The sequence below is a fragment of the Mesonia oceanica genome, from assembly GCF_902499555.1.
GTDB classification, from domain to species: domain Bacteria; phylum Bacteroidota; class Bacteroidia; order Flavobacteriales; family Flavobacteriaceae; genus Mesonia; species Mesonia oceanica.
In genome coordinates this window covers 1-57,671 of sequence record NZ_CABVMM010000003.1, presented here as the reverse complement: position 1 = coordinate 57,671, position 57,671 = coordinate 1, and the positions used below count along the sequence as shown (strand labels likewise).

The following is a 57,671-nucleotide window of genomic DNA, read 5'->3' as shown; positions in this document are numbered from 1 at the left end:
AGGAAGGAAGTATTAAAAAACATTCGGGAAGAATTTCCTTATAAAAATATCGTTTTCAGTTCTACTGCCGGAGAGATTATTGGCAGTCAAGTATTAGAAAATTCAATTACCATTACAGCAATAGAATTTGAAAAAAGCTCTTTCATCATAAAAAAAGCTAATCTTTTTGACTTTGGTAAGGACTCCTATTCCATCGGAAAAAATTTAATAGAACAATTACCTTCTAAAGACCTCAAGCATATATTTATCATCTCTGAAGGCAGCTTCGTTAATGGCAGTAAATTAATCGAAGGCATAGAGAGCAAGCTTCCAAGCGATGTAAAAGTCACTGGTGGCATTTGTGGTGATAATGATAGATTTGAAAAAACCCTAGTATCATTTCAAAAAGATCCCACTGAAGGAGAAATTGTAATCATTGGGTTTTATGGAGATAGTTTAGAATTTTCTTATGCAAGCTTTGGAGGCTGGGTTCCTTTTGGACCGGAACGCATCATTACTAAATCTGAAGGAAATATTCTTTACGAAATAGATGGCATTCCCGCTCTTGATATCTATTCTAAATATTTAGGTGAAAAAGCCTTTGAGTTGCCCCAATCGGCATTACTTTTTCCATTAAATGTTCAAGCTTCAGGAAAAACACAACCTGTGGTAAGGACCATTCTGAATATAAACCAAGAAAATAAATCCATGATTTTCGCAGGCGATGTACCAGAAAATTCAAGAACACAACTCATGATGGCCTCGGTAGACGCCATTATTGAAGGAGCCATAGATGCTGCTAAAATAGCTATAGATAACAGGAAAAAAGCTCCTGAAGTAGCATTTTTGGTAAGCTGTATTGGTAGGAAAATGGTAATGGATCAGCGTACTGAAGAAGAAGTTGAGGAAGTATTAGAAATAATAGGAAAAAATTCTGCAACTGCCGGTTTCTATTCCTATGGAGAGATTGCCCCCTTCCATCAAGGAGAAAATTGCGAACTGCACAACCAAACCATGACCTTAACTTTAATTAGTGAATAATGAGTACGCTACTAGAAAGACAAATAAGAAAGTTTTTACCTCAAGATTTAGCTAATAATGAAAGCCTAAAACCTTTTTTAGAAGCCGTAAAAAAATCTTATCATACCCAAGAAGAGCAATTTAATATGCTTCAACGGGCCATGCAAATAAGCTCTGAAGAACTATTTGTAGCTAACCAAAAATTAAGGGAAGAAAGCAAAGCGCAACAAGAAATTCTAGACAGTTTAAAATTGGTGATAAAATCTTTACAATTAAAAACTCCCCAAAAAAATGAAAACTTAGATGTAATAGAACTTGCCAATTACCTTAAGGAGCAAAGTGAAGAATTGAATAAAGTTAGGGAAGAACAAGAAACCTTATTAAAAAGCCTGGAAAATAAAAATGAAATTCTTTCCAATTATGCTCATATGGTATCTCACGATTTAAAATCGCCTTTACGTAATATCAATACCTTACTCAATTTCATTTTAGAAGAAAAACCTGAACTTGCCAGTCAATGTAAAGAATACATAAGTTTAATTTTAAATAACCTGGAAAAAATGGATGCCTTAATTAATGGCATTTTAAATTATTCAACATTAGACAAAGAACAATTTGGTAAAGAGGTGATTGATTTAAATTTGCTCCTTACCCAACTCACGGAAGTCATATATATTCCCGAACATATAGAGCTCCAAGTACCCAAAAACTTTCCCACCATTTATGGAGACACAGTTAGGATTCAGCAAATTTTTCAAAATATCCTACAAAATGCAATTAATAGTATAGAAAAGGAAAAAGGACTTATAAAAATTGATTACAAAGACCGAGAAAACTTTTGGGAATTTTCAATTAAAGATAATGGCTATGGTATTCCTCAACATCAATTTGAAAAAATATTCAGGATTTTTGAAAAAATAGATAACGACCAGCAAGCCACAGGAATTGGGCTTTCCATTGTGAAAAAAATTATAGATTTCTATGAGGGTAAAATTTGGTTAGAGAGCGAACTCGATAAAGGAACCACTTTTTATTTTACCTTACCCAAATAAAATTCTTATTTTAGGGATAAAATCACTATTCTTAAAAAAAGGAGTCCTTTTTTAAGGATTTTCGTTTATTTAAGTGATATATACCATTATCCTAAACTAAGAAACTTATGAAATGTATAATTATAGATGATGAAGAAATGGCGAGAGCTATTATCGAGCAGTTTGTGAACAATCATCCCGAACTAAGCCTTGAAACTCAATTCCCCAATGCAATTCAGGCTATAAAATACCTAAATCAAAATGAAGTAGATTTAATTTTTCTGGATATTCATATGCCTGATTTTACCGGTTTCGATTTAATAGAGACCCTAAAGGACCCGCCAAAAATCATTTTAACAACTTCCGATAGAAATTTTGCTTTACAAGCTTTTGAGTATGATTTTATTGTAGATTATTTGGTGAAACCAATTAATCAAGAAAGGTTCAATAAAGCAGTAACCAAAGCCGCTAATTTTTTAATCGCTTTTTCATCTACATCACATACAAAAGATAAAAAAGAGGATCACGAAAAAGAAATGTATGTAAACATAGACCGAAGATTGGTTAAAATAGAATTTTCAACTATTAATCTCATCGAAGCTAAAGGAGATTACATACTTATTAAGACCACAGGTAAGAATTATACCGTTCATTCCACGTTAAAGAAAATTGAAGATAAGCTACCCAAAGACACTTTTTTAAAAGTACACAGGTCGTACATCATTAATGTGAATAAGATTGTAGATATAGAAGATAATAGTGTTTTAATAGAAAAAGAGGTGATTCCCGTAAGTAGATCTAACCGCCCAGAGTTAATGAAAAGGCTTAATCTCTTATAAAATTTATATCTTATCTGCAGTAAGACACCATCCAACGAGTAATTTAAACCATTCATCGAAAAACTTAAAAAGCAACGTATTAAATTCCCATCTTTGAAGTGAGGTTAAGTAATTTTATTTCATAAGTTTTTATTGGTTTTAAGGCCGGGAGTTTTCTTCCGGCCTTAATGTTTTTATAAACTCGCCTATTTCGATAGTCTTCTTTTTCAGTTAAAAGAAACATATTAACCATTCGTCTACCTTTTTCAATACGCTAATCGAATAGATAACAAATCCCTAAGTAGCTGCTATAAATTTGTTCTAACAAAAATCTTTTTATTATGAAAATAGCACTACACATCTTTCTATTTTTAGTTATACAGTTTTGTTTTGCTCAAAATTATAACTTTTTAGGACCTTATACTTCAGATGGGACTCCACTCTATTTAGAGCCGGATAATGATGTAATTAGCGACGCCACAATGGAGATGATTACCAATGCTGTTCCCGAAGGTTATCCCGTACCCGATTATAATCCGCATTATATTTCTTCGGGTTATGATACCGATGTTATCTTAGATCAGGCAGCCGATGTTTGGGTTACTTTTGTAAAAGAAGGTGCCGGTTATAAGAATGTATTGGGTTTTTATACTTATGATCTCAATAGCCCCTATACCTCAGCGCCAACACCATCAGATATCACCATTATTTTCCCTAACGTTTCTGAAGGAGGATATGGTGGCGGACTCATGAAAGGAAACAAAGTAAAAATAGGAAGTTTTCCAGCTAATACCGGTATTGGATGGGTACTTCTAGCTGATGGATGGAAAGACGCTACAACTTCGGTAACTGCAGGTAACTGGCAATTATATTCTAATCCAGATTTTAACCCAGAAGCAAATGCTAAATTACGCCACCACAATATCTTATTGGCAGATCCGGAGAATGAACGAATCATCTTAGGTTTTGAAGATATAAGAAGGGATTATTCTTCTTGTGATAACGATTTTAATGATGCTCTTTTCTATGTAAGTGCTAATCCTTATTCTGCATTAAGAACCCAAAACTATGCAGATGTAGAAAGTGCTACCGATGTAAGTTCTGCCAATATGGGAGGATTGGAAAGTAATGGAAGTCTAGCACAACTAATTGCCAAAAGAAACTTTAACCGAGTAAAAAACAACTCATTTGCCCACAAGAAAAATTTACAAACAAAATTTCAGAAAAATTTGACCGCTAGAGGTGCAAATTCAGGATTAAATTTAGGAGGAATTTTCCCTTCCAGTGGAATGTTTGGAAGCGAACAATCCTACGAATCCAGTCCAACCGACTTATTATCGATCACCAATGCTACGGAAGTTTTTGCTGTAGATTATTATGAAGGCGATAACCGGGTAGCTGCTGCATTAGCCACAAAAACCCTAGGAGAAGTTTACAATCATTCTAAAATGATTTGCGACCGATTAAATGGATCCACTTTAAAAGATATTAGAACGGTAAACATTCAAAATCATGAATTGGTAATGCTTAAAATAGAAAGAGCTAACGAACAAGTAGAATATGCAATTTTATTTTCTGTAGCTGAAAACACTACTACTTACGAGTTACACAGTTATTGGAACATCTTTCAATATCCGTCTGTAGATTTTGCTAATTTTCAAATCTGGGGCTCATCTATGGGACAAGTAAGCCATATTACCAATCATATTTTAGAGGAATTAAACGCTACAAAACCTGTAAACAGTTCGGTTGTTTTAGACAGAATTCCTTCGGTTTTTGTAACAAAAGGTTTTTATAAAGATGGTGAGATTCAGTTAGAAATTGTGAACAAATCAGGGCAAGGTAACCTTCAAGTCCTTGCCAGCAAGAGAGAAACTGAAATGGCCACTGAAACTAGTTTAAACCCGACGATTGCTCTGTCTGGAAGTTATAAAGAAGATGTGGTAATCACCACAGGGGGTTTGTTTGATATTAATTTAACCCTATTGGGAAGTAATTCACCTCAAGCAGATGCGCTTTATTTGGCCGATGGCCCTTGGGGACTGGATTATCTCGAAAATGAAGTAGTTGTCAACAATTTTGAAATATCAGCTTTTTCTGAAAACACAAATAACAGTACTGATTATACTGTTGAAAGAAATCCATCCGTATCAGGAAGTGTATTAGGAACAGCTAATTTATTTAGAACTATTTTACCTGGAGAGATGATATTTGATGCTTCCGCTTATGAATCTTTAGCTTTTTCCATTACCAATAATCTTCCGGTAGAAATAGTCTTGGTCACTGAAAACCTAATGGATTGGAATAACCGATTTAAGTTTCAATTGCCGGTGAATGCTCAAACGAGCATGTATCAAATTAATTTGAGTGATTTCCAGAATGCAAATGGGGAAAGTTTAAATGAATTTCAGTTGAAAAGTATCGTTTTTTCGGTACAAGGAAATTATCAAAGCTTTCAGGAGTTTAATCTAGACATAGCGAATGTTCAATTTTCAAGCGAAAGTTTATCGTTACAGGATGACCAAAATTTAACTGCAGCTTTTTATGCATATCCCAACCCTGTAAAAGAAAACATCAACCTAGTATTTACTCAACCTATTGAAAAAGCAAATTTACAATTGTTTGATATGCTGGGAAGAAAAGTTTTAGAACGCTCTTTTACTACACAAAATAATCAAGCACAGATAAATTTATCTCCATTAAAAAGAGGCATTTATCAAGCCCTAATCATACATGAAAAAGAGAAATTCTCTTACCGACTTGTTATGGAATAGTTGAAATTGGTTGGTTTTTTGAGAGGAGGTCGAAAGTGAAAAGCTTTCGGCCTTTTTTTGTTTATTATTTTATTAGGCACCATAGTCTTCAACTTATCATCTAAAGTTTAAAAGCAACCTTTAGCAGTTTTTTGTATCTACCTATAAATACAAAACCATGAAAAATTTAATTTTCTTAGCCCTTGCTTGTGTATTTGTGTCATGTGATTCTGATGACGACAACAATGAAATAATCACAGATCCTTTTGACTACAATTGCGACCAAGAAGTAGTAGTTAGCAGCGATCAATTTGAAAATGCCACGACCTCTGATTTTGTCTTTACCGATTATTCATTTACAGAAGGTTGTCTAGAGCTCTCTTATTCGGCAAGTGGTTGTGATGGTTCTACTTGGACAGTAGAATTAATCGATTCCGGAGCTGTGATGGAATCTGCTCCGCCTCAACGAAATATTAGAATGGTGCTTGACAATCAAGAACTTTGTCAGGCGGTAATTAGAAAAGAAACTTCTTTTGATATCTCTAGTTTACAAGTAGAAGGCACTGATAAGGTTATTCTTCATTTAGAAAATTTCGAGGAAGATATTTTATATGAATATTAATTTCAGTCCAAAAGGAATCGAGAAAAATTCGCTATCCTTTCAATGAAAATAGAACTACATAATTAAAAAGTCCTCACCGGTTTTAAAAACCTACGAGGACTTTCCAAATAATAAGTTGAATAGATTATTTTAAACTAATTCATCTTAAAAACCGGCTTTTTCGTAAGGTACCATTTTAAGCGTATACCAAGTTCTGTAAACTTAAATCCTGCCGCCGTTGCAGAAGCAATGTTACTATGGGTTCCATAAAAGTTGAGTAAGAAACGATTTGAAAACTTATAGCCTAATTTTCCTTGAAAACGGTAAGTAGATTGTTTCTTATCGTCCTCAATAAATTGAAATCCGGTGGCGGCTGTCAATCCATAAAACATTGATGCTTCTTTAGCTACATTTTCATCTTTCAGAAAATCTACAAAAATTTCAGTCGCATTAAATCGGGCAGGACTAAAATAAACCGTAGGCACTTGATCTTTAAAACTAATGTATTGATAGTTAATCCCTCCTTTTAATACCGGTTGCGTCAAGAAATTATAGTACACCGAAGTAAACAGCAAGTTACGTTGGTTGCTATCTGATTGAAAGGTATAAAAATACTGCGTAAACCAACCTATTTTTTTATTAGTGCTTAAGTTATAATTTAAGTATAAATGATTGGCAGCAATATTTCTATCTAATAAGTCGGCATTAAAGTTTTGGATATCCCGTTGATAACCAATTTCTAAATCTTGTAGTTTATAAGGTTTAATATTAAAAAAAGCTTTTCCCAATACTGCTGTATAGTCATTAGAAAAAGAACTGGCTGAAGAAACTCCTGCTAAGGCTGTAAATTTGGCTTTGGGATGAAACTGATAGCTCACCCCAAAATTAGCATTATGGGAAGAGGCTTTATTGTTGGTAATGGTATTTTCTGTTTTACGATAAGTATAATCTCCTAATAAGGTAAATTTTAAACTGATGGGGAAATTAATTTGGGTTTGAGTGGCATAAGCTTGGTTATCGCCATTATCAAAGGTGTAACTAATTCGTTCCTCTACATCAGGAGAATAGGTTCTATTTAGTTTATCTAGAAAATTAGTCGCATCTTTTTGATTTTCAAAAATAGTCAACGTCTGATTGACCGCTTCATAGGCTTTTTCTGGTTGACCATCTGCAAAATAAGCATTGGCACTTCCTAAGTTCCCATCAAAGGAAATCGAATCTTTCTCTAAGATATTTTTATAATCTTCAATACTATCTTTAAAATCACTTCGGTACATTCCTAAAGTTGCCCGTAACGATAAAATCCAATTTTCATTTCCGTAGGTAGAAAGATAGTTTTCAATAGTATTTTCAGCTTCTTTAAACGCTCTATTCCAAATCAAACTTTGTACAAAACGTTCTTTCGTTTTTTTTAGAAGTTCGCTATCTCCAAATTCTTCCGCTTTTTGCAAAGACTCTTTCGTCAATGCTAACGCACGTTTATCGTTCTTCCCTATATGAGCCGCCAAAGCCATTCCGTTTAATGCAGTAATGCTATCTTTAGGATTGGTTGCCGTCAATAAATAGACTTCATTGGCTTTTTCACTCTCTTCCATAATCAAATACACATTAGCCTGATTAAGTAAGGTTTCTTTATCTAAAGGAAAATCTTCTAAATTTTCTGATAACAACTGGATGGAGGCTTCATAATCCTGCAATTGCATTTTGGTATAGGCAAACCCCAACCGAATATATTTTTTAGAAGTCATCGCATTCGGGTTATTAGGCGAAACCACTAAGGCTTTATTTACATAGGTCAATGCATTTTCATATTCCTTTAGATTAGAAAACGTATTGGCATAACCCAAGAGCGCTGCAAAATTTTCAGGATTATTTTTTACCAGTTGCGCATAATAGCTTCTAGCTTCGGGATAATTTTTATTCCAAAGTAAGGACTCTGCATAATTTAATTGCACTTCTAAATCCTTTGGGTATTCTTCCAACAAATCAGAAAACAAATTAGTTGCTTTTTCTGGACGGCCATTTAAACCTACGGCCCTACCGTAACAGATGATTGCTGTTTTGTTATTGGGATATTGCTGAAGAACATCTGCAAAAAAGCTTTCAGCTTCTGCAAACTTCCCTTTTTCGAGAAACTGAAAACCTTCATTCATTTCTTGAGTAAAAGCTGAAAAGCCGATTAAATTACATATAAAACCAACTAGTAATAGTCTGAAAATTTTCATTATCGTTTTTTTCTTATTAGACAGGTACAAGTTACACATAGTAGCGTTATTATTCATCTACACAACAGAACCATTCGTCGAAACTTGAACTTTCTTCACTGAATTAAGATAGATATTTGAATCAACAATAACACATAAAACATAAAATTATGGCTTTTTTTATCAAACAAAACAATGAGTTAGTTCAACTCTCAGGGAATCTTACCGTAAGTACTGCACATTTAGTAAGAACACACATCGAAACGCTTCTTAAGAATATCGACTTTTTCACTATCGATCTTAGCGAAATAGATAGTATTGATACAGGAAGTGTTTTAGAGCTTAGAAGTTTAGTGGAAACAGCTTTTAAAAAAGGAAAGAAAATCGCTTTCATGGGAAAACAAAACCAGAAAATCATCGGAGCATTTAAACGATGCAACGTCAATTTGTTTAAGGGTAAGTTTACCATCGCCGCATAACCAACACAACACTAAAAAAATAGAATTATGATAGCTTCTTCAACCCTACCTTATAAATTAACTTTAAAACCTGAGCAGGTTTTTATGTTAAGTGCCCTAGTGGTTAACGGTGGTAATTATGTGTACAATTTGGTTTTGGGAAGAATTTTAGGTCCTGAAAAATTTGCAGACGCCGCTATTTTAATCACCTTGTTAATGGTGCTATCGTTTGTTGCCATGACTTTTCAACTTTCGGTAACCAAATTTACGGCAGGTTTAGAAGGAGCAAAACAATTCAGCTTTTTTAGTTTTATAAAGAAAGTCGCTATCATTTCCGGAATTATTTTAGGGATTGTGATAGCCTTATTTGCCGGTGAGTTGCAACAAATTTTCCAAACCAATTCTAAAGAGATGTTTTATTTTTTTGCAGCCGGTATCCCCGTTTACTTTTTAATGAGTACTAATCGAGGGTATTTTCAAGGAAATAAAAGTTTCTACAAGCTTTCCTTCACTTATCAAACCGAAATGATAAGCAGGCTGGTCATAACTTTAGTCTTAGTGCTCACCTTAAAAGGAAATACTTCTTTATTGATAGCGGCTGGAATATTTATTTCTTTCATTTTCGGACTTTTTCCTTATCAAAAAAGTAAGTCGAAAGATGTAGCTGAATCTCCCTTAGAAATAGGTAGTTTAAAATCCATTTTCGGTTTTATTCTTATTACCGCATTTTATGAGCTTACCCAGATCATTATTAACAATAGTGATATTCTATTGGTAAAGCATTATTTTGATGCTTACGAGGCCGGACTTTATGCTTCGTTGGCCTTAATAGGAAGAATGGTCTACTTTGTCGCGTGGATGTTTGTGATGATTTTATTACCTACCGTAGTAAAATTGAAAAAAGAAGGTAAGGATCCGCTTCCTGTATTTTTTAAATATTTAAGCCTTATTAGTTTATTGGCGGGAAGTATTGTTGTGCTTACTTTCTTTTTCCCGGAAACTATTATTCAACTCATGTTTGGTGAAGAGTATATCACTATGGCACCACTTTTATGGAAATACGCCTTGGCCACTTCTATTTTTGCGGTTTCTAATGTATTTGTCTATTACTTTTTATCCTTAGAAAAATACCTGCCGGTGGTTATCTCAGGAGTTTTTGGAGTAAGTCAAGTAGCCTTCATCGTATTCTTTCATCAAAGTTTAGCACAAGTAGTAGAAGTACAGATCGTAATTATGAGTTTTCTATTGTTGATACAGCTAGGCTTGTTCTTTTATCAGCAGAAGAAGAAATTTCGTCGAAAGTAAACTTGCGTTTATCGAAGAAATTATAACTAAAGCAATTAAAAGAAGATTTTTACCTCAAGAAACAAAAAACTATCATTATGAAATTAGCAATTGTTACAGCATTCCCTCCAAGTAAAGTAACCTTAAACGAATACGGTTACCACTTAGTAAAAAACTTTGCGCAAAAGGAAGATATAGATGAATTGGTTTTAATTACAGATTATACGGAAGAACCAAAGCAATTAGATTTTGACACACAAGGATGTAAAATCACCGTAAAAGATTGCTGGAAGTTTAACAGTTACAAAAACGTATGGAGTGTTTATAAAACCATTCAACAGGAGAAACCAGACGCTATCTTATTTAACTTGCAGTTTATGAAATTTGGTGATAAAAAAATTGCTGCAGCTTTAGGTCTTTTATTACCTATGATTTTTAAACTAAAAGGAATTGCTACCATTGTCTTACTACATAATATTTTAGAGCAAGTAGATTTAGGTAGTGCCGGGTTTACTTCTAACAAGTTGATGCAAAAAGTATATAACTTTATTGGCTCAACGCTTACCAAAGTCTTATTAAAAGCAGATTTGGTAGCAGTTACGATTAGTAAATACGTACAAATACTCGAAACTAAATATAAAACAGATAACGTGTTGCTTATTCCGCACGGTTCTTTTGAAACACCACCGGAACCAAGTTTCGATTTACCAAAAGGGCCTAAAAAGGTAATGACCTTTGGTAAATTTGGAACTTATAAAAAAGTGGAAATCTTAATCGAGGCGGTAGAAAAAATTAGAAAAAGCACCAACGAAGCGATAGAAATTGTGATCGCCGGTACCGATAGTCCCAACACCCCTGGATATTTAGCCGGAGTTCAAGAAAAATATAAGCATGTTTCCAACATTACCTTTACGGGTTATGTAGAAGAAAGTGATGTTCCTGTAATTTTTGGAGAAAGTGCTGTAGTGGTATTCCCTTACACCTCAACTACCGGAAGTTCAGGAGTTTTACACCAAGCAGGAAGTTATGGAAAGGCCGTGGTATTACCAGATTTAGGAGATTTAGGGATTTTGGTTAGAGAAGAAGGGTACCGCGGCCAATTTTTTAACCCTACCAGCGTAGAATCACTTGCTGATGCGGTAGAGAAAATTATCTGTAACGATGCTTATAGAGTTGAATTGGCAAAAGCAAATTACAAAGCGGCCTGTTCGTTACCTATGGAAATCATAACCGATATGTATTTACAGCAATTTGAAACCTTGAGAAATGCTAAAATGTCAAGCATTTTAGTATGACATATAGTTGGATGAAAGTTTAAGATTACCCCGCGAATTTATAAATCCAAAGTGCTTTTGGCGGGCTTTACGCCAAGGCAATCTCCCTACCACATCGGTAGGGATTTTTTTAAAATCATAAAGCGTCCAAGACATAAATGCAAGCTCTTTTTCTTTTAAAAAAGCTTGCATTTTTTTATGGTATGCTGCTTGATCTTCTTCGCTATTGCTCCATAGATTCCATATTCCATCGTAAGAAGTAGCTCCAAATTCTTGCAACACCAGAGGTTTATCTACCTTTTTATTTAATGCTGAATAATCATTCTCTAAAAGCGACAAATCTTTATAATAATGAAAGGAAACCAAATCAAGCTCATCACTTAATAAATGTGCTTGCTCTGGGGTTGACCAACCTACCGTGATTAAATGTTGTTGATCTACCGCTTTTATCTGCGTAATGAGATGAGACAACCAAGCTAATACATTTTCTTTTCCGCGACTTTCAAAATCTAGATCAGGTTCATTTTTTAAATCCCAAGCAAGAATCGCCGGATGGTTTTTCACCGCACTAACAATCGCTTCTGCATGGCGGTGCGTTAAGGTCCAATCTAATACCGAATAATCTCCGTAAAAATCAAACAAGGTCACTACTACCTTTAATTTATTTTCTTCAGCGAGATCTAGAACTTTCTTCAGCTTTTTTAGCTTTTCCGGTTTTACTTCAGCTTTACCAAAATCTTCATATTGAATAAAAATACGGATGCTATTCAAACCTTGATTTTTAATAAGTTGAAAATCTTTCTGAATCACCAAAGTATCAAAATCGTCTCCAAACATATCCCAAGGTGAATCCTGCGGATAATAATTAATGCCTTTTACAATAAACGGCTTTCCATTTTTATAAAGTTTCTTGCCTTTAACTTTAAATTCTGAAGAAGCTTGTACCGAATCTTTTTTAATGGTTGATGGAATTTTCACCAAATGCCGGATACGCCAAAAGCCATCTTCCAACAGCAACATCACTTGATAAGCAGAAGTATCTTCTTGAATAGCGACCAATTTTTCATGTTGATACACCTTTTGGTATTCCATCACTTCTTTATCGGTGAGCACTACAAGTTGACCATCTGCACTGTAAAATTCGATTTTAGGGGAATGATGAAGGGTGGTAGCTTCAATAGAAATGTTTTGCTCTTTATTTAATTGTATAATTTTATGAAGGTTAACCCGGGCACTATCGGTATAAAAATCGGCAATTCCGTGTGTGTTATTGGTTTTGTAGGCGTTGTTCCGCACATACCAAGATTTTAGATAATTGTCTTCGATTTCCTGCAGAGTAGGTTTTTCCATCGGTCGACCTTCCACCGCAGAAATATCCCAATTTATTTTAGGTGTATAGATTTTACTGTTGATCACCTCTGCATGCAACATGGTAGAACGGTCAGCTCCTGTATTCAAGTAAGCTAAAACAGAACTGATTCCCCAAATAATCAAGCCATTTAATGCCACGAAAGTCACAATCAATAAAGCTCTGTATAGGTTTTTATTTAATTTTTTACTCATATTTTCTTTCTCTAAACTCTTTTGTAACTCCCAAAGCTTTTACTTGAAATGAATATCTTTTTTCAGGATAAAATTCTTTTCCCAATAGAAACGCTACTTTTCCGTTGGAAGAAGTTTTCTGTTTGGTCTCTATAAGTTCCCCTTCATTATAAATCAATAATTTTACTTGTGCACCATCCGGAATTAATTGTTCCATAAAACTTACTAAAGGCCCGACTGTTATTTTTCTATTTCCTGCTGAAAATTTCACCGGGAAATCTTCCAAGATTGGTTGATAGGTTAATTCAATGGTATTGCTTTCTGCTACTCCGGGAATGTAAGCTTTCACATTCCAGGTTTGTGGCGAATCGGGATGAAGCATTTTGGCTTTGGCAATTCCATTAATGGTGGAAGCATAGGTTTTTAATAAATGATTTTCTTCTGTATGGATTAAAAATTCAACCATCGTTCCATCGGCAATGATGTTTTCAAACTCATCTTTGATAACGGATGTTGAAAACTCTGTGAGTTGATTTCCATCGGCATACTCATGATTTCTATCCCATGAAATTAGAAAATTAGTTGCATTAGAAGGATATATGTTGGAGGTAAATTCTTTTGAGGAAGTTCCGTTCACTTGAGAAGAAATTTGCATGATACCCGCTTTTGGTTCGCTCATCATATTTCGCCAAGCCATCATGTTATTCATAGCAACTTTAAATTCGCTAATTCTATTTTTATACTGCTTAAAAATGAAAACCTCGGTGCTATCGGGCAAAGGATTATCGTACGAATCGGTTGGAGAAACCACCAGCATCGAAAAATCTTCATAACCTGCCACAATACTTCGGGGTCCTAAATAAGTTTCTAACTGAGTTTTAGTAGTAGTGGCCGGAATAATTGTTATAGTTCCGCTTAACAAATGCTCCTCCTCCCCTAACAACAGCCAAGTGAGCTCACCGGTTTTCTTCGAAAAAATTTCAGGGAGTTGAAAAATAAACCGATCATTATCTTTTTTACTTTCGTTTAACAACGTACTTCCATAAGAATGATGAAGGTAAAGTTTAGGTTGTTCAACACCGGTAATTTTAAAGCTTAGTTGAATATTTTCTCCCGCTTGAAAAGTAGACTTTTCAGTCAATTCTTCGGCTTGAAAGTTATCTAATTCTTGGATATACGCAAACGAACAGATGCTTCCTGCTAAACCTAAAAGTAAGATGAGTAACTGAAATTTTTTCATTAATGCGGATTTCCAATATAACTATTTAATTCGACCTTTATATAAGAAAAATCCTTGGCTTTTACAGCTTGTAAATTTTCTTGATGATGACTTTCTTTTCTATTGGGAATTACTTTTTTGGCAATAGATTCATTCGGCAAACCATTCACATAGCAATTTTCTAAAGAAGAATTTAAAACTTCAACATCTATTAAATTTTCCCATTCATAAGCAAAATACTGTTTTCGCTGAATTCTTACGCCTTCCCGCATAAATTGACTAGCTACCCAAATGAGCTTTTTATCCTTATCATAGTAGGAAACCAAAAGTTGCGGAATAGTCACTTCCTGTATTCCGTAGTTAAATAAAGTACCTTCCATACTATTTTCGTGCATTTCTATAGCTGAAAGTGATACTTGTTTGTATAAATCTGAAGTAGCCACATTTCCTGCCGATTGCAAATTGAATTTAGTAGGAATATCGTCTAATTCTACCGGAGTGAATTCATCTGGATTAAAAGTTTCAGGGATGGTAGTAGCCGTATCCATCCAAGCAATACCTTCAAAATCTATTCTAAAAGAAGTCACTTCCTTGGGCATCAGTTTATGCTTCATCATATACTTTGCATTGTAATTGGCCAACTCCTCATTGTCATCGTTATACAAGGTGGCTTTCAAAACTACATCTGAAGGAACATTATCTACATTTTGTAATTCACCAATAATGGAATATTGACTGTTATTACACACCAATTTTGCAGAAAGTATTTCTAATACGGGTTGTTTCAATACATCTTCATGATGGGTTTGCTGTGTAGTTACCCGTCGACGACCATGATTATAAAATTGAGTCATATTGTCTGAAAATAATTGATCTGGCGGAATATCTAAATCAAAATCATTCGGTTCTAAATACCATTTACCTTGTTTTTTGACTAACTCGTGATAATAGGTTTTATCAATTCTTTCCAAGGGCGTTACCCACGTGGTTTTGGCAATCGCTTTGGCGTGATTCTTTGTTTTATTCAACAATTCAACTTCAATGCTGTTTAATTTTGCATAGGAACTTAAAATCCCATCCGTTACAGAAACTTCCAGCATATACTGGGCAATCGTTATATCTGCATCGGGATCTAAATAAGAATGGGCCCGTTCAAATTCTTTAAAGTCTAAAGCATCATAATAGGCTTCTACCACATTTTTTCCGGTGAGCTGGGTTGTGTTTTTCACATAAAATAAATACACCCCATAAAAAACAACACCTAACATAAGTAGCGCCCATAGATGATTCGGCTTAAAAAGTTTTCTGTTGAAATGATTGTAATTATTCTCAAACTTCAAAAAATCGGGCCGTTCAACTTTCTTAATTTTTAAGGTTTGGTACCAAATTACCTGCATATTGATGATGAAAGCCAGAATCACGGTAAGCATGGGGATTATCCCCCACATTAATTTAAGGAAAATAGGGACGTCTTCTTTAGGTAAAATTTTAGAGAGCGGTGGAACATTTAGTTTTTCCCAAACCATAATTCCGTTTTCCAATTGCTGCAAACGTTGCCATCCACAGAAATAAAGCAAGGGGTCGTAAAACTTATCGTTAGAAAAAATATATTTTAAATTATATTTTTCGGGAACCGTTAAAAACTGCTGTAAAGAGCCAATCCCTTCTACGCCCCTAAATTTTGAATTTTCTAAACGCTCTACCGCACGGGTCGTTAATTCTGGTAATCTTCTAGCAGAATGATAGTTCCCATCTACGGTTAACGCACCGGTTTGTGCAGAAAGCCAAGCCATTTGATCGCCAAAGCCTAAAGTTAAAAAACGCCAATGGTCATGCTGGTCTTGATTAAGAAAGTTAACTATAGGCAACATCTTTATTTTCTGCGGCTGCATGGGTCGGAAATAACTGATGGTAATGGTAAAAACCGTCATGAGCAAAAACATTCCTACCAAAAAAGCTCCTAACACACGATGATAGATGGCACCGTATTTTTCTTGAATGTAGTCTCGAAGATCTCCTTCTGCAAAACGATAAGCAAATTCCCCAAAAATGGGTAAGGACATAATAGACGCCCAAAGTGTAAATCTATCTAAGGTGAGAATATTAAATGCCGTTTCTCCTAACATCATTTTGGGGATAGGCGTGGTTCCTCCCGTACCTAAAACAGTTAATAAGGTAATGGAAAGCCCGAAACACAAATAGCGTTTGGCGTAATATCTATAGAAAATATAAGGTAGTAGAAATAGCAAAATTCCCCACGGAATTAAAAAGAACACCAATCCTGATGAAGTTACTTCTAAAAAATTATCCCTACTCCCATGCGGAATAGGAACTTGGGTAATTGGATTTTTCTTGGAGTTGATCCAATACGGAAGAATACAGAAAACGATGATAAACAAAGAGCCTCCGCCAAAAAGGATAATTCTTTTAAATAATTTAAAAAAGGAAGTAAGAAACAGCCGAAACTTTATTTTCTTAAAAGAACCCACTTGTTCTTTGGAGTAATCCATAATAACCATCCCGATTAATGGAAAGATAAAAAATACCATTCCAAAAATTGGGGTTACGTGATGAGAAGTAACCGTGACCGCAATAAGTGAAAGTGCTCTCCATAAATATTTATAGCGTCCGGTCTTGATCCATAAATAAATTTCAGGAAGTGAATGCATTAAAATAGATATTCCTATAATGCTGGGTAACTGCCCAAAAATATGTAAGGTTTCTACAAAGGTAGAAGAGAATACGGCTAACAAGGCAGCATAACCTGCCGCTTTTCTACTTGCGGTAATAAGCAATGAAAACCTATAAACCCCGGTAATAAATAAAATTACCGCAATAATTGCCACCGTAAACATCCCGAATTTAAGTCCGCCAATAAGACTTAACAAACCGATTGCCTGATGAACCAATGGCGGATAGCCCATCACGGTAAACCCAGTGTACCATTTATAGTTCCAAGGTTCAAACCAACTATTGGCATAATGTTCTGCAAAAAACAAATGGATTAACGCATCGTAGGTATTTTCTATAGTAAAAAATACCGCAGAGCCGTGAAAAACCAAGCCAATGATTAAAGCTACAATTAGGTATTTATTGGTTTTTTCTTTCAATAGAAATTGTTCTTAATGTTTTACAAGGTAAAGATAGTGCAACTAAAAAGTTACAAAAATTTATTGGTCTAAGGAAAATTACCATTCGTCTAAACAAAAAACCTCACTTGTCTAAATATAAAATTTCCATTGAACCTTTGATCTACTTTTGATAAAGAAAATCAAAACAAACAACTATTCTAAAAATTACTAATATGAAAATTCTAGCGATAGACGATCAGCAGTTGGTGTTACTACCATTAAAAAAGAAACTTACCGAGTTAGGCTATGAAGTTGAAATATTAACGGAAGCCAAAAAAGCGAAATTTGTGTATGAAGCTTTTTTACCCGACTTGGTGATTGTAGATATGAATATGCCCGAAGTTTCGGGGTTGGAAATAGTAAAATTTGTAAAACAAGAAAAAGGTGATAAAACTCCTATCATGGTTTTATCTGGCAATACACAAGATGATTTAATTGTGGAAGCTTTTGAATTGGGGATTGATGATTATATGAAAAAACCATTGAGTATAGAAGAGGTTTGTGCAAGAGTCAAGAGACTTATTGGTTTTGCTACTAATCATCAACCAGCTACAACCCAATCTAAAACAATTATAGAAAAAAGATGTGTAGGAGTTGTTATCCCTTGTTATAATGAAGAAGAACGTTTGCTTAGCAAAGAGTTTTTAAACTTTGTTGAAGAGCATTCCGGTTATCATTTATGTTTTGTAAACGATGGCAGTACAGATAGAACCTTTGAAGTTTTACAAGAACTTAAAAAAGGAAGGGAAGAATATATAAGTGTTTACGATTGCTTTAAGAATGGAGGAAAAGCAGAAGCGGTAAGACAAGGGATGCTCTTCTTAGAAAAATTTAGATACTTGGATTATATCGGTTTTTTAGACGCCGACCTTTCTACCAATTTAAAAGATTTTGATGCTTTGGTAAGTACTATAGAGACTTCTTCTTTTAAAATTGTTAGCGGTTCTAGAATCAGCAGAATGGGTGCTAACATCACTAAAGAATCTGCTAGAAAGATCATTAGTTTTTCCATCAACTATATCATAAGAAAAATCTTAGGAATGGATTTTAAAGATACCCAATGTGGTGCAAAAATTATGAATAGGGAGATTATTCAAGTTGCTTTTCAGAAAAAATTTGTGACCAAATGGCTTTTTGATGTGGAGATTTTTATGCGAATGAAGAAACATTTTGGCACCAAAAAGGCCCAAGCATTTATTTGCGAACAACCTTTAAACAGATGGGTACATGCAGATGGATCTAAGTTATCGATGAAGGATTCTGTAAAGATTGTATTTCAATTAGCTGAAATAGCTTGGGTTTATAGAAAGGATAAAAATGAAAACGTGGAGGTAGTTTCGCCTACTTTAGAAATGGGCAAGTAATTTTTTCATAATGGTTAGTTTTTTTTTGATTTTCAAATGTTAATTACCCCACGTTAAGTCGGCCTTGCTTTATGCAGGCCGGCTTTTTATTAAAAGGAATCAAAAAAACCCTTTATCGATAGTTATCTGTCGTATATCGAAACTATAGTTGAAGTTCTGAATATTTTTATCATATTAGTAATTTGATTAGTTTGAATATGAAACATAAACTTAGAATTCTATTAATTGAAGATGATATGATCGAGGTCATGAAAGTGAACCGTACAATATCATCCTTAAAATTGCCTCACGAAGTCATAGAGGTTGGTAACGGTGAAGAAGCCCTTGATTACTTAAAAAGTGAAAATGCTTATCCCGATATTATTTTACTTGATCTAAACATGCCCAAAATGAATGGGGTTGAGTTTTTAAATATACTCAGAAATGACGAAGTATTAAGATACCTTCCTACGATTATTCTTACTACATCTTCTAACCAAAAAGATATTCTGGAATGTTACAAAGCAGGAGTGGCAGGATACATGGTGAAGCCTCTCAAATATGAAGATTACGTAAAAAAGCTAACTTATTTATTGGAATATTGGAGTGTAAACGAACTTATAAAAGGCTAACCACAAACATTCTATCATTTCCAGCTTTAAATGAACCCCTAACTTAAAGGCTAAATAATACTATTTTATGAAAGAGCAACCCAACCTTTCTTATATCCACCAACTTTCAGGAAGAGACCCCGTATTTGAAGAAAAACTTATCTCTATTATTAAAAAAGAATTTCCTGAGGAAAAAGCAAGATACTTCAAGCACTTAGAAGAGAAAAATTATAAGTTAACGGCAGAAGACGTTCATAAGCTTAAACACAAGATCAGTATTTTGGGATTGGAAGCTAGCTACTATTTGGCTGAAAATTATGAAAATGAACTTCTAGAAAATGAACTTTCTAAAAAAAATGAATTTGAAGAAGTTTTACAATCTATGCAAAACTTTATAGATGAATTAAAATAATAATTGGCTATGAACTGTATAATTGTTGATGACGAAGAAACAGCAAGGTTAATTATAGAAAAACTTGCTTCAAAAAATGCATTGGTAAATATTAAAGAAAAATTCACCAATGCTATTCAAGCCATAAAATACTTGAACCAAAACCAAGTAGATTTAATTTTTCTAGATATACATATGCCGGAATTCAATGGTTTTGATTTTATTAGAACATTAAAATCACCTCCAAAAATTATCTTAACCACTTCTGATAGGAATTTTGCCATTGAGGCTTTTGAATACAAATGTATTATTGACTATTTAGTAAAACCTGTTACCCAAGAGAGGTTTAATAAAGCTATAGATAAAGCTCAATCAATTTCAATCCCTAATCATCACTTAAAAAATCCTGAAAACGATCTTTTTGTAAATATCGATAGGCGATTAACAAAAATAGATATTCCGAGTATTTACCTTATTGAAGCAAAAGGAGATTATATTTCTATAAAAACTGCAAAAAAAAATTATATCGTTCATTCTACTTTAAAAAAAATAGAAAAAAAACTACCTGCAGATACTTTCTTGAGAATCCATAGATCTTACATTATCAATGTAAAAAGTATAATAGATATTGAAGACAATAGTGTACTTATTGAAAAAGATATTGTTCCTGTAAGCAGAAACAAACGACCAGAACTCTTAAAATACTTAAATTTACTTTAACGCACAAATTTAACATAAAACGGAAATTATTGTTAAAAAAACAACCCAAAAACATTACTTATACCACAAAATTTAAGTCTTATCCATATTTATTTGCAATTCATCGAAAAAATTAAAATCTTAAATAAAACTTATAGATATTTAAATAAGTTAAGTAATTTTATTTCATAAGTTTTATTGGTTCAAAGGGCTGGTTGAATATTCAACCAGCCCTTGTTATTTTAGGTCATATATATTGAGATCAAAATCCTATTTGAAGATTAAATGGGCTTTTCTTAAAATTAGAAACTATATTTCTATGTTTATCTTTTTAAAGTAAAGTGAGATTTAAACTCTCTCTTTTCTCCTTGATAGGTGTAATCTACAGAGAACCAATAATCATTACTAGGCATATTTGCGGCATTATAGCTACCATCCCAACCTTTACCTGATGTTTTTATCTTTGTAATTAATTTACCAAACCTATTATAAATAGCTATAGTAGCGTTTCTATCTAGTTCTAAGTCACGAATATTCCACGTATCATTGATGCCATCTTGGTTAGGAGTAAAAAACTTAGGGTATTTAATTACATCTACCTCTAATACAGTAACTTCACAACCTTCACCATTTAAACCACGAACGACAATTTGGTGAGGGCCAGATTTAACATCATAAAACTCTCTATCTGACTGAAACCCTCCTCCATCTAATTGATACTCGTATTCTCCATAACCTTTTACAATTTCTACCGCAATATTGGCAACATCTTCAAAAGGCTCTGTAACTTTTGCTCTTACAATAGGTTTTGCAGATTCTAAAACAGTTACCTTAGTAGGTAAATAATTACAGTCTGAGCCTACTTCTGGATTAACTTTCTCTACTTCAACATAATATTCACCGGCCTCTACCGCTTCATATTCTGAACCTGTATGTAGTAATTGATTGTTTAAATACCAATTTACTTCAAACTCGGCAGGATCTAATCCTGAAATTAAATAAAAAGGAGAAATGACTTCGCCTGTTGAAATATCCCTACAAATGGTCCCTCCTTCTATGTATAATTGTGGTCTTTCATAAATAGTAATATCTATAGATTTTTCATCAAAACAATCAGGATTTACTTCAGATTCAGCATAAACATAAACGGTATATGTACCGGGCTCGTCAAATGTATATTCTTCTTCTGTTAGAGGATTTTGTGCTCCATCTTGCCAATAGTATCCTAAACTGAAACCTTCTTGATTAACAATTTCTTCTAGCGAATAGTTCCCACAGCTTTCAATATCCTGATAATTCTCTAAATCTGGTTGAGCTACGTATACATTAAAACTTATTTCTGATTCGCAGATAAAACGAGAACCATTTTTTGCATAAATAAAAATTTCCTTACTATCAACAATTTGTTGTCCAGGAAGAAGAAGATTTCCTTCACCCCCAGTTTCGGTATAATAATTCCCTTCTACTAAAGGAGGTAAGGTATAAGATTCACATACATAAACATCTTCTACTTCTCCTAGTTGTATTCCTTCCACAAATACGGTAAAAGAATCTTCGTTATAACAACCCTGAAGGTCATCATACTCATTATAAATATAAATGGTTTGTGTTTCATCTATAATATCTCCAGCAAATAATTGTTCTCCTTGCATTAAAGATCCAGTATAGTATGTACCGTTTTCTATTGCTGAAAGTGCATAGCCATCACAAGTATAAATATCTGTAAAATTCTCTACTTCAGGCAATGGTCTAATCTCTACTTCAAATGAAGTTTCATTAGTACAACCATTATCTTCATTGTTAATGTAAATAGTTTGAGAAGAAGAAATTACATCACCAGCTTGAAGCATGGTACCCCCTCTATTACTTTGGGTAAAAAATTGACCATTTGTAACAGCAGGAAGTACATAAGTTTCACCTTCACATAAAACGACACCTTCTAAAGAATCTACCGGGGGAATTGGCTTTACTTGAATATAAAAAGACGTATTGCTTGTACAATTAGGTAAGGTAGTAGTTTCTGCATAGTAGAAAATAGTTTGACTTTCTTCTATATATGTACCATCAGGTATTTGTGTACCTTGTCCTTCTGCTTGAGTATAAAACCCACCTATTGGTAATTGTGGTAATTCATAGCCTCCACATGCCACTTGATCTTCAAAATCCGGGACAATAGTTACTGTAAATTCATGTTCGTTATCACAAGTACCGTCATCATTGTAAACAAAAAATGTTGTGGTTTGTGTAACATTTTGCCCGCCAGCCAATTGCTGACCTCCACCTCCAGAAACTGTAAAATAATTTCCGTTAGTTAGAGTAGGCAAGGTATAATTCCCACAAGTAACCACATTGGCAGGTTCATCAACCGGTGGCAATGGAAGAATTTCTATATCATAAGGTTCTTCTTTACAAAACTCGCCATTCACTTCTGCATAAAACCAAATAGTTTGGTTCTCATAAATATAACTTCCGGTAGGTATTATTTCTCCATCTCCATTGGGTCCTCCTTGAGCAGTATAAAATTCTCCTGCAGGTGGATTTGGCACTCTAAATGAATCACAATGTGTTAAACTCACAGAATAATTTTTCACCAAAGTAACTTTAAAACTACTCTGGTTAGTACACCCATATTCATCTGGACCGTTAAAAATATAAATTCTACCAGATTGTGTTACTTCGTAACCTTCGGGAAGCTGATTTCCTTGTCCGCCAGGTAAATCGTAATAATTACCGTACTCTATTTCCGGTAAAATATAAGATTCACATTCAAGTACATCTTCCAATTCTGAAACAGGAGGAAGATCGTGTAATATAAAATCGACACTTACTATCTCAAAACAATCTGGGTTTTCAGCAGGCAATACCTTTACCCAAATAGTTTCAAATCCTAATTCGTATGAAATTTCGTAGTTATTAGTAAGAGCATTCTCGCCCGCGATTGCATCAGCTTCAGAATTATAATATTCAAAATTGAAATTTGAAATTTCTTCAGCACTAACAATAGATGAATTGACTTGTTGTAAATTCACCGACGGGTTTTCCCCTTCAGTAGTACAAACATGAACGGGTGCAGGAGCTTCAGCTATATTTAAAGGCTCATTAACCATTAATTCAAAACTATCTGTAATATCACAGTAAGTTCCAGTAACCGTATTATAGAAACGAATATAAATAGTCTCATCTCCCGGACTTAAATAATTTTCAATTTCTGAAGCAGGGATAGCTTGTAAATTATTAGCATCTTGTTCTGTAGCAAAATAATGTACTTCGTAATCTTCATTATTTAATGCTAAAGTTTCAGCATCGTTAAAAGTTAAATTAAACGTATAGCTTTCTTCTCCTGTATAACAAGTTTCTAACGTTTGTGGAGTGGTATAATTTAATTCTGTAATGACAACTTCATCGGTAATTGAGCAGCTAGTACCTTCTTTGGTAATTAATACACCATACGTACCTGTTTCAGTAGCATTAATAGAGTTTCCATTTAAACCGGGAATTACACTTCCGTTATAAGTCCAGCTATGGTTATAATCGTTAGCATCCAAATCGGTAGTAAGGGTATAACTATCTCCACCACACATTGATATATCTTCTCCTAAATCTAGGTTTGCATCAAAACTTCCTGCTGCTAAAAATATTGCAGAATCAAAATCAGAATCATTAGAATCGGCAATAACCAATCTAATTTTATAAGGAATGCCCGGAATGATCGTAGAAGAAGTATTCATCACTTTTGTGTATCCACGCATATTAAGCGTAGAATTTTCTTCATTTCCTACATTATAAGCTTGAAAAAGACTAGCATTATCTGACGGACAAGATGGGTTATAAGCATTATTTTTAATGTTTCTAACAGATACCGGAGTATTCGTTCCAGGAATAACTGCTATATTTTCAGTTTCACCAGTTTCTAAATTGGTTAATAAAAAAGCAAATACATCACTAGAAACACATTGCCATTCTCCATACTCATTAGAAGCAAACAAAAATTCAAAATTAAAATTACTGGAAAGCGGAACGAATTCAAATTCAAGAAAAGCAACATCCGTTAATTCCGAAGACTGACCAGAACCTTCATTAATTTCTTCCAACGTACTATCACTAAAATTATTAATTTGACTGCTTAAACCTTCCCCTGTATAACTACCTTGTGTTAAAGAGACATCACCTGTTCTAATAACAACACCTTCTTCAATAGGGAAGTTTCCTCCATTATTATTAAAGTAGGCTACAGATTGCTGAGAAGAGAGGTCAATATTAGCAACCTCTACACAAGCATTATTTAATAAAGTACCTACTAAACTTTCCGGTGTATCGTTAAGTTGAGGAATACTTATAGCTTGCCCATACCCAACTACACTAGCTAAACTCAATATCAATGGAAGTAAAAATTTTATCATATATGTCTTTTTCATAGTAACAACAACTTTTTCTCTTACTCGATTAAGATACTAAATTCATCGATAAAGTGCAAATATAGCATCAAACGCAGATGACATGCAAGGTTATTTCGATAAAATGACTATATAGAACGATAAGCAGTAATAATAGTTAAAGGATCACTATAAAAATTTGATTTCCAAAATTTTAAAAATGGATATTTTTGTAACTCTGAAAGAAATAGTTTTACTTTTACGTTATATTTTAGCGCAGCAAAACAGCTTTTAACATTAAGAATTCCTTAACTTTTTAAATGTTGCCCTAGCCGAACTTTGAGAAGAGTTTTTTTAGCAATTGCAAAAAGAAATCATGTATTTATAGGTAACAAAGCCCCTGTAAATACAACACCAAGCCATAAAGTACTTTCAGCAACTAGAAAAAGAAGAACCTTCAACTTTGCCAGTAAAAAACAAAGAGGAAGTTATTAGAAGATACGGGCTTTAGCCGAATGAGATTAGGATTTTTGAAAGCCGATCGTTTTATAGCGATAAACAAGACGAAGGCTCATTCAATATATGCGCTATTCTTATTAACGATAAATTCGATGAGCGTGTTGAATAATCTACCCAAAATAGTTTTGAGTGAAACCAACAGAATTTTTAAACCACGGTAAGCTTTATTCCCATTGCTTTAATACCATCAGCTACTTTAGAAGAAATCCCACTATCCGTAATAATATGATGCACACAATCTAACCCACATATTTTACCAAAACTTTTCTTTCCGAATTTAGAAGAATCGGCCAACACTATTGTTTTTTGAGCTGATTGGATCATTTTTTGGTTTAGGTTAGCCTCTTCCAGACTAGTCGTTGTACAACCATAATCCAGGTCAATACCATCCACTCCAATAAATAATTGATTACAAGAAATATCGTCTAAAATATAATTCGCATAATGCCCGATAACCGATGAAGAACTATGGCGAACATTTCCACCTAACTGAATTACTTCATAATCCTTATTTTTCAAAAGTTCTACGGCAACATTTAAAGAAGAGGTAATAATATTTAGCTTTCCCGGAACATTAATAGCTCTTGCTAATGCTTGTACAGTAGTTCCCGACGCAATCATAAAAGAATCATTCTCAGAAATCAGTTTTGCCGCAGCAATTGCGATATGATTTTTCTCATCGATAGAAATCTTTTCTTTCTCATTGACAGGTCGGTCTTTCATATATGGATTCTCAAGGGACGCTCCTCCATGAGTCCTAAATAAAAGCCCTTTATCTTCTAAAAGTTTTAAATCTTTTCGAATGGTTACTGCAGAAACATCAAGTTTTTCGCATAAATCGGAAACTTCGACATATTTATCTTTTTGAAGAATTTTCAATATTTCCTGATGTCTTTTCATAAATATTCAATTTATAAAGGCAAATATAAAAATAGAACTTCAATTTAGGTACTACTTCCGATCTCTTAAATAAATTCAATTCATTTAAAATGAAATATTCTGAAACAAATAAACTTTCATTTTTGTTCAAAATTGCAATTTTCACAATATTTTAGCTTCTTTTTCTTTCGTTTTGTGATATTTTTATTATTTTTGAGTTGCATTCGTAATTTAACAAAAAGATGAGCAACCAAAATATATATTCTAGAGAAGCTATTCTAAACAAAATAAACCCCAATGAAGAATGGGATGTAATCATTATAGGAGGCGGAGCAACAGGTCTAGGCACCGCGTTAGATAGCGTCACCCGCGGATATAAAACCCTATTGCTGGAAATGGCAGATTATGCCAAAGGAACTTCCAGCAGAAGTACAAAGCTTGTACATGGAGGAGTACGATATTTAGCGCAAGGTAATATTGATTTAGTAAAAGAGGCGCTTCACGAAAGAGGCTTACTGGCTAAAAACGCACCTCATCTAGTTAAAAATCAAAGTTTTATTATCCCCAACTATAAGTGGTGGGAAGGAATGTATTATACCATTGGTTTAAAAGTTTATGATTTCTTAGCCGGAAAATTAAGCTTAGGAAAATCCAAACACATTAAAACGAAAGAAACCGTAAGTAGACTCTCTACATTAAAACAAGAAAAATTAAAAGGCGGAGTAGTTTACAAAGATGGGCAATTTGATGATTCCCGGCTCGCGATTAATGTAGCCCAATCTTGTATTGAAGAAGGAGCTACCTTACTTAACTATTTTAAAGTAAACGGTCTTGAAAAAGATGAAAAAGGAAATATTTCAGGAGTTAAAGCAACAGATACCGAAACCAACATCGATTACACCTTTAAAGGGAAATCAGTAGTTAACGCTACCGGAATCTTCACCGATGAAATTATACAAATGGATAACCCTGAAGCCCGTAAAATGGTGAGACCAAGTCAAGGGGTGCATTTGGTGTTCGATAAATCTTTTCTTCCAGGAGACGATGCAATTATGATCCCCAAAACCGATGATGGCCGGGTGCTTTTTGCTGTTCCGTGGCACGATAAAGTAATTGTGGGTACCACCGATACGATGTTAGATGAACATAGTTTAGAACCCCAAGCCCAAGAACAAGAAATAGAATTCATCTTAAAAACCTTCAATAAATATATTGAAAAACAAGCCACAAGAGACGATGTACTAAGTATCTATGCCGGTTTAAGACCATTGGCTGCACCAAAAGATAATTCAGAAAAAAGTAAAGAAATCTCTAGAAGTCATAAAATTATTGTTTCCAAAACCGGATTGGTTACCATTACCGGTGGAAAGTGGACCACCTTTAGAAGAATGGCGCAAGACACCATCAATAAAATTATTAACATCGGTAAACTCCCTAAGAAAGAATGTAAAACAGCAAACTTTGCTTTACACGGGGCAGAACCCATGACCAATCTTGACAACCATCTTTACATCTATGGAAGTGACAAAGAAAAAATAGAAAGTTTAATGCAGAAAGAACCCCATCTTGCTGAAAAATTAAACCCTCGTTTACCCTTTACCAAAGCAGAAGTGATATGGGCAGTAAGACACGAAATGGCAAGAACTATTGATGATGTTTTATCGAGAAGGGTTAGAGCATTGTTCTTAAATGCAAAAGCCGCCATAGAAAGTGCTCCCATAGTTGCTGAAATTCTTGCCCAAGAGCTTGATAAAGATGAAAATTGGAAAAAAAACCAACTAGAAGCATTTAACAAAATGGCCAAACACTATACGATTTAACCAACTTATAATTCTAATAAATAAAACCTAAAACTGATCTCTTAGCTCGAGCATTCAGAGAGCAGTTTTACCTAAATCTTAAATTTTATGGATAAATATATTCTTGCGATAGACCAAGGAACTACAAGTTCTAGAGCTATCTTATTTAACAAAAAAGGCGAAATCTACTCTGTAGCGCAAAAAGAATTTACGCAATATTTCCCAAAACCCGGATGGGTAGAACACGATCCGGCAGAAATTTGGGCAACCCAAGCGGGAGTTGCAGCAGAAGCTACCACCAAAAAGGGTTTAAATGGAAAAAACCTTGAAGCTATCGGCATTACGAATCAACGCGAAACCGTTGTAGTTTGGGATAAAAATACCGGTAAAGCTATTTATAACGCCATCGTTTGGCAAGACAAAAGAACAGCAAAATATTGTACCGAGCTGAAAGAAAGCGGCAAAGCCAAGATGATTCAAGAAAAAACCGGATTGGTAATCGACTCCTATTTTTCCGGTACAAAAGTAAAATGGATATTAGATAATGTAGAAGGAGCACGCGAAAAAGCAGAAGCAGGAGATCTTTTACTAGGAACCATAGATACTTGGTTAATTTGGAACTTCACCAAAGGTGAACTTCATGTAACCGATGTTACCAATGCCTCTAGAACATTATTGTTCAACATCAACACAATGGATTGGGACGATGAGCTTTTAGAGCTTTTCGATATCCCTAAAAGTATGCTACCGGAGGTCAAAGATTCCAGTGAAGTCTATGGACATACCAAAACTACCATCTTTGCATCTAAAGTACCTATTGCCGGTATTGCCGGAGACCAAATGGCTGCACTTTTCGGACAAATGTGTACCAAAAAAGGAATGGTAAAAAGTACCTATGGTACAGGTTGCTTTATGCTAATGAATATTGGTGATAAACCTATTATCTCCAAGAACAACTTACTTACTTCCGTAGCTTGGAGAATTAATGGTAAAACCGAATACTGCTTAGAAGGTAGTATTTTTATTGGCGGAGCTGTCGTACAATGGCTACGTGATGGGCTAGGAATTATTAATAAATCTTCACAAGTAGAAAATTTAGCCAGTTCAGTAGAAAGTTCAGAAGGGGTTTATTTTATTCCCGCTTTTGCAGGTCTTGGTGCTCCTTATTGGAACCAAGATGCCAAAGGAACAATTTTCGGAATTACCAGAGGAACTACAGATGCACATATCGCTAGAGCTTCTTTAGAAGCAATTGCTTACCAAACCATGGACATCTTAAAATCTATGAAAGCAGATTCTAAAATTGACATTAAAGAGCTTCGGGTAGACGGAGGTGCTTCTGTAAACGATATGCTGATGCAATTTCAATCGGATGTTTTAAACACTACTACCATTAGGCCCAAAGTCACCGAAACCACTGCATTAGGAGCAGCTTATTTAGCAGGTTTAGCAGTTGGGTATTGGAAAGACACCGATGAAATTCAAGCCACTTGGGAAGAAGACGTGAAATTTCAGCCTACCCAAGACCAAGACCATGTAAAACAAGAAATAAAAGGTTGGTATCGAGCTATTGAAGCTTTACAACATTGGAGCAATAACACCATAGAAAACGAATAAGACATGACACCATTTATAGCAGAAATTATAGGAACAGCTTTATTAATTTTATTAGGTGGTGGCGTAGTGGCCAATGTCAATTTAAACAAAACCATAGGTCAAGGTAGCGATTGGATTGTAATTACCACAGGTTGGGCTCTCGCTGTTTTTGCAGGTGTGGTCGTGGCCGGACCTTACAGTGGCGCTCATCTTAATCCGGCAGTAACCATTGGCTTAGCCGTAGGTGGTTTATTTCCTTGGGAAGATGCACCTACCTATATCGCCGGAGAATTTATAGGAGCCATGTTGGGAGCATCTTTGGTTTATCTAATGTATAAAGATCATTTTGACGCCACCGAAGATGGCGGAGCCAAACGAGCGGTATTTTGTACCGCTCCGGTAATCCCCAACACTTTTAGAAATATAATAAGTGAAGTTTTAGGAACCTTTGTACTTATTATCTGCGTGTTCTACTTTGCAGAAGCTTCTTTTGAAACCGAAGTAGGAACCACCACAAAAGTAGGCTTAGGAGCCATAGGTGCCATTCCCGTTTCATTTATTGTTTGGGCCATTGGGCTTTCATTGGGAGGAACCACCGGTTATGCCATTAATCCCGCACGTGATTTAGGACCTCGAATCGTTCATGCAATCTTACCTATAAAAGGGAAAATTGATAGCGGTTGGAGTTATGCTTGGATTCCTGTGGTAGCTCCAATTATCGGAGCCGTTTTAGCCGCAGTATTATTTTTAACCTTAGGTAAATAAAAACTCATGAAATCATTAAAATATATATTTTTTTTCTTCGGGATCTTCCTCATTCAATCGGTATTCTCGCAAGATCAAGACAATATTATCGAAGAGCGAAACGAAGAGAAGAAGGAAGACGAAGAAAAACTGTTTCATTTTAACCTACAAGTGAAAAACATGCATTTATGGAGAGGTTATCACGTTTCTGATTCTCCAGTAACAGCAGCAGACATTAACTACACTTCAAAAAACGGTTTCTTTAAAGCCGGACTTTGGGGAGGCAGATCTTTTAATGGAGAATATACCGAATACGATTATTATGTAAGTTTTATGCATAAAGGCTTTACACTGGCCATTTGGGATATTAATAACAATAGTGATTATCCAGATGTTGGTTTTTTCAATTACGATAGAGCAGAAACCTCACACTTTATTGATGTAAGTTTGGCCTATCAGTTTCAAAAAATCCCACTGAAAGTCTCTTGGGCAACTATCGTACAAGGTAGAGACACTTATGTAGACGATAATGGCGAATTAAAAAATGCATTTACAAATTATGTAGAAGCGAGTTACATTTTTTTAGATAAAGAAAACTGGTCGCTTGCCGGCTTTGTAGGTGGAGCATTTTCTTTCTTAAGCGAGGCTAACTTTTATGGCGATCATTCCAACATCAATAATGTGGGGGTGATATATAATCGAAATTTAGAAATTTTAGACTATACATTACCTGTTTCGGCAACCGCCTCTTGGAATCCGTTACAGGAATACGGTGCAATTCAAGTTGCTGTTAACCTTTTTTAAGTTTGTGTGAGTAAGGAGGTTATTTAATTTGAACGAGAAAAGCCGGCTATTTGCCGGCTTTTCGTTTTTATAGATAGTTGTAACCACATAGTTCTTCCGAAACCTTCCAAAGGCGTTCTGCTTTCTTCTTATCTTTTGAAATGGAACTAGAACCGACCACTTTTGGTTTTCCTGAATATTCCTGAAACCCTGAAGGCCCTAGATATTCCCCTCCGGATAAACTTTTATCTAAAGCCGCTTTAATTTGAGGTTGTGCTCCACTTTTAGCAGATTGCGTAAACGGATAAACAAAAGGAGTTAGTAATTTCATCACGCCTGTTAAATGCCGAAATAAATTAGTTCTGGAAAGTCCGGGATGTGCTGCGACAGACTTTATAGAAAGCTGATGTGCTTTTAACCTTCTGTCTAATTCATAAGCAAACATGAGACAAGCTAATTTACTTTGCCCGTAAGCTTTTTGCTTATCGTATTTTTTTTCAAATTGAAGGTCCTCAAAATAAATATCACCCCATTGATGTGCCAAACTACTTAAGCTTACTATTCGAGCACCATTTACAGACTTTTTTAACTGCTCTAAGAGTAAACCCGTAAGTAGAAAATGACCTAAATAATTAATTCCGAATTGCAATTCAAAACCATCTTCTGTAGTTCCATATGGTGGAATCATCAACCCTGCATTATTCACTAAAATAGCTAACTGCTCATATTGGGCTTTAAATGCTTTCGCAAAATCCCGCACCGAATCAAGACTTGCCAAATCCAATTGTAAAATTCTCAGTTGAGCATTGGGGTACTCTTTTAAAATTTCAGTTTTTGCCTCTTCTGCTTTGCTTAAATCTCTACACGCCATCACCACCTCCATACTTTCTTTTACAAAAGCTTTCGTAGTTTCTAACCCCAAACCGGTATTGGCTCCAGTAACAATCGCTATTTTTTTCATCTAGTAGTTTTTTTAAAAATACTAACCTACATCAATATAGTGCGTTAAAAAAGGTTAAACCATCTTCATAAATTTTTTAAGAAGCCACAAATCCATTAATTTCAAGACAAAATTTATAATATGAGCCAAGTAGAAATAAAAGCATACGGCGCAAAAGCTAATGATGCCGATTTAGAACAATTAGCTATTCAACGTAGAGAAGTTTTACCCAACGATGTAAAAATTGATATTTTGTATTGTGGGGTTTGCCACAGTGATATTCACCAAGTACGAAACGATTGGGGAAACTCCAAATATCCAGTAGTGCCTGGGCACGAAATTATTGGACGTGTAGTAGAAGCCGGAGACAGCGTAAGTAAATTTAAAGAAGGTGATTTAGTAGGCGTAGGCTGTATGGTAGACTCTTGCCAAGAATGTGATTCTTGCAAAGAAGGTTTAGAGCAATATTGTGAAAACGGAATGGTGGGCACGTACAATGGTAAAGATGAGCATTTAGGCGGACATACTTTTGGAGGTTATTCTGAAAGTGTAGTGGTTCGTGAAGAATTTGTACTTAAAGTACCGGAAAATATTGATGCGAAAGGAGCAGCTCCATTATTATGTGCAGGGATTACCACATGGTCTCCACTTCGCCATTGGAAAGTAAAAGAAGGAGATAAAGTTGGCGTCATTGGTTTAGGAGGTTTAGGTCATATGGGCGTAAAGTTTGCTGCTGCTTTAGGAGCAAAAGTAGTGATGATTACCACTTCCCCCGACAAAAGTGAAGATGCTAAAAAATTAGGAGCCCACGAAGTGCTTATTTCAAAAGATAAAGAACAGATGAAAGCGCACGCAGCTTCTTTTGACTTCTTATTGAATACAGTTCCTGTAAAACACGACCTTAACCCTTACCTCAATCTTTTAAAAAGAGATGCCACCATGGTGTTGGTTGGAGCTATTGAGCCACTAGAAGAAATGCACGGGGGATTATTAATAGGAAAAAGAAGAACTGTTGCCGGATCTGTGATTGGCGGAATACCCGAAACTCAAGAAATGTTAGATTTTTGTGGCGAGCACAATATCGTTTCTGATATTGAAATGATTGATATGCAAAACATCAACAAAGCTTTTGAGCGCGTCACCAAATCTGATGTTAAGTACCGTTTTGTTATTGATATGAAGTCGCTGAAAAACTAAACGCTTTATTCATTAAGACTTTTATAAAGCCTAATGTCTTTTAAAGAGGTTAGGCTTTTTTAATTTAAAACACATGTATGCTGAAAGCTGAAAAAATACTTTTCAACCCTAACAGCACACAAATCAAAATCACGATCCCACTCAAAATATTCAACCAAAAATTGTTTTTATGGGTTTTAAGGAGTTCTCGGTCGTTCACTATCCATAATAAAAAAGCAGCAATGACAGGCAGTAAAATTCCATTGGCAACTTGAGAGAATAAAATAAGCTGTGTTGGTCGATAACCCAGAGAAGCAAAAACAAGCCCCAACACCAATACACTTATCCAAATCAATTTAAATTTTTTACTGCTCAAGGTCGAATGCCATCCCAAAATTTCTGCCGTAGCAAAAGCTGCTGCTAGCGGAGCGGTAATTGCTGAAGAAATTCCTGCCGCCAAAAAACCGAATGATACAAAAGATGAAGACCAACTTCCCAGTAAAGGTTTCAACTGAAATGACAAATCGCTAATATCCTGAATTTCTTTTGATTTCCCTTCAAAAGCTACTGCCGAGACTACAAGAATTGCCATAGTGATGATCCCGCCTAAAACTATCGATAAGACAGTATCTAAACGAGCTACTTTTAAAGATTTCGAGTTTTTCCATTTCTCTTTGGCGGTAGAAGCATGCAAGAATAAATTATAAGGAACCACCGTTGTCCCAATAATCCCAACCACTAACAAGGTATTATCTTCAGAAACACTGGGTAAAAACAACCCCCTCAACACCTGCGACCAATCTGGATTTAATATGATAGCAGTAACTAAAAACACAAGCCCCATCACTCCTACTAAGCCTAAAATAGACTTTTCGATAAGCTTGTATTTTCCTGAAAAAAGTAAAAGAAAAGCTAACACTACCACCCCAACAATAAGCGGATTAATACCCGCTACTTCTGAAACTTTAAAACCAAGAACAGCTCCGGTAATATTTCCCGCTTCGTAAGCTGCATTCCCAATTAATATGGCAGAAATCACTAAAACAATCACTGGAATTCGCCAAAAAGAACCTTGGGTCTTCTTGCGAAGCGCCTCCCCAACCCCCAGCTTAGCGATCACTCCAAGCCTTACCGACATTTCTTGAAGAAAAGTGGTAGCAATCACAGAAAATAAAATTGCCCAAAGCAAGGTATATCCTGTTTTTGCACCGGCGATGGTGGCCGTGGTTACCGTTCCCGGACCTATAAAGGCTGCTGCGACCAAAATACCGGGACCCAATTCTTTTAATTTTTTGAGCATCTCACTTGTTTAACGTAAAGTAAAAACATCTACAGAAGTACGTCACCTTGAATTGTCACATTGACTGGAGTCGAAATGTCTTTTCAAAATTCCATACAGATAATCTTGATCAAGATAAACAGCTTTTCAATAAAATTAGAATTTTCATATAAAAAAAGACCTCACAAGTTTTAAAACCTGTGAGGTCTATATAAATTTAAACTAACATCACGCTTGGAAAAACACAACGTGACATTTATCAAATATCAGATGAGATAGCTGAAAGAAGTCCGCCTGCCGGATGTACAGGTTCAGCAAAACAGCATAAACCTAGCTATTCATCAAGTCTTCAATTTCATCAGCTTCAATAGGGATATTACGCATCAGGTTGAAAGGTTCTCCTTTTTCCTGAATCACGACATCATCTTCTAAACGAATCCCGAAGCCTTCCTCTGGTAAATAAACGCCCGGTTCTACGGTAAATACCATATTGGCTTGCATAGGTTCGTGCAACAATCCATAATCGTGGGTATCTAAACCAATGTTATGAGAAGTACCGTGCATAAAGTATTTTTTATAGGCAGGCCAGTCCGGGTTCTCGTTTTGAACGTCGGCTTTATCTAAGATTCCTAAATCTAAAAATGCTGAAGTGGCCATCTTCCCTACTTCCTTGTGATACTCGGCCCAATCGGTTCCCGGCACCAACATCTTCGTTGCATCTTTTTTGATTTGATTAATTTTATTGTAAACTTCTTTCTGACGCTTACTGAACTTTCCGCTCACCGGAATGGTTCTCGACATATCACTGGCGTAATTCGCATACTCAGCTCCCACATCCAATAATATTAATTCGCCTTCTTTACATTGTGCCTTGTTTTCAATATAATGAAGCACATTCGCATTTTGCCCGGAAGCTACAATCGGCGTATAGGCAAACCCTTTAGAACGGTTACGCAAGAATTCGTGCATAAATTCTGCTTCAATTTCATATTCCCAAACGCCAGGTTTTACAAAACTCAAAATTCTTCTGAAGCCTTTTTCGGTGATGTTGCATGCTTGCTGCATCACGTCTAATTCCAGCTGATCTTTTACGGAACGTAAACGCTGTAAAATAGGATTACTTTTGGCTACAGAATGTGCTGGATAATTGTCTCGCAACCACTTATTGAAACGCGCCTCGCGGGTTTCGGTTTCTACATTGGCACGATAATGTTCATTGGTATTGATGTATACGGTTTCACTTTGTGCCATTAATTCATGAAGAATCTTATGAAAATCTTTTAACCAATACACGGTTTTCACCCCAGAGGTTTCCAAGGCTTTCTCTTTAGTAAGCTTTTCCCCTTCCCAAACTGCAATGTGTTCATTGGTTTCGGTCAAGAAAAGGATTTCCTTATGCTTTTCATGGGGAGCATCAGGGAACAACACCAAAATACTTTCTTCTTGATCTACCCCGCTGAGGTAATAAATATTTCGGTCTTGTTGAAAAGGAATGGTACTATCGGCACCAATTGGATAAGTGTCATTAGAATTGAAAACCGCTAAACTATTGGGCTTCATTTGCGCCATAAAGTTTTTGCGGTTTTTTATAAATAAATCTGAATTTATAGGTTGATATCTCATAAATATTGAATTTTTTCAAATTTATGAAAGCCTATTCAAATTCCTTTCCGGAAGTGATAAAACTTTAGAAAGAAAAGTTGAACTTATTCGTATAACGACAATCTATTTTTCAATTTCCGGTTGGTTTCTTGCAATTCTTCTACTTTTTCCAATAAAGTTTCAATAGCTTCTAAACCTTCCAAATTAATATCCAATTCGTAATGCAAGCGTCGCAATTTTTCAAATTTTGGAATAAATCGATAAGGCAAATAATCTTTTTGTTGAATTACTACCAACTCTAAAAATCCACTATCCCGAAGTTGCTCAATAAAATGTTGTTCTACCTTGTAGTAAGTACAAATTTCTGTGATCTCTATATAATCTTCTGACTTCATGAGCTTAATTTTTGAAGTTCTTTAAATAGTTCTTTTTCTTTAGCGGAAAGATTTTTGGGCAATTTCACCTGATAGGTTAAATACAAATCACCAAATTCATTTTCCTTTTTATAGTTAGAAAAACCTTTGCCTTTTAGCTTCACTTGGGCACCGCTTTGTGTTTCTGGTTTTACTTTCAGTTTCACCTTTCCATCAATGGTATCCACGGTGATTTCTCCTCCTAAAATAGCGGTGTACAAATCGATTTCGACAGTTTTATACAAATTGGCTTTTTCACGTTTAAAGGAAGTATTGTTTAAAATATGGAAGGTAATAAACAAATCTCCCTTGGGACCGCCATTAATACCTTCTCCGCCATAACCTTTTATTTTAATGGTTTGTTCATTTTCAACCCCGGCAGGAATCGTGAACCTAATTTTTTTACCATTAACATTGATGACTTGTTTTTGACTTTTATAAACATCGGTTAAGTTTAATTGAAGATTGGCTTGAATATCTTGGCCTTTAAATTGCGCTGTTCTCCCCGTCCCTCTACTTCTGGCCTGTCCACCAAACATTTGCTCAAAAAAGTCTGAAAAAGTATCGTCATCAAAATTCCCGGAATAGTGTTGACCACCGCTAAAGCCTCCAAAGCCGCCGGATTGTCTTGCGCCGGAACTTTGTTGTTGACGGGCTTGCTCATACTGCTCAGCATGTTCCCAATCTTTACCGTACTGGTCGTATTTTTTACGTTTTTCAGGATCGCTGAGCACTTCATTGGCTTCATTGATTTGCTGAAATTTTTTCTGTGCTTCAGGATCATTGGGATGCAAATCGGGATGGTATTTTCTAGCCATTTTGCGATAGGCCTTTTTTATTTCTGCCTCGCTTGCCGATTTGTTAATTCCTAAAAGTTGGTAATAATCTATAAAATCCATTATATAACTGCTATGGTTTGCGCAAGGGATGGAGCGATTTGTTGAAGCTCTTTTTGTTTTGTTTCTCGACTCCGCTCGAAATAACAAAACAAAAAAGCGACTCGCGAGAGCCCGACCCGCAGGGATGCGCCCAAATTACAAGCCTAAAATTATAAAAATAAACGTTTGTTAGCTGTTGGATTGATAATTTTTTTTGAGCTTTCTTTTTACGAAAACGTAATAGCTTATACTAATTCTAAATAAGCAGAAACGATTGTGAAAGTTTGCCAGTAAGTATTTGGAAGCTTATTTTTGTGTGAAAATTTATCTAAATACTCAAAACCAATGGGTGGATTAATAAAATCTTCTGTAGCAAAAAAATTTGCTATGGCTTTATCAGGACTCTTTCTTGTTCTATTTTTAGGTCAACACTTTACCATCAACTTCTCATCTGTAATTTCTCCGGATACATTTAATGAATGGTCCCACTTTATGGGTACCAACATTCTTGTGCAAGCAGTGTTACAACCCGTTCTTATTTTTGGAGTGGTTTTTCATTTTGTAATGGGTATAGTTTTAGAGATACATAATAGAAAAGCAAGAGCTATCAATTATGTAAGCTACAAAGGAAACCGAAATTCCAGTTGGATGTCTAGAAATATGATTTATTCTGGATTAGTGGTATTGGCATTTCTTGGATTGCACTTTTACGATTTTTGGGTACCTGAATTGGTACACAAATACATAGAAGGACATCCTGAAGATGCCGGAAGATATTATGGGGAATTAGTAGAGAAATTCCAAGACCCCATTCGTGTGATTTTATATGTCGTATCATTTATTTTCTTGATGCTACACTTATTGCACGGCTTTTCTTCATCTTTCCAATCTGTTGGTTGGAACAATAAATACGCTAAAGGATTAAGAGGTTTTACAGTAGCTTATGCTATTATAATCCCTTTAGGCTTTATTTTTATAGCTCTTTACCACTATATCAATAACTTATAATACGTAGAAAGATTATGTCAGTTTTAGAATCAAAGATACCAGAAGGGCCGCTTAAAGATAAGTGGACAAAACATAAAAATGATATTAACCTGGTTAATCCAGCTAACAAGCGTAATATAGATGTTATTGTGGTAGGAACCGGTTTAGCAGGAGGTGCTGCAGCAGCAACACTAGCAGAATTGGGTTATAATGTAAAAACATTTTGTTACCAAGATTCTCCTAGACGTGCGCACTCAATTGCCGCGCAGGGAGGGATCAATGCATCAAAAAATTATCAGGGAGATGGTGATTCAGATTACCGTCTTTTTTACGATACTGTAAAAGGAGGTGATTACCGTTCTCGTGAAGCGAACGTTTATCGTCTTGCTGAGGTATCAGGAAATATTATCGACCAATGCGTAGCCCAAGGAGTTCCTTTTGCTCGTGAATATGGCGGGTACTTAGACAACCGTTCTTTTGGAGGTGTATTGGTTTCTAGAACTTTTTATGCCAAAGGGCAAACGGGACAACAGTTGTTACTAGGTGCTTATTCTGCAATGAACCGCCAGATTAACCGTGGTAAAATACAATCGTTTAACCGTCACGAGATGATGGATTTGGTATTGGTTGATGGAAAAGCCCGTGGAATTATCGCCAGAGATATGGTGAGCGGAGAAATTGAAAGACATTCAGCTCACGCCGTGGTTTTAGCTTCCGGAGGTTATGGAAATGTATTTTTCTTATCTACCAACGCGATGGGAAGTAATGTGATGGCTGCTTGGCGAGCACACCGTAGAGGAGCTTATTTTGCCAATCCTTGCTATACGCAAATTCACCCCACCTGTATTCCAGTTTCAGGAGATCATCAGTCTAAATTGACCTTGATGTCGGAGTCTCTTCGTAACGATGGACGTATTTGGGTACCCAAGAAAAAAGAAGATGCGATTGCAATTCGGGAAGGAAAGAAGAAACCTACAGAACTTTCTGAAGATGAAAGAGATTACTACTTAGAAAGAAGGTATCCTGCTTTTGGTAACTTAGTGCCTCGTGATGTGGCTTCCAGAGCTGCAAAAGAGCGTTGTGATGCCGGATTTGGAGTTAATAAAACAGGAGAAGCAGTATTTTTAGATTTTGCTAGCGCAATTAAGCGTTATGGAAAAGAACAAGCTTTCTCTTCTGGACATAAAAATGCTTCTGAAGAAGAAATTATCAAGTTAGGAAAAGAGGTCGTTGAATCTAAATACGGAAACCTTTTCCAGATGTACCAAAAAATTGTAGATCAAAATCCATACGAAACTCCGATGATGATCTATCCGGCGGTACATTATACGATGGGAGGTCTTTGGGTAGATTATAACTTACAAACCACCATTCCGGGTTGTTATGCTGCAGGAGAAGCGAATTTCTCTGATCACGGTGCTAACCGACTTGGAGCTTCTGCCTTAATGCAAGGACTTGCCGATGGTTATTTTGTATTGCCTTACACTATTGGCGATTACCTTTCTCACGATATTAGAACCGGAGCAATTTCTACCGATTCACCAGAATTTGAAGCTGCAGAAAAAGATGTGAAAGAAAGGATTTCAAAATTAATGAGCGCAGCCGGAAAGCATTCTGTAGACTATTACCACAAGAAACTAGGAAAAATCATGTGGAATAAATGTGGTATGGCTAGAAACGAACAAGGTTTAAAAGAAGCCTTAGAAGAAATCAAAGAATTAAGGGCAGATTTTTGGGCAAATGTTAAAGTAACAGGAACTGCCGAGAGCAAGAATGCTGAATTAGAAAAAGCAGGACGAGTAGCAGATTTCTTAGAATTAGGAGAATTATTTGCCAAAGATGCGTTACATAGAAATGAATCTTGTGGAGGTCACTTTAGAGAAGAATACCAAACAGAAGAAGGAGAAGCACTCAGAGACGATGAGAACTTTAGGTATGTAGCTGCTTGGGAATACACCGGTAACCCAATGGATGCTAAACTTCACAAAGAAGAATTGGTCTTCAATAATATTGAATTAAAAACTAGAAGCTATAAATAGATGCCGGTATTGAGCTATGAGCTGTTACAATTTAGCGACTCAGTACTCAATACTCAATACTAAAATCTAAAAGATATGAAACTTACACTTAAAATATGGCGTCAAGAAAACGCTAACGATAAGGGGAAAATGGTTACTTATCCTATTGATGGGATTGAGGGCGATATGTCTTTTCTTGAGATGTTAGACGTTTTAAATGAAGAATTGATTAACAAAGGAGAAGATCCCGTAGAATTTGATCACGACTGTCGTGAAGGAATTTGCGGTGCTTGTTCTTTACAGATAAACGGAGAACCTCATGGTCCCGATAGATTGGTCACTACTTGCCAATTGCACATGCGTTCGTTTAATGATGGTGATACCATTGTAATTGAACCATTTAGAGCAAAAGCTTTCCCGGTAGTTAAAGATTTAATTGTAGATCGAGGGGCTTTTGACCGTATTCAACAAGCAGGTGGGTATGTTTCTGTTAATACTTCTGGTAATACCATAGATGCCAATAGTATTCCTGTAAACAAACATGATGCAGATGAGTCTTTTAATGCCGCTACTTGTATTGGATGCGGAGCTTGTGTAGCTGCTTGTAAAAATGCAAGTGCGATGTTGTTTACCTCAGCAAAAGTTTCACAATACGCTTTACTTCCCCAGGGAAAAATAGAAGCCACAGAACGTGTACAAAATATGGTGCGTCAAATGGACTTAGAAGGCTTCGGAAATTGTAGTAATACCGGTGCTTGCGAAATTGAATGTCCTAAAGGAATTTCTTTAGAGAACATCGCTCGTATGAACCGCGAATACATGAGCGCTACTTCAAAAGGATAAAAAATTTATCTATATAAATTAAAATCCCAAATTCATTGAATTGAGTTTGGGATTTTTTTATGACCTGTTCCCGCTAACAAACCAATCATTTTTTATATCTTTTTAAGGTGACCTATAAAAATGAAAAAATAAAAGTTCCCCGTTTTAACGAAGCGTCCGGCTTTTATACTACTAAAAAGCGGTCAAAAATCATGTCGAAAATTAAGGGGAAAGATTCTAAACCGGAAGTGAAGTTTAGGAAAGCCCTTTGGCATTTAGGATATCGATACCGTAAAAACTACAAGAAGCTAATTGGGAAACCCGATATTGTTTTTCAAAAATACAAAACCGTCATTTTTATTGATGGCGAATTTTGGCACGGCTACAAATGGAATGAGAAAAAAGAGAACATAAAATCCAATCGCGCTTTTTGGATTCCGAAAATAGAGCGCAACATGCAACGGGATCAAGAGGTGAATCAAGCACTACAGCAAGATGGCTATCAAGTATTCCGCTTTTGGCAAAAAGATATTAAAGAAAATCTAAACTCCTGTTTAGAAGAAGTTATAAAACACTTAGAAAATATAGATGATGAACCTATCTTCCAAACTCCCTAACGTGGGAACCACCATATTCACCAAAATGAGCAAATTAGCTCAGGAATACAACGCCATTAATCTTTCTCAAGGTTTTCCTGACTTCCCTCCTAACCCAAAATTAGTAGAATTGGTAAAACAGGCGCTGGATAACAATCATCATCAATATGCTCCACTAGCAGGATTAGGTTCACTACGAGAAACCTTAGCTGAAAAACTTAACAATAGCTATCAACTTAAATATTCCGCGGAACATGAAATCACAATTACCGCAGGAGCTACTCAAGCTATTTTCACAGCTATTTCAGCTTTTATACAACCCAATGACGAAGTCATCGTTTTTAAGCCGGCTTACGATTGCTATGAACCTGCCATAGAACTATATGGCGGCAAACCTGTTTTGGTTGAAATGAGAGCTCCTGAATACAAGATTGACTGGCAAGAAGTTTCAGCAAAAATAAATGCCAATACCAAAATGATCGTGATCAACACTCCTCACAACCCAACAGGAACAGTTTTAGAAAAAGAAGATTTGCTTCAGCTTCAACAATTAACTGAAAATACAAATATTCTAATACTGAGTGATGAAGTTTACGAACACCTCATTTATGATGGCAAAGAACACCAAAGTGTAGCTCGATTTCCAGAATTGGCCAAACGTTCTTTGATCACTTATTCCTTCGGAAAAACCTTTCACGTCACCGGATGGAAAATCGGTTATTGTGTTGCTCCAAAAGTATTGATGAAAGAATTTAGGAAGGTACACCAATACAATGTATTCTGTGTAAACCATCCGATGCAATGGGCATTAAATGAATATTTACAAAACCCGGAACATTATATAGAGCTTTCAGCTTTTTATCAAGAGAAACGGGATTTTTTTCTAGCACAAATCAAAGGTTCTAGATTTCAATTTATTCCGGCGCAAGGCACCTATTTTCAAACCGCCTCTTATAAAAATATCTCCAACGAGAAAGATACCGATTTTGCCTTACGATTAATAAAGGAAAAAGGATTGGCAACCATCCCCGTTTCTGTATTCAATAAAAATCAAAAAGACGAACAGATTCTCCGGTTTTGCTTTGCCAAAAAGAAAGCAACTTTATTAAAAGCAGCAGAAATTATCACATCTATATAAACAAAAAGGTGAGCTTACGCTCACCTTAAAAACAAAACAAATATCAAACTTTAAAAAATTTGAATGAGAAACTCTTAATCAAGGTCAATTTTCATTTCAATAATTTTATCCTTGTTATAAGAAATATTCACAGGGTACGAAGTATGTTCCCATTCACGGCAAACCTCTTTTCCGTGATTAGCATCTAATAAGTCATTTAAAGCAAACCTTTTTTTAGAGAGATCGTCTTCTCCATAAAGCTTATATAACTTATCAATTAAATTTTTTACTTTTAACAGATTGGCACTTGCGCCTTTTTTTCTAAGGCAAACACTAGCCTTATTGCTTATTTTATTTTTTTGAATTTCAATTTTATCAAAAACATAAACTTTCTCTTCCTTTTGTTTAAAAAGTATTCGCTCTACATCATTCTCAGAAGAAGAATATTCTAATACGCGTAAAGCTCTATCAATATTCTCCGACTTAATATTTAATAAATCGAAAATAGCTGTTTCTGGAACCATTACTGAAGATAATAAAGTTGCATTCATAATATTAGACTTTAGTTTTTGTGTTATTTCAACATGGTAAAGTAAAGCAAATCAACGCTTTTAATCCTCAGTAGTAATCCCCAAAATTAAAAAAGGGGAAAAACCCCTATTGATTAATTTTAGAGAAAAAACCGTGTTAAATAAAGCTTAATTTATTTAAATTTACCCTACAAACTAAAAACCAAAAATTATAGATTATGAGTGACCTCACCACTATTAAAGAAAATATTCAAAATTGGAATTTGAATAGAAATGGAAAAAACGCAATAAAATTTCTTAACTCAGGGAACGGTTTTTTAATATCTGAAAATGATTTTAAAAACTGGTCAGAAATAAAGCCGACACCCAACAACATTAATTGTTACTTAGCCATTAATAAAAATAACGATTTTGTTATTTATCTAGTAGATGACATAACCGATTCTAGTGGAAACTATACTGTAGGTGTAAATTTATTTGAAAAGAGGTTTGAAGAATATTTTGATAATTTACCTGGCCTCTCGAACTCGCTACTTAAAAGCACTTTACCTCCTAGTGAAGCAGATAGCCGCATCACCAATTGGGTATTATGTTCAAATGCTTGGATTTGCCATAAACAATCTTTACGCCAAGAAAAAGAAAGCGTAGAGCAAGGAGAAATGGTACAGGTATTTACGATTCCATTTTTAGATTTAAAGGACCTTTTTATAAATAAAAAATTTGAAAACCTTAAAGCTACGTTTGCTTTAAAATATTATGAAACCAAAGAAGTGCAAGGCTATGATATGGAAGTTATCTTAGCGAAAACCGATTTTAATAACGACCCAGAAGCAGGAGTTAGTTTAGTAAAGGAATCTTTTGCTGATACTTCTCATCCACATCCTCCCTATAGTTTAACCCCCAATAAATTTAATTTGCTTAGATAGCAATATGAAAGAAATACAGGATTGGGTTTGGATTGGTTTAGATTTAACGATAAACCTTATACTTTTGGTAGGTTCATTTTTATTTTTAAAAACCAAGACTAAAAATCCTTTAGGATACTATTTATTAATTTTATTAGTAATTCAAATTATAAATAGTATCCTAGCAAAATTAGTACTCTCAAATTTAAATTTAGTCTCAATATCGTATTATTTCAACTTTTGTTATTTAACTTATTATTTTTACAAATACTATTTTGAACTAGAAAAGAAAAAATTTTATTTATTATTGGGCTTAGGATGTTTACCTTTAATAATCAAGCTTGTTTTTCATAGTAGTCTTACAAATTTTAAGGCTTACGATTGGGTAATTTATGATGGCTATTTAGTTATACTTACTCTGTTAGGTATATTCAAATTGTTACAACAACAAGAGTTTAATAATAATCATTTGATTATTTGCTTTTCAATTCTCTTATTTTTTGGAATTGATTTTTCAATTTCATTCGTCAATAATTATTTGTTATTTGGAAAATTTGAAATTGTAGCTTGGGTATGGTTAGTACGAGCAATAGCATTATTACTATATTTTCTAACCTTAAGTATTTGCACGTGGAAAATTTTGAAGAAAGCATAGCCCCCATTCAGTGGATTCTAGGAAACCTACTCCTATTTTTAGGATTGCTGGTTTTTATTGCTATACTTGTTCGCAAATACGTACAACGCATCAAGGAAGAGTCGAAGATCAAGCTGAGCCATCAAAAGGCCTTGCTAGAATCCAGTATTGAGATTCAAGAACGGGAAAGAAACCGGATTGCTTCTGAAATTCACGATAATCTAATTGCTCAATTATACCAGGTAAAACTATTGAATAATGAAAAAGAGCTGGGCAGTTACATCACCAAAAGCATTCAAACCGCCAGAAACATTTCACATGAGCTTTCTCCTCCACTCATAGAAAACCATACCTTAGAAGAGATGTTGGAAGCTTTTCTATTTCCCTTACAAAGAGAATATAACATTCATTTCTTTAAAAGTAATACCGAAGGAATTGTTTTTGACAATACTGTAAAACTACACTTGTTTAGGATTTTTCAGGAAGTTCTTACTAATATCCAAAAGCACGCCCAAACCGAAAAAATAGATATCAGCTTAAAAATCACGATTGATTATGTATTATTGGTTATTGAAGATTTTGGCGTTGGTTTCAAGCCTGAAAACATACAAAAGGGCTTAGGTACCAAAAATATTGAACTGCGTGCCAAACAGATTCACGCTACCTATAAATTTAAACCCAATTTCCCACAAGGAAGTAAATTTATGTTAGTTTATGACTACACCACCTAAGACTACTTTAGCCATTTTAGAAGACGATAAATTGGTGGCCAATTTATTACGGGATTTCTTAAATGCTGAAGAAGAGTTTCAAGTAATTTTCATCGGTTATTCATTAGTGGAATTTATTGAAAAATTGAAAACCGAACCCACTCCCGATGTCATTCTAATGGATTTAAAGCTAAAAGATGGTTCTGGGGAAGTTTTGCTTAATCACTGCACTAAAAACGAGATTGATACCAAAAAAATAATTATATCTTCTCATTACCAACCTATTTACATTGGGTATATGTTTAAACTAGGTGCCAATGCGTTTTTGCCTAAAGAAATTGAAAAAGATCAACTGATCCCGATTATTAAAAATGTAGCCAAAAACGGACATCATTTTAACGAAGATCAATTAGAGGTTCTACGTTCACAAATGCAAGCAGCACCTCCCAAAGTACCTTTAGGAAATGTCAATGATCTTAGTGGACGCGAAGTAGAGGTACTAAAACTCTTATGCAATCAACTTACCGCTAAAGAAATTGCAGAAAAACTGTTTTTAAGTCAGAAAACCATTGAAACCCATAAAAGTAATCTTCTTCAAAAAACAGGAGCCAAAAATATTGCAGGACTTATTATATTTGCAGCGAAAAATAATCTCATCAATGTAGATGATATCGCTATTTAAATTCTAGCAATTTACTGGAAGTTATTTAACAGCCCCGTAGTTCAATGGATAGAATAGAAGTTTCCTAAACTTTAGATCCAAGTTCGATTCTTGGCGGGGCTACTTATTCTTGAGACCTTTCAGCATTGCTTTGGTCATTTTTTCTAAGTCAAACTCATGCTTCCAATTCCAATCTTTTTGAGCTTGAGAATCGTCTATACTGGAAGGCCAAGAATCGGCAATAGGTTGTCTAAAATCCGGTTCATAAGAAATCTCAAAGTCAGGAATTTCAGCTTTAATACTTTCTGCCAATTGCTTGGGGGTAAAACTAATTCCTCCTAAATTATAAGAAGATCGAATGCTTAACTTTTCTGCTGGAGCCTCCATCAACGAAATGGTAGCTCTAATCGCATCGTCCATAAACATCATGGGCAAAGCGGTTTCTTCACTTAAAAATGAAGTGTATTTTTTGTGGCTCAAAGCTTCGTGAAAAATTTCAACCGCATAATCGGTGGTTCCGCCACCCGGTTGGGTTTTGTAACTAATTAAACCGGGATAGCGAATGCTCCTTACATCTACCCCATATTTTTTATAGTAATACTCACACCAACGTTCCCCGGTTTGTTTACTAATTCCGTAAACGGTCGTAGGTTCCATCACGGTTGTTTGCGGAGTATCAAGTTTAGGTGTCGAAGGTCCAAACACCGCAATACTTGACGGCCAGAATACCTTTTCTATTTTCTTGTCTTTAGCTAAATTCAATACATTAAAAAGCGAATCCATATTTAAACTCCAGCCACGCATCGGGAATTTTTCGGCTGTAGCACTTAACATCGCTGCCATCAGGTAAACTTCATCTACCTCATAGTGCATCACAATATCTTCAATGGCTTTATAGTTGGTCGCATCTATTTTTTCAAAAGGCCCCGATTTCATGAGTTCTTCACTTCCTTCTCTTATATCACTCGCAATCACATTGTTTTCGCCATGTTTTTCGCGTAATGCCAAAGTAAGTTCAGTTCCTATTTGTCCGCAAGCACCAATTATAAGTATCTTTGTAGCCATTCTTTTGAAAAATTTTTAATTTAAAGCCTCTTTATCGCTAATTTTTTATCAAAAGAACAATTTTTGAGGATGATTACAAAATCTTTTTTAGGCTTCTAAACGAATAAATTTTACTATATTTCGCCGTATTTATTTTATTGATGAGATTTACAAAAACATACCTATTTTTTGCCGCTATTTTATTGTGTTGGGGCTTTGTGGCATGTGAAGGCAAAGAAGAAACGACTTCTGAAGAAAACGCTTCCTTTCATGAAAAAAACGCTCAAAAATTTTCGCAAAAATTAGAAATTCCCAAGAATAGAAATGTTGAATTACTTCCGGAAGCAAAAACAGCTACCACCAATTGGATGGCTTACCTCACTACAAAAAATGAAATTGAACGCTTAGAGAATTTCACTTTTCAAGAAGTGGTAGACAACAGCAATAACATGCTTCGTTCAATTACCGAAATGCAAGATTCTATTCCTGAAAAATTTCAAGAAACACCTATTAAAGCCCGGTTAAATGTATTGCTTACCAAAGCTCATTTATTATCGCAAGAAGCCAAGCGGCAACAACCCACAGCAGAGAATATTCAAGAATTAAGCAAAGATTTATACATCGCTTTTGGCAATTTGGAAATTCAATTAAATGAAGTTTTCCATAAACCGCTAGAGGATTTTGAGTTTGAATTGGATGAACGCAATAAAAGACAAGATAGTCTGGCCAAATTAAAACCAGATTCCATCCCTAACCTTCAACTCAAAAAGAAAAAATGAAAAGAGTGCTAATATTATTTCTTGCTTTTATTTCACTTCCTATCTTTTCTCAAGAAAAAGAAAAAATTCAGCAACAATTAAACAACTGGCATCAGGCAGCAGCAGCAGCTAATTTTGATGACTATTTTGGGTTAATGACTGAAAATTCTGTATTTATAGGAACCGATGCTTCAGAAAACTGGAACTTTAGCGAGTTTAAAGAATTCTCTAAACCTTATTTTGATAAAGGACAAGCTTGGGATTTTACTCCGCTAGAAAGAAATATTTATATAGCAGAAGATCATCAATTCGCTTGGTTTGATGAATTACTGGATACTCAAATGGGGATTTGCCGTGGTTCTGGAGTGATGAAAAAAGTGAACAACCAATGGAAAGTTCAGCATTACGTACTATCTATTACTATTCCTAATGAAAAGGTTTCAGAAATAAGATTAATCAATAAAGAACACGATAAGCCTTTAATAGATAAATTAAAGCAGAAAAAGTAACAAAACTTAAGGATAAGCTACAAACAAACATAACTGTTAAATTTTAAATGATGAAAAAAAGAGTTCAACCCTTACTTTTACTGGCGACGGCTTCTATTTCTCTTTTTAGTTGCAAAGAGGAAGGCAACAAGGAAGTAGTTCAAGTAGAGGAAGAAACCACTCCCGGTATCGAATTAAAATATATGGATACTACAGTGAGCCCAAAAAGCAATTTCTACGATTATGCTAATGGGAATTGGATGAAAGAGACTGAAATTCCGGAAGACAGAACATCTTGGGGAGGGTTTCAAGTATTAAGAAAAAGCACCGATGATGATGTTTTAGCGATTATCGACAACGCTCAAAAAAGTGAAAAATACGGACCTGAAACCGACCAAGCAAAAGCATTAGCAGTTTTTGAGACACAATTGGATACGGTAGCCAGAAATGAAGCAGGATTAAAACCGCTTCAACCGGCTTTGGAAAAAATTAAAAGCATCAAAGATGTAAAAGATTTACAGGAAGTTATTGCAAAAAATCCGGCAACGGTTTCAGATCCATTTTTTGGAATTGCAGCTTTCTCTAACCCCTCTAATAGCAATATCAATTCAGCTTACATCACGACAGGAGGTTTAGGTTTACCCAACCGTGAATACTACACCGACCAAGATGAAAAATCTAAAGAAATTAGACAGCAATACGTAGATCATATCACACGTATGCTTCAGTATTTAGGAGATAGTGAAGAGAGTGCTAAAAAACAAGCGGAAGAAATTTTAGCTTTTGAAACCCGCTTGGCTGAACCTAGATTAGATAAGGTAGCAAGCCGTGATTTTAGAAATTTCAACAATCCAAAAACTATTGCTGAAATTCAAGAAATGGTTCCGGCGATTGATTGGAAAAAATACATTAGCGATTTAGGGGTTGAAAAAGAACTGGATACCATCATCGTTATGCAGCCAAAATACATGGAAGAACTTCAAAAAGTATTGGCTGAAGGAGATGTTGATAAATGGAAAACCGTTATGCGTTGGTCCACGCTAAACAATGCTGCAGGAAGACTTACTACAGAATTGGATAAAGCCAATTGGGATTTTTACAGCAAAACTTTAAACGGAGCTAAAAAAATGCGTCCGGCAAAAGAGCGTGCTTTAGCTACTACCAACGGAACGGTTGGAGAAGCTTTAGGACAACTTTATGTAGATGAAAAGTTTCCACCGGAAGCTAAAGCTAAAGCTGAAGAAATGATTGCCAACGTCATCGCTGCATACCAAAATAGAATTGAGCGTTTAGATTGGATGACCGACAGCACCAAGCAAAAAGCAATTGAGAAGTTAGATAAATTTACCGTGAAAATTGGTTATCCGGATGAGTGGGAAGATTATTCTAAATTAGAAGTAAGCGCCGATAAAGGTTATTACGATAATATGACTGCCGTTTCAGAATGGAATTTCAGAGACAACCTTTCTGAAATCAATGAACCGGTAGATAAGAAAGAATGGGGAATGTCACCACAAACGGTGAATGCTTATTTCAATCCATTTAATAATGAGATTGTATTCCCTGCTGCTATTTTACAACCACCTTTCTATAACTACAAAGCTGATGCTGCTGTAAATTACGGTGGAATTGGTGCGGTAATCGGTCACGAAATCTCACACGCTTTTGACGATAGTGGAGCTCGTTTTGATGCCGATGGAAACCTTAAAAACTGGTGGACCGATGAAGATTTAGAGAAGTTTACCGAAAGAGGAAATCAACTTGCAGAACAATACAGTGATATTGAAGTATTAGATAGCGTTTACATTAACGGAAAATATACCTTAGGTGAAAATATTGGAGATTTAGGAGGCGTATTAGCTGCTTATGACGGTCTTCAAATGTATTATAAAGAGCACGGACGTCCCGGTAAAATAGATGGCTTGACTCCAGAACAACGTTTCTTCCTTTCTTGGGCGACTATTTGGAGAACAAAGATGAGAGAAGAGGCTTTACGTTCTAGAATTAAAACCGATACGCATTCTCCCGGAATGTATAGAGCTTACGTACCACTTCAAAACGTAGATGCTTTTTATGAAGCCTTTGATATTAAAGAAGGAGATTCTATGTACTTAGCACCAAAAGAGCGTGTAGCCATTTGGTAATCACTCCATACTTTTTGAGTCATCCTAAAAAATAGGTTGACAGTTTTAACAACTATTAAATTGATCCCTAGAAGCTAGCTTCTAGGGATTTTTTATGATATGTTTCTATAGATTGCTGAACCAATAGCTTTAGCTCTTTGCCTGTATTACATTTCTTTATTAAAACCCGTTAATGCGTTCTGCTTATGCATTCTGATAAGCATCATATCCGTCGCATGGATGGTATTGCATTCGAGCATTTCAATTCCCGATCACAATGATGTACCAACTCTTTAGAGGACTTCCTTTTTCTGTTGGCCCTCTTCATTGCTTTTACCACATTATCAGCACTCATATCATCACTTAGGTGATATCCCATTATTTTTCTACTGAAAGTATCTGTCACCAAGCAGAGTTAATGGGTACTTTCTCTACGTTTGACATAGGTGATTTCACTTACAAAATACTGTTCCGGCCTAACCGGCTTTGCTTCTTTGATCAGGTTGGTATATTTTTTTAACCTCTTGATTTTTTTGGTGGGTGGACACAGGCAAGATTGGGTAATTTGCTCCAATCTAAGGTACCGTGTTTTCGTAACCAAACCAAAATGCTCCTTCCCTGAATACCATAAGCCTTTTGAGCTTGCTTGTAGACCATCTCGCCTTTTCTACCTAATACCACGACCAATTTAAAGCCTAAATTGTAATCACGCTAAGTACGTTTATTAATTGATCTCTTTGGAGGATTCATAAATAAGTTGAAATTTTGTCAACTTATTTTAGGACGGCACAGTGTTTAAATAAATTGAAGAAAAAATTCTTACTAACCTAGAACAGGTTAAAAGTTTAATCGGTTCTATAAATGTAAATGATAATAATAGAGAAGGGTTAATAGGAATTAATGCCATCACAGAGATTGACAAAAAGCAGGGATATGCCTGTAAACTAAAGAATGGCCAAGCAATTCCCATAGCAAAAAGAAAATACCTCGAGCTTGTTAAATCCCTTCATATGTAGGCTTAAGCTTCCCTTAAAAACTACCTTGTTCTATTAGCACAAACAAAAAAAGCACCCCCTATCGATATAGAGGGTGCTTTAAATACCATCCGCACAGCACCAAAAGGTCCTGTAAGGTTGTTATAACAGGGCTGTTTTAATTGATCACAATAAATTCACTTCGCCTGTTGAGCTGATGTTCCGCCTCGCTACATTTTACCCCATTGCTACAGTTATTGAGCAGCATGGTCTCCCCATAGCCCCTGGCCGTCAAACGCCTACGATCTATCCCGTGGGTCACCAAATACTCCAAGGTGGATTTTGCACGCCTGTCCGATAACCTCAGGTTATAGCTGTCACTGGCCCGGCTATCCGTATGGGAGCGTATATCTATCTTCATATCCGGGTACTCTTTTAATACTTCCACTATCTTCTGTAGCTCCACCTCTGCATCCGGACGTATATTGGATTTGTCAAGATCAAAATAGATCATGGGGATGTTCAGTATTTTCGCCAGGTCCGTTCCCTTGGTCATTTGTGGCTTGGGCTCCAGCTCAAAATCATGTTCCCTGTCCACTTGCTTTGCAACGGAATAATCATCGGCACTGGAATACCCTTCCTTACCGGCCTTCAATATATAGGCGGGCTCATAAGCTACCTCCGTGTCATAAGCGCCCCCTTCATCCGTGGTCAAGGTCTGCAACAGGACATTGTTGACATCGAATACCTCTACCCTGGCGTTGGCTATGGGCATATGGGTCTTGACCTCCATTACCTTCCCGTGCAAACGGCTCTTGATATATACCTGCCTTATGGGTTCCTTTTCTATAAAACCATAAATATTGTCAAAGCTTTCCCCGGTCCCCGTACCTATACGGTTCGAACTTACATAGCCCAGGCTGTCCCGTACCACATAACATATATCGTCAAAGGAAGAGTTGATGGGCCTGCCCACATTTAAGATCCCACCTTCAATGCCATTTTCCCCATCCTGAAGCTTTACATAAAAAACATCATAGCCCCCTAGGCCAAAATGACCGTCGGATGAAAAATATAGATTGTTGTCCGCACTGATAAAGGGAAAGGACTCCCGACCGGGGGTATTGATCTTTTTGCCCAGGTTCACCATTTCCCCCAAACTACCGTCACCACCGATCGGGGCGTAATATAGGTCCGTCTGGCCCTCGCCACCTTTGCGGTCGGAAACAAAATATAAACGGTCCTCCCCTACATTTAGCATGGGGTGCGCCGTATTATAGGTATCCCCATTGATCGTTAGGTCCTCTTCTCCGGTCCATTTACCATCCACCAGGTGCGCCCTGTAGATCTTTAGGTATAGCGGGGAGCCTTTATCCAGGCCCTTGGGCTCGGTCCTGGTAAAGTACATCGTCTGCCCGTCCTTGGTGAAAACAGGGGTCGACTCATGGTACTTCCCCTCTATCCCGCTTTTAAAAAGCCGGGGGGACTTTTCCGATAATGAGTCGTCCCCTATGCCCACTTCATATAAGTTCAAAAAGGGCTGCCCGTCCCATTTGCTCCTCCGGCGGATCAACACCCCTTTGTCCCGGCTGGAGGCAAACACCATTTTGTCGGTACCCAAATATGCACTGCCAAAATCAATCCCCTCACTATTGAAAGGTTCCTTCTTTAGGTCGTAGCGCCCAGAATTCTGCTCTATCAAATCCAGATAGTCCCCGACAGATAGATAGCCTTCCTCCGTTTTGTCCAAATTCGATAGGTACCTATCATAATATTCCTCCCCCAGGCCTTCAAGGCCCACCGATTTTAAAGACTGCGCATAGCGCAGGTTATAGATATTCGGCTGGTCCTTGCTCAGGGCATAGAGCTCCCCGTACCATTTCGCGGCATCTTCGTACCTCCCGTTAAGGTAGTAACTATTGCCCAGCTTCTGGAAAAGCTCTACCGACCTGTACCCCTTATTGGCAACGGACTCATATATATCGGCTGCTTCCATATAATTATACTTGGAATAGGCCGATTGCGCATCTGAAAGTTTTTTGCCCTGTCCCAGCACCTGGGCACCAATAAAAAGAAACGTGATAACAACAAGGCCCTTTATTTTTGTAATGTATTTTCTTAAACTCATAATCTGCTTTGGTTTGTTATGTTTTAACTAGAAAAAACGGGGGCTTATAATACCACGATCGGAGCCCCCCAGCTCAAACCTTAGGAAAAACTCATGGGATCCACTGTTATAGTTCGATAAATCCGTGAGATCATGGTCATAGGCATAGCCCACAAAAATGGCCCTCGAAAATTGAAAACCGATCAGCCCACTTACTGCCGAATCCCAGCGGTAGGCAGCTCCCGCCGTCAACTTGTCCCATAGCAAAAAGTTAGCCGAGGCATCAACGGCAACCGGCGCTCCTTCCACGGCCTTGGCCAAAAGGGCAGGCTTGAACTTTAAATCTTGGCTCAAATCAAAAACATAGCCCCCTATCAGGTATACATTCATCTTCTCCTTGGCCTTACTCACACTGGCAGTGTCATAATGGTCCGTCTCCAATAGGTTAGGTGCCGATAGCCCTACATACCAAGTGTCACCACTACGGAAATAAAGGCCCAGACCGATTACCGGTGAGGTCAGGTTCTCTACATTATTGGAAGGGCTGAACGAAGGGTCCGTCACATCATTTGGGTTCAGCTTACTGTAATCCACATCCAACATATTCACCCCGGCCCCCAATCCAAAAGAAAAATACGCTTCCCTTTCATTTAAGGGAAGGGTATAGGAAAAGTTGGTCGTAATGTTCTTCTCCACGGATATCCCTATCTCATCCCTAAAGAAGGTAAGGCCGCCACCAACCCTTTCGCCCAAAGGGGAGCTGACCCCAAAATTAAGCGTCTCCGGGGCCCCCTCAAGCCCTACCCATTGTGATCTATATAAGCTGGTAAAACTGAGCAGCCCACGGCTCCCCGCATAGGCAGGGTTCACCGTCTGGGTGTTGTACATATACTGGGTAAACTGCGAATCCTGTTGGGAATGCCCCTTAGGGCCAAAGGCCAAAAGGACAAGTAAAACCGGTAATCTATATAAATACTTCATGTTGTTCTTCTTAAGTTATTCCTTGTTAATCGTTACCATTGTTGATATATAGATAACCGCTTTTCTGCAGGACATCACCGCCTTCTTGACCATCTATATTGAATTGATATTCTATAATGTAGAAGTAGTTCCCTGTGGGAAGGCCGGACGAACCACTAAGGGTACCATTGGAAGTGGAATACCCCCTGAATACATGGTCCTTGTTATCGTAACCCTCGGCACTGAAGACCTCTTTCCCCCAACGGTTGAAGACCTTCACCCTATTGTTAGGGTAACACTCGATACCGTCGATCTTGAAATAGTTGTCATAAAGGCTGTTATCCGTGTTTACCGCATTATGGATATCCCCTTTGGTTATCTTACAGGCAACGGTCACCTCTTGTACATAGGTCTCTGAATTACCGCAACCATCGGTGGCCACCCATTCCCGGATCAACTTATAGCGGTGACCGCAATCTCCATCCTGCTCTGTTTCGCTAAAGCTTACCTCTACATCGGAACAGTTGTCTCGGGCCAATAATTCTGCCGCTGCCGGAATGGCATCGCAGGTGGCAAAGGTGTCCCCGGGAAGGTCACTGATAAATACAGGCGCTGTGGTATCCTCTATAAATATATATTGCGTGTGCTCACGTGCATTGCCGCACGCATCGGTCGCCACCCAATTCCTGACAATGGTAAAGGTATTCGCACATAACTGGTCTTCAACAGTCTCCGTATAGCTAAGCGTTGCCGCCCCACAGTTATCACTGGCCGTTATCCTAGGCGCATTGGGTACCCCCTGGCCACATTCCAGTACCAGGTCACCCGGTAGCCCCTGATCAAATGTGGGGGCCTGGGTATCTATCACCTCTATCGCCTGGCTGTGCGTTACCGCATTGCCACAGGCATCGGTCGCCGTCCATTCCCTGATCAGCGTATACTCATTGGCACAGTCACCTGCTATGGTACTTTCCTGGAAAACAACCGTCGCACTGCCACAATTGTCGATTGCCGTTAAGGTCGCTACCGCAGGCAGCGCATCACACTGAACAATCATATTGTTGGGAAGGCTTTCTACAAACTCCGGAGCGGTTTGGTCACCCCCGCTATGTACCATCGTTACCGTAAAGTCACTTGTATAACAACCGCCACTCATCGTGAAGGTCCTTGCCAAGCTCCAGGAACAGCTGTCACCGGTCAGTACCTGACCGCTAAAGCTTGCCGTTACCGCTCCACAGCTATCGGAATAGGCGTTCTCCAGTACCAGCACATCATTTGTTATGGGGAGCAAAATGCCTATCCCTATCTCATCGGCACACGCGTTCACCCCTGTAAAACCTTCGGGGGTAAATACCGTTACCGTACTATCGTCCTCGGTATTGCTGTTGTTGTCCGATAGGTCCGTAGTGGTCTGGGGATCGCCGTTGCCATCGGTATAGTTACCCGTGGCCACCGCCTGGTTGGAAACATTTCCGTTGTCCACATCGGCCTGCGTGACCGTATAGGTCGCCGTAAAGCTCGTATTATCCACTGCACCGGGGGCCAAACTCGGCAAACTGCCGCTTACCCCTACCAGTGGGTCATCAATGCTGATGTCCGTTAGGGTCACATCTCCCGTATTGGTCAACGTGAACACATAATCGATCGTCTCGCCCGCCTGTGCAAAGCCATCGCCGTTCTCATCATTGAAGGTCGCGGTCTTGATCAAGGCTATGCCAGGGTTCTGGGACAATGGGGTCTCCGTGGTACCGTCCCCGGTAGTACTGTTGTTGTCCGAAAGGTCCGTAGTGGTCTGGGGGTTCCCGTTGCCATCGATATAGTTACCTGTGGCCATCGCCTGGTTCGAAACATTTCCGTTGTCCACATCGGCCTGGGTGACCGTATAGGTCGCCGTAAAGCTCGTATCATCTACTGCGCCGGGGGACAGACTTGACAAGCTGCCGCTTACCCCTACCAGTGGGTCATCAATGCTGATGTCCGTTAAGGTCACATCACCGGTATTGGTTACACTAAAGGCATAATCGATCGTCTCGCCCACCTGTGCAAAGCCATCGCCGTTCTCATCATTGAAGGTTGCGGTCTTGATCAAGGCTATGCCCGGGTTTTGGTTGAACGGGGTCACCGTCGTATCGTCCTCGGTAGTACTGCTGCTGCTCGATAGGTCTTCCGTGGTCTGGGGGTTCCCGTTGCCATCGGTATAGTTACCTATGGCGGTCGCCTGATTGGATACATTTCCATTATCCACATCAGCTTGGGTGACCGTATAGCTCGCCGTAAAGCTCGTATCATCTACTGCGCCAGGGGACAGACTTGACAAGCTGCCGCTTACCCCTACCAGTGGGTCATCAATGCTGATGTCCGTTAAGGTCACATCCCCGGTATTGGTCACGCTAAAAGCGTAATCGATCGTCTCGCCCACCTGTGCAAAGCCATCGCCGTTCTCATCATTGAAGGTCGCGGTCTTGATCAAGGCTATGCCCGGGTTTTGGTTGAACGGGGTCACCGTCGTATCGTCCTCGGTAGTACTGCTGCTGCTCGATAGGTCCTCCGTGGTCTGCGGGTTCCCGTTGCCATCGGTATAGTTACCTGTGGCAGTCGCCTGGTTGGAAACATTTCCGTTGTCCACATCGGCCTGGGTGACCGTATAGGTCGCCGTAAAGCTCGTATCATCTACTGCGCCAGGGGACAGACTTGACAAGCTGCCGCTTACCCCTACCAGTGGGTCATCAATACTAATGTCCGTTAAGGTCACATCTCCCGTATTGGTCAACGTGAACACATAATCGATCGTCTCGCCAGCCTGTGCAAAGCCATCGCCGTTCTCATCATTGAAGGTCGCGGTCTTGATCAAGGCTATGCCAGGGTTCTGGGACAATGGGGTCTCCGTCGTACCGTCCG

46 protein-coding genes and 1 tRNA gene (1 of these 47 running past the window's edge) are annotated in these 57,671 nt (G+C 36.7%); 30 read left to right on the top strand and 17 right to left on the bottom strand.

What is annotated here, in order from left to right:
- From FVB9532_RS04080 to FVB9532_RS04060, 5 genes are all read left to right on the top strand, one after another.
- Positions 1-1,020, top strand: the 3' portion of a protein-coding gene (locus FVB9532_RS04080) for an FIST signal transduction protein (protein ID WP_150543933.1). It extends 111 nt beyond the left edge of the window; 1,020 of the gene's 1,131 nt are visible here — the last part of the coding sequence; the start codon falls outside the window, past its left edge; its stop codon occupies positions 1,018-1,020.
- Positions 1,020-2,051, top strand: a complete 1,032-nt coding sequence (locus FVB9532_RS04075; protein WP_150543932.1) for a sensor histidine kinase — start codon at positions 1,020-1,022, stop codon at positions 2,049-2,051. Before FVB9532_RS04080 ends, FVB9532_RS04075 begins: the two co-directional genes overlap by 1 nt.
- Positions 2,052-2,158: 107 nt before the next feature.
- Entirely contained in the window at positions 2,159-2,869 is a 711-nt protein-coding gene (locus FVB9532_RS04070; RefSeq protein WP_150543931.1) for a LytR/AlgR family response regulator transcription factor, read from the top strand.
- A 320-nt stretch (positions 2,870-3,189) separates the two neighbouring features.
- Positions 3,190-5,622, top strand: a complete 2,433-nt coding sequence (locus FVB9532_RS04065; protein WP_150543930.1) for a DUF4114 domain-containing protein — start codon at positions 3,190-3,192, stop codon at positions 5,620-5,622.
- A gap of 157 nt (positions 5,623-5,779) precedes the next feature.
- A complete protein-coding gene (locus tag FVB9532_RS04060) occupies positions 5,780-6,223 on the top strand; it encodes a hypothetical protein (RefSeq protein WP_150543929.1) in 444 nt (147 codons plus the stop codon).
- 134 nt (positions 6,224-6,357) lie between these two features.
- Here FVB9532_RS04060 and FVB9532_RS04055 read toward each other — a convergent pair whose 3' ends face one another.
- On the bottom strand, positions 6,358-8,427 hold the full coding sequence (locus tag FVB9532_RS04055; RefSeq protein WP_150543928.1) for a tetratricopeptide repeat protein: 2,070 nt from the start codon (positions 8,425-8,427) through the stop codon (positions 6,358-6,360).
- A gap of 149 nt (positions 8,428-8,576) precedes the next feature.
- Here FVB9532_RS04055 and FVB9532_RS04050 point away from each other — a divergent pair, with 149 nt between their 5' ends.
- From FVB9532_RS04050 to FVB9532_RS04040, 3 genes are all read left to right on the top strand, one after another.
- Positions 8,577-8,885 carry an STAS domain-containing protein gene (locus FVB9532_RS04050; protein ID WP_150543927.1) on the top strand — a complete coding sequence of 103 codons (309 nt, stop codon included), beginning with the start codon at positions 8,577-8,579 and terminating at the stop codon, positions 8,883-8,885.
- 27 nt (positions 8,886-8,912) lie between these two features.
- Positions 8,913-10,169, top strand: a complete 1,257-nt coding sequence (locus tag FVB9532_RS04045; RefSeq protein WP_150543926.1) for an oligosaccharide flippase family protein — start codon at positions 8,913-8,915, stop codon at positions 10,167-10,169.
- Between the two features lie 77 nt (positions 10,170-10,246).
- The gene (locus tag FVB9532_RS04040; RefSeq protein ID WP_150543925.1) at positions 10,247-11,443 is read left to right on the top strand and encodes a glycosyltransferase; all 1,197 of its coding nucleotides are present in this window, start codon (positions 10,247-10,249) and stop codon (positions 11,441-11,443) included.
- On the opposite strand, the gene FVB9532_RS04035 is transcribed toward FVB9532_RS04040, so the two are convergent.
- The 3 genes from FVB9532_RS04035 to FVB9532_RS04025 are packed head-to-tail and all read right to left on the bottom strand — an operon-like array spanning position 11,435 to position 17,293.
- Positions 11,435-12,985 (bottom strand): glycoside hydrolase family 2 TIM barrel-domain containing protein, encoded by a 1,551-nt coding sequence (locus tag FVB9532_RS04035; protein WP_150543924.1) that lies wholly within the window; start codon positions 12,983-12,985, stop codon positions 11,435-11,437. The genes FVB9532_RS04040 and FVB9532_RS04035 overlap by 9 nt on opposite strands.
- The gene (locus FVB9532_RS04030) at positions 12,978-14,204 is read right to left on the bottom strand and encodes a hypothetical protein (protein WP_150543923.1); all 1,227 of its coding nucleotides are present in this window, start codon (positions 14,202-14,204) and stop codon (positions 12,978-12,980) included. Before FVB9532_RS04030 ends, FVB9532_RS04035 begins: the two co-directional genes overlap by 8 nt.
- Positions 14,204-17,293, bottom strand: coding sequence for a putative glycosyltransferase family protein (locus FVB9532_RS04025; protein WP_150543922.1), 3,090 nt, complete (start codon positions 17,291-17,293; stop codon positions 14,204-14,206). The genes FVB9532_RS04030 and FVB9532_RS04025 overlap by 1 nt, the downstream gene beginning before the upstream one ends.
- Positions 17,294-17,487: 194 nt before the next feature.
- Here FVB9532_RS04025 and FVB9532_RS04020 point away from each other — a divergent pair, with 194 nt between their 5' ends.
- The 4 genes from FVB9532_RS04020 (at position 17,488) to FVB9532_RS04005 (ending at position 20,379) form a co-directional block, all read left to right on the top strand.
- Positions 17,488-18,678 carry a response regulator gene (locus FVB9532_RS04020; RefSeq protein WP_150543921.1) on the top strand — a complete coding sequence of 397 codons (1,191 nt, stop codon included), beginning with the start codon at positions 17,488-17,490 and terminating at the stop codon, positions 18,676-18,678.
- Between the two features lie 197 nt (positions 18,679-18,875).
- Complete coding sequence (locus FVB9532_RS04015; protein WP_150543920.1) at positions 18,876-19,289, top strand: response regulator; 414 nt, start codon at positions 18,876-18,878, stop codon at positions 19,287-19,289.
- Between the two features lie 67 nt (positions 19,290-19,356).
- The gene (locus FVB9532_RS04010; RefSeq protein WP_150543919.1) at positions 19,357-19,680 is read left to right on the top strand and encodes an Hpt domain-containing protein; all 324 of its coding nucleotides are present in this window, start codon (positions 19,357-19,359) and stop codon (positions 19,678-19,680) included.
- A gap of 9 nt (positions 19,681-19,689) precedes the next feature.
- The gene (locus FVB9532_RS04005) at positions 19,690-20,379 is read left to right on the top strand and encodes a LytR/AlgR family response regulator transcription factor (RefSeq protein ID WP_150543918.1); all 690 of its coding nucleotides are present in this window, start codon (positions 19,690-19,692) and stop codon (positions 20,377-20,379) included.
- 302 nt (positions 20,380-20,681) lie between these two features.
- Here FVB9532_RS04005 and FVB9532_RS04000 read toward each other — a convergent pair whose 3' ends face one another.
- Together FVB9532_RS04000 and FVB9532_RS03995 are read right to left on the bottom strand one after the other, a co-directional pair.
- Positions 20,682-24,773, bottom strand: a complete 4,092-nt coding sequence (locus tag FVB9532_RS04000; RefSeq protein ID WP_150543917.1) for a T9SS type B sorting domain-containing protein — start codon at positions 24,771-24,773, stop codon at positions 20,682-20,684.
- A 624-nt stretch (positions 24,774-25,397) separates the two neighbouring features.
- Positions 25,398-26,150 carry a DeoR/GlpR family DNA-binding transcription regulator gene (locus FVB9532_RS03995; RefSeq protein ID WP_150543916.1) on the bottom strand — a complete coding sequence of 251 codons (753 nt, stop codon included), beginning with the start codon at positions 26,148-26,150 and terminating at the stop codon, positions 25,398-25,400.
- Between the two features lie 221 nt (positions 26,151-26,371).
- On the opposite strand from FVB9532_RS03995, the gene FVB9532_RS03990 reads away from it, so the two are divergent.
- The 4 genes from FVB9532_RS03990 to FVB9532_RS03975 all read left to right on the top strand — a co-directional run bounded on the left by FVB9532_RS03990 (position 26,372) and on the right by FVB9532_RS03975 (position 31,072).
- On the top strand, positions 26,372-27,949 hold the full coding sequence (locus tag FVB9532_RS03990; protein ID WP_150543915.1) for a glycerol-3-phosphate dehydrogenase/oxidase: 1,578 nt from the start codon (positions 26,372-26,374) through the stop codon (positions 27,947-27,949).
- An 87-nt stretch (positions 27,950-28,036) separates the two neighbouring features.
- Positions 28,037-29,545: a glycerol kinase GlpK gene (gene glpK / locus FVB9532_RS03985; RefSeq protein ID WP_150543914.1), complete on the top strand. Its 1,509-nt coding sequence runs from the start codon at positions 28,037-28,039 to the stop codon at positions 29,543-29,545.
- Between the two features lie 3 nt (positions 29,546-29,548).
- Positions 29,549-30,289 carry an MIP/aquaporin family protein gene (locus FVB9532_RS03980; protein WP_150543913.1) on the top strand — a complete coding sequence of 247 codons (741 nt, stop codon included), beginning with the start codon at positions 29,549-29,551 and terminating at the stop codon, positions 30,287-30,289.
- 6 nt (positions 30,290-30,295) lie between these two features.
- Entirely contained in the window at positions 30,296-31,072 is a 777-nt protein-coding gene (locus tag FVB9532_RS03975) for a hypothetical protein (protein WP_194716479.1), read from the top strand.
- A gap of 67 nt (positions 31,073-31,139) precedes the next feature.
- Here the strand turns inward: FVB9532_RS03975 and FVB9532_RS03970 are convergent, their stop codons facing one another.
- On the bottom strand, positions 31,140-32,012 hold the full coding sequence (locus FVB9532_RS03970) for an oxidoreductase (protein ID WP_150543912.1): 873 nt from the start codon (positions 32,010-32,012) through the stop codon (positions 31,140-31,142).
- Between the two features lie 120 nt (positions 32,013-32,132).
- Here FVB9532_RS03970 and FVB9532_RS03965 point away from each other — a divergent pair, with 120 nt between their 5' ends.
- Positions 32,133-33,188, top strand: coding sequence for an NAD(P)-dependent alcohol dehydrogenase (locus FVB9532_RS03965; protein ID WP_150543911.1), 1,056 nt, complete (start codon positions 32,133-32,135; stop codon positions 33,186-33,188).
- A gap of 64 nt (positions 33,189-33,252) precedes the next feature.
- Here FVB9532_RS03965 and FVB9532_RS03960 read toward each other — a convergent pair whose 3' ends face one another.
- The 4 genes from FVB9532_RS03960 to FVB9532_RS03945 form a co-directional block, all read right to left on the bottom strand.
- Positions 33,253-34,467 (bottom strand): Nramp family divalent metal transporter, encoded by a 1,215-nt coding sequence (locus FVB9532_RS03960; RefSeq protein ID WP_150543910.1) that lies wholly within the window; start codon positions 34,465-34,467, stop codon positions 33,253-33,255.
- Positions 34,468-34,776: 309 nt separating this feature from the next.
- On the bottom strand, positions 34,777-36,069 hold the full coding sequence (locus tag FVB9532_RS03955; RefSeq protein WP_150543909.1) for an aminopeptidase P family protein: 1,293 nt from the start codon (positions 36,067-36,069) through the stop codon (positions 34,777-34,779).
- 83 nt (positions 36,070-36,152) lie between these two features.
- Positions 36,153-36,443: a chaperone modulator CbpM gene (locus FVB9532_RS03950; protein ID WP_150543908.1), complete on the bottom strand. Its 291-nt coding sequence runs from the start codon at positions 36,441-36,443 to the stop codon at positions 36,153-36,155.
- Positions 36,440-37,360, bottom strand: a complete 921-nt coding sequence (locus FVB9532_RS03945; RefSeq protein WP_150543907.1) for a DnaJ C-terminal domain-containing protein — start codon at positions 37,358-37,360, stop codon at positions 36,440-36,442. The genes FVB9532_RS03950 and FVB9532_RS03945 overlap by 4 nt, the downstream gene beginning before the upstream one ends.
- A gap of 324 nt (positions 37,361-37,684) precedes the next feature.
- Here FVB9532_RS03945 and FVB9532_RS03940 point away from each other — a divergent pair, with 324 nt between their 5' ends.
- The 5 genes from FVB9532_RS03940 (at position 37,685) to FVB9532_RS03920 (ending at position 42,900) form a co-directional block, all read left to right on the top strand.
- Positions 37,685-38,347, top strand: a complete 663-nt coding sequence (locus tag FVB9532_RS03940) for a succinate dehydrogenase cytochrome b subunit (RefSeq protein ID WP_150543906.1) — start codon at positions 37,685-37,687, stop codon at positions 38,345-38,347.
- A gap of 14 nt (positions 38,348-38,361) precedes the next feature.
- The gene (locus FVB9532_RS03935; protein ID WP_150543905.1) at positions 38,362-40,365 is read left to right on the top strand and encodes a fumarate reductase/succinate dehydrogenase flavoprotein subunit; all 2,004 of its coding nucleotides are present in this window, start codon (positions 38,362-38,364) and stop codon (positions 40,363-40,365) included.
- A 75-nt stretch (positions 40,366-40,440) separates the two neighbouring features.
- Positions 40,441-41,187 (top strand): succinate dehydrogenase/fumarate reductase iron-sulfur subunit, encoded by a 747-nt coding sequence (locus tag FVB9532_RS03930; protein ID WP_150543904.1) that lies wholly within the window; start codon positions 40,441-40,443, stop codon positions 41,185-41,187.
- Between the two features lie 107 nt (positions 41,188-41,294).
- On the top strand, positions 41,295-41,783 hold the full coding sequence (locus FVB9532_RS03925) for a very short patch repair endonuclease (RefSeq protein ID WP_150543903.1): 489 nt from the start codon (positions 41,295-41,297) through the stop codon (positions 41,781-41,783).
- Positions 41,755-42,900, top strand: a complete 1,146-nt coding sequence (locus tag FVB9532_RS03920) for a methionine aminotransferase (protein WP_317132286.1) — start codon at positions 41,755-41,757, stop codon at positions 42,898-42,900. The genes FVB9532_RS03925 and FVB9532_RS03920 overlap by 29 nt, the downstream gene beginning before the upstream one ends.
- Before the next feature lie 74 nt (positions 42,901-42,974).
- Here FVB9532_RS03920 and FVB9532_RS03915 read toward each other — a convergent pair whose 3' ends face one another.
- Positions 42,975-43,430: a hypothetical protein gene (locus tag FVB9532_RS03915; RefSeq protein WP_150543902.1), complete on the bottom strand. Its 456-nt coding sequence runs from the start codon at positions 43,428-43,430 to the stop codon at positions 42,975-42,977.
- Between the two features lie 197 nt (positions 43,431-43,627).
- Here FVB9532_RS03915 and FVB9532_RS03910 point away from each other — a divergent pair, with 197 nt between their 5' ends.
- The 5 genes from FVB9532_RS03910 to FVB9532_RS03890 all read left to right on the top strand — a co-directional run bounded on the left by FVB9532_RS03910 (position 43,628) and on the right by FVB9532_RS03890 (position 46,442).
- Positions 43,628-44,335, top strand: coding sequence for a hypothetical protein (locus FVB9532_RS03910; protein ID WP_150543901.1), 708 nt, complete (start codon positions 43,628-43,630; stop codon positions 44,333-44,335).
- A gap of 4 nt (positions 44,336-44,339) precedes the next feature.
- Entirely contained in the window at positions 44,340-44,969 is a 630-nt protein-coding gene (locus FVB9532_RS03905) for a hypothetical protein (RefSeq protein ID WP_150543900.1), read from the top strand.
- Positions 44,945-45,679: a sensor histidine kinase gene (locus tag FVB9532_RS03900; protein WP_150543899.1), complete on the top strand. Its 735-nt coding sequence runs from the start codon at positions 44,945-44,947 to the stop codon at positions 45,677-45,679. The genes FVB9532_RS03905 and FVB9532_RS03900 overlap by 25 nt, the downstream gene beginning before the upstream one ends.
- On the top strand, positions 45,663-46,340 hold the full coding sequence (locus FVB9532_RS03895) for a response regulator transcription factor (protein WP_150543898.1): 678 nt from the start codon (positions 45,663-45,665) through the stop codon (positions 46,338-46,340). Before FVB9532_RS03900 ends, FVB9532_RS03895 begins: the two co-directional genes overlap by 17 nt.
- 30 nt (positions 46,341-46,370) lie before the next feature.
- Positions 46,371-46,442 (top strand) — tRNA-Arg (locus tag FVB9532_RS03890).
- Here FVB9532_RS03890 and FVB9532_RS03885 read toward each other — a convergent pair.
- Entirely contained in the window at positions 46,440-47,384 is a 945-nt protein-coding gene (locus tag FVB9532_RS03885; RefSeq protein WP_150543897.1) for an L-threonine 3-dehydrogenase, SDR-type, read from the bottom strand. The two genes, FVB9532_RS03890 and FVB9532_RS03885, sit on opposite strands and share 3 nt — an antisense overlap.
- Before the next feature lie 140 nt (positions 47,385-47,524).
- On the opposite strand from FVB9532_RS03885, the gene FVB9532_RS03880 reads away from it, so the two are divergent.
- Genes FVB9532_RS03880 through FVB9532_RS03870 form a run of 3 tightly spaced genes read left to right on the top strand, consistent with a single transcriptional unit; the run spans position 47,525 to position 50,753 of the window.
- A complete protein-coding gene (locus FVB9532_RS03880; RefSeq protein ID WP_150543896.1) occupies positions 47,525-48,142 on the top strand; it encodes a hypothetical protein in 618 nt (205 codons plus the stop codon).
- Positions 48,139-48,630, top strand: a complete 492-nt coding sequence (locus tag FVB9532_RS03875) for a nuclear transport factor 2 family protein (RefSeq protein ID WP_150543895.1) — start codon at positions 48,139-48,141, stop codon at positions 48,628-48,630. Before FVB9532_RS03880 ends, FVB9532_RS03875 begins: the two co-directional genes overlap by 4 nt.
- 50 nt (positions 48,631-48,680) lie before the next feature.
- Entirely contained in the window at positions 48,681-50,753 is a 2,073-nt protein-coding gene (locus tag FVB9532_RS03870; RefSeq protein WP_150543894.1) for a M13 family metallopeptidase, read from the top strand.
- Positions 50,754-50,955: 202 nt separating this feature from the next.
- Here FVB9532_RS03870 and FVB9532_RS20025 read toward each other — a convergent pair whose 3' ends face one another.
- The 4 genes from FVB9532_RS20025 to FVB9532_RS03845 form a co-directional block, all read right to left on the bottom strand.
- Positions 50,956-51,111, bottom strand: a complete 156-nt coding sequence (locus FVB9532_RS20025; protein WP_394349645.1) for a hypothetical protein — start codon at positions 51,109-51,111, stop codon at positions 50,956-50,958.
- Positions 51,112-51,884: 773 nt separating this feature from the next.
- Positions 51,885-53,834 carry an OmpA family protein gene (locus FVB9532_RS03855; RefSeq protein WP_150543893.1) on the bottom strand — a complete coding sequence of 650 codons (1,950 nt, stop codon included), beginning with the start codon at positions 53,832-53,834 and terminating at the stop codon, positions 51,885-51,887.
- Positions 53,835-53,861: 27 nt separating this feature from the next.
- A complete protein-coding gene (locus FVB9532_RS03850) occupies positions 53,862-54,794 on the bottom strand; it encodes a PorP/SprF family type IX secretion system membrane protein (RefSeq protein WP_150543892.1) in 933 nt (310 codons plus the stop codon).
- 25 nt (positions 54,795-54,819) lie between these two features.
- Complete coding sequence (locus FVB9532_RS03845; protein WP_449405560.1) at positions 54,820-57,648, bottom strand: T9SS type B sorting domain-containing protein; 2,829 nt, start codon at positions 57,646-57,648, stop codon at positions 54,820-54,822.
- Between the last annotated feature and the right edge of the window lie 23 nt (positions 57,649-57,671).

Bases quoted from the DNA above. Each gene is read 5' to 3' on its own strand.
- FVB9532_RS04075 (WP_150543932.1), top strand. From the start codon at position 1,020: ATGAGTACGCTACTAGAAAGACAAATAAGAAAGTTTTTACCTCAAGAT.
- FVB9532_RS04070 (WP_150543931.1), top strand. From the start codon at position 2,159: ATGAAATGTATAATTATAGATGATGAAGAAATGGCGAGAGCTATTATC.
- FVB9532_RS04065 (WP_150543930.1), top strand. From the start codon at position 3,190: ATGAAAATAGCACTACACATCTTTCTATTTTTAGTTATACAGTTTTGT.
- FVB9532_RS04060 (WP_150543929.1), top strand. From the start codon at position 5,780: ATGAAAAATTTAATTTTCTTAGCCCTTGCTTGTGTATTTGTGTCATGT.
- FVB9532_RS04055 (WP_150543928.1), bottom strand. From the start codon at position 8,427: ATGAAAATTTTCAGACTATTACTAGTTGGTTTTATATGTAATTTAATC.
- FVB9532_RS04050 (WP_150543927.1), top strand. From the start codon at position 8,577: ATGGCTTTTTTTATCAAACAAAACAATGAGTTAGTTCAACTCTCAGGG.
- FVB9532_RS04045 (WP_150543926.1), top strand. From the start codon at position 8,913: ATGATAGCTTCTTCAACCCTACCTTATAAATTAACTTTAAAACCTGAG.
- FVB9532_RS04040 (WP_150543925.1), top strand. From the start codon at position 10,247: ATGAAATTAGCAATTGTTACAGCATTCCCTCCAAGTAAAGTAACCTTA.
- FVB9532_RS04035 (WP_150543924.1), bottom strand. From the start codon at position 12,985: ATGAGTAAAAAATTAAATAAAAACCTATACAGAGCTTTATTGATTGTG.
- FVB9532_RS04030 (WP_150543923.1), bottom strand. From the start codon at position 14,204: ATGAAAAAATTTCAGTTACTCATCTTACTTTTAGGTTTAGCAGGAAGC.
- FVB9532_RS04020 (WP_150543921.1), top strand. From the start codon at position 17,488: ATGAAAATTCTAGCGATAGACGATCAGCAGTTGGTGTTACTACCATTA.
- FVB9532_RS04015 (WP_150543920.1), top strand. From the start codon at position 18,876: ATGAAACATAAACTTAGAATTCTATTAATTGAAGATGATATGATCGAG.
- FVB9532_RS04010 (WP_150543919.1), top strand. From the start codon at position 19,357: ATGAAAGAGCAACCCAACCTTTCTTATATCCACCAACTTTCAGGAAGA.
- FVB9532_RS04005 (WP_150543918.1), top strand. From the start codon at position 19,690: ATGAACTGTATAATTGTTGATGACGAAGAAACAGCAAGGTTAATTATA.
- FVB9532_RS04000 (WP_150543917.1), bottom strand. From the start codon at position 24,773: ATGAAAAAGACATATATGATAAAATTTTTACTTCCATTGATATTGAGT.
- FVB9532_RS03995 (WP_150543916.1), bottom strand. From the start codon at position 26,150: ATGAAAAGACATCAGGAAATATTGAAAATTCTTCAAAAAGATAAATAT.
- FVB9532_RS03990 (WP_150543915.1), top strand. From the start codon at position 26,372: ATGAGCAACCAAAATATATATTCTAGAGAAGCTATTCTAAACAAAATA.
- glpK (WP_150543914.1), top strand. From the start codon at position 28,037: ATGGATAAATATATTCTTGCGATAGACCAAGGAACTACAAGTTCTAGA.
- FVB9532_RS03980 (WP_150543913.1), top strand. From the start codon at position 29,549: ATGACACCATTTATAGCAGAAATTATAGGAACAGCTTTATTAATTTTA.
- FVB9532_RS03975 (WP_194716479.1), top strand. From the start codon at position 30,296: ATGAAATCATTAAAATATATATTTTTTTTCTTCGGGATCTTCCTCATT.
- FVB9532_RS03970 (WP_150543912.1), bottom strand. From the start codon at position 32,012: ATGAAAAAAATAGCGATTGTTACTGGAGCCAATACCGGTTTGGGGTTA.
- FVB9532_RS03965 (WP_150543911.1), top strand. From the start codon at position 32,133: ATGAGCCAAGTAGAAATAAAAGCATACGGCGCAAAAGCTAATGATGCC.
- FVB9532_RS03960 (WP_150543910.1), bottom strand. From the start codon at position 34,467: ATGCTCAAAAAATTAAAAGAATTGGGTCCCGGTATTTTGGTCGCAGCA.
- FVB9532_RS03955 (WP_150543909.1), bottom strand. From the start codon at position 36,069: ATGAGATATCAACCTATAAATTCAGATTTATTTATAAAAAACCGCAAA.
- FVB9532_RS03950 (WP_150543908.1), bottom strand. From the start codon at position 36,443: ATGAAGTCAGAAGATTATATAGAGATCACAGAAATTTGTACTTACTAC.
- FVB9532_RS03945 (WP_150543907.1), bottom strand. From the start codon at position 37,360: ATGGATTTTATAGATTATTACCAACTTTTAGGAATTAACAAATCGGCA.
- FVB9532_RS03940 (WP_150543906.1), top strand. From the start codon at position 37,685: ATGGGTGGATTAATAAAATCTTCTGTAGCAAAAAAATTTGCTATGGCT.
- FVB9532_RS03935 (WP_150543905.1), top strand. From the start codon at position 38,362: ATGTCAGTTTTAGAATCAAAGATACCAGAAGGGCCGCTTAAAGATAAG.
- FVB9532_RS03930 (WP_150543904.1), top strand. From the start codon at position 40,441: ATGAAACTTACACTTAAAATATGGCGTCAAGAAAACGCTAACGATAAG.
- FVB9532_RS03920 (WP_317132286.1), top strand. From the start codon at position 41,755: ATGATGAACCTATCTTCCAAACTCCCTAACGTGGGAACCACCATATTC.
- FVB9532_RS03915 (WP_150543902.1), bottom strand. From the start codon at position 43,430: ATGAATGCAACTTTATTATCTTCAGTAATGGTTCCAGAAACAGCTATT.
- FVB9532_RS03910 (WP_150543901.1), top strand. From the start codon at position 43,628: ATGAGTGACCTCACCACTATTAAAGAAAATATTCAAAATTGGAATTTG.
- FVB9532_RS03905 (WP_150543900.1), top strand. From the start codon at position 44,340: ATGAAAGAAATACAGGATTGGGTTTGGATTGGTTTAGATTTAACGATA.
- FVB9532_RS03895 (WP_150543898.1), top strand. From the start codon at position 45,663: ATGACTACACCACCTAAGACTACTTTAGCCATTTTAGAAGACGATAAA.
- FVB9532_RS03885 (WP_150543897.1), bottom strand. From the start codon at position 47,384: ATGGCTACAAAGATACTTATAATTGGTGCTTGCGGACAAATAGGAACT.
- FVB9532_RS03880 (WP_150543896.1), top strand. From the start codon at position 47,525: ATGAGATTTACAAAAACATACCTATTTTTTGCCGCTATTTTATTGTGT.
- FVB9532_RS03875 (WP_150543895.1), top strand. From the start codon at position 48,139: ATGAAAAGAGTGCTAATATTATTTCTTGCTTTTATTTCACTTCCTATC.
- FVB9532_RS03870 (WP_150543894.1), top strand. From the start codon at position 48,681: ATGAAAAAAAGAGTTCAACCCTTACTTTTACTGGCGACGGCTTCTATT.
- FVB9532_RS20025 (WP_394349645.1), bottom strand. From the start codon at position 51,111: ATGGGATATCACCTAAGTGATGATATGAGTGCTGATAATGTGGTAAAA.
- FVB9532_RS03855 (WP_150543893.1), bottom strand. From the start codon at position 53,834: ATGAGTTTAAGAAAATACATTACAAAAATAAAGGGCCTTGTTGTTATC.
- FVB9532_RS03850 (WP_150543892.1), bottom strand. From the start codon at position 54,794: ATGAAGTATTTATATAGATTACCGGTTTTACTTGTCCTTTTGGCCTTT.